The 57,312-nt window shown below is 63.2% G+C and carries 49 protein-coding genes and 1 tRNA gene (1 of these 50 only partly in view); 28 read left to right on the plus strand and 22 right to left on the minus strand.

Annotated features, from left to right (window positions below):
- The 6 genes from glgB to MAFF_RS30945 all read left to right on the plus strand — a co-directional run.
- On the plus strand, positions 1-1,378 hold the 3' portion of the coding sequence (gene glgB / locus MAFF_RS30920) for a 1,4-alpha-glucan branching protein GlgB (RefSeq protein ID WP_010914966.1). It extends 836 nt beyond the left edge of the window; only the last 1,378 of its 2,214 coding nucleotides appear in the window; its start codon lies beyond the left edge, outside the window; its stop codon occupies positions 1,376-1,378.
- Positions 1,379-1,431: 53 nt separating this feature from the next.
- Positions 1,432-2,697 carry a glucose-1-phosphate adenylyltransferase gene (gene glgC / locus MAFF_RS30925; RefSeq protein ID WP_010914967.1) on the plus strand — a complete coding sequence of 422 codons (1,266 nt, stop codon included), beginning with the start codon at positions 1,432-1,434 and terminating at the stop codon, positions 2,695-2,697.
- Positions 2,698-2,780: 83 nt separating this feature from the next.
- Positions 2,781-4,226 (plus strand): glycogen synthase GlgA, encoded by a 1,446-nt coding sequence (gene glgA / locus MAFF_RS30930; RefSeq protein ID WP_010914968.1) that lies wholly within the window; start codon positions 2,781-2,783, stop codon positions 4,224-4,226.
- Between the two features lie 3 nt (positions 4,227-4,229).
- Positions 4,230-5,858, plus strand: a complete 1,629-nt coding sequence (locus MAFF_RS30935) for an alpha-D-glucose phosphate-specific phosphoglucomutase (protein WP_010914969.1) — start codon at positions 4,230-4,232, stop codon at positions 5,856-5,858.
- 199 nt (positions 5,859-6,057) lie between these two features.
- The gene (gene glgX, locus MAFF_RS30940; protein ID WP_010914970.1) at positions 6,058-8,076 is read left to right on the plus strand and encodes a glycogen debranching protein GlgX; all 2,019 of its coding nucleotides are present in this window, start codon (positions 6,058-6,060) and stop codon (positions 8,074-8,076) included.
- 42 nt (positions 8,077-8,118) lie between these two features.
- A complete protein-coding gene (locus MAFF_RS30945) occupies positions 8,119-9,750 on the plus strand; it encodes an alpha-glucosidase family protein (RefSeq protein WP_044549781.1) in 1,632 nt (543 codons plus the stop codon).
- 50 nt (positions 9,751-9,800) lie between these two features.
- On the opposite strand, the gene MAFF_RS30950 is transcribed toward MAFF_RS30945, so the two are convergent.
- Together MAFF_RS30950 and MAFF_RS30955 are read right to left on the minus strand one after the other, a co-directional pair.
- Positions 9,801-11,570: a TadG family pilus assembly protein gene (locus MAFF_RS30950; RefSeq protein ID WP_010914972.1), complete on the minus strand. Its 1,770-nt coding sequence runs from the start codon at positions 11,568-11,570 to the stop codon at positions 9,801-9,803.
- Complete coding sequence (locus tag MAFF_RS30955; RefSeq protein ID WP_010914973.1) at positions 11,571-12,017, minus strand: TadE/TadG family type IV pilus assembly protein; 447 nt, start codon at positions 12,015-12,017, stop codon at positions 11,571-11,573. It lies immediately after the preceding gene.
- A 283-nt stretch (positions 12,018-12,300) separates the two neighbouring features.
- Here MAFF_RS30955 and MAFF_RS30960 point away from each other — a divergent pair, with 283 nt between their 5' ends.
- From MAFF_RS30960 to MAFF_RS30975, 4 genes are all read left to right on the plus strand, one after another.
- Positions 12,301-13,893 carry a peptide ABC transporter substrate-binding protein gene (locus tag MAFF_RS30960; protein ID WP_010914974.1) on the plus strand — a complete coding sequence of 531 codons (1,593 nt, stop codon included), beginning with the start codon at positions 12,301-12,303 and terminating at the stop codon, positions 13,891-13,893.
- Between the two features lie 162 nt (positions 13,894-14,055).
- Entirely contained in the window at positions 14,056-14,979 is a 924-nt protein-coding gene (locus MAFF_RS30965; protein ID WP_010914975.1) for an ABC transporter permease subunit, read from the plus strand.
- A complete protein-coding gene (locus MAFF_RS30970; RefSeq protein WP_010914976.1) occupies positions 14,972-16,093 on the plus strand; it encodes an ABC transporter permease in 1,122 nt (373 codons plus the stop codon). The genes MAFF_RS30965 and MAFF_RS30970 overlap by 8 nt, the downstream gene beginning before the upstream one ends.
- A gap of 16 nt (positions 16,094-16,109) precedes the next feature.
- Complete coding sequence (locus MAFF_RS30975) at positions 16,110-17,729, plus strand: ABC transporter ATP-binding protein (protein ID WP_010914977.1); 1,620 nt, start codon at positions 16,110-16,112, stop codon at positions 17,727-17,729.
- 46 nt (positions 17,730-17,775) lie between these two features.
- Here MAFF_RS30975 and MAFF_RS30980 read toward each other — a convergent pair whose 3' ends face one another.
- The 6 genes from MAFF_RS30980 to MAFF_RS31005 form a co-directional block, all read right to left on the minus strand.
- Positions 17,776-18,120, minus strand: a complete 345-nt coding sequence (locus tag MAFF_RS30980) for a hypothetical protein (RefSeq protein ID WP_032929417.1) — start codon at positions 18,118-18,120, stop codon at positions 17,776-17,778.
- Between the two features lie 324 nt (positions 18,121-18,444).
- Positions 18,445-18,813: a hypothetical protein gene (locus MAFF_RS39495; protein WP_244420657.1), complete on the minus strand. Its 369-nt coding sequence runs from the start codon at positions 18,811-18,813 to the stop codon at positions 18,445-18,447.
- Positions 18,814-18,880: 67 nt separating this feature from the next.
- A complete protein-coding gene (locus tag MAFF_RS30990) occupies positions 18,881-19,105 on the minus strand; it encodes a hypothetical protein (protein WP_420651620.1) in 225 nt (74 codons plus the stop codon).
- Between the two features lie 574 nt (positions 19,106-19,679).
- Entirely contained in the window at positions 19,680-19,961 is a 282-nt protein-coding gene (locus MAFF_RS41535) for a hypothetical protein (protein ID WP_010914980.1), read from the minus strand.
- A 460-nt stretch (positions 19,962-20,421) separates the two neighbouring features.
- A tRNA-Pro gene (locus tag MAFF_RS31000) sits at positions 20,422-20,498 on the minus strand.
- 75 nt (positions 20,499-20,573) lie between these two features.
- The gene (locus MAFF_RS31005) at positions 20,574-21,458 is read right to left on the minus strand and encodes an NmrA/HSCARG family protein (RefSeq protein ID WP_010914981.1); all 885 of its coding nucleotides are present in this window, start codon (positions 21,456-21,458) and stop codon (positions 20,574-20,576) included.
- Positions 21,459-21,559: 101 nt separating this feature from the next.
- On the opposite strand from MAFF_RS31005, the gene MAFF_RS31010 reads away from it, so the two are divergent.
- Together MAFF_RS31010 and MAFF_RS31015 are read left to right on the plus strand one after the other, a co-directional pair.
- Positions 21,560-22,459, plus strand: a complete 900-nt coding sequence (locus tag MAFF_RS31010) for a LysR family transcriptional regulator (RefSeq protein WP_010914982.1) — start codon at positions 21,560-21,562, stop codon at positions 22,457-22,459.
- 42 nt (positions 22,460-22,501) lie between these two features.
- Entirely contained in the window at positions 22,502-24,742 is a 2,241-nt protein-coding gene (locus MAFF_RS31015) for a mannose-1-phosphate guanylyltransferase/mannose-6-phosphate isomerase (RefSeq protein WP_010914983.1), read from the plus strand.
- Between the two features lie 7 nt (positions 24,743-24,749).
- On the opposite strand, the gene betB is transcribed toward MAFF_RS31015, so the two are convergent.
- The 5 genes from betB to betI all read right to left on the minus strand — a co-directional run bounded on the left by betB (position 24,750) and on the right by betI (position 31,055).
- Positions 24,750-26,213, minus strand: a complete 1,464-nt coding sequence (gene betB / locus MAFF_RS31020) for a betaine-aldehyde dehydrogenase (RefSeq protein ID WP_010914984.1) — start codon at positions 26,211-26,213, stop codon at positions 24,750-24,752.
- 79 nt (positions 26,214-26,292) lie between these two features.
- Entirely contained in the window at positions 26,293-27,945 is a 1,653-nt protein-coding gene (gene betA, locus MAFF_RS31025) for a choline dehydrogenase (protein ID WP_010914985.1), read from the minus strand.
- Positions 27,938-28,942 (minus strand): threonine/serine dehydratase, encoded by a 1,005-nt coding sequence (locus tag MAFF_RS31030; protein WP_010914986.1) that lies wholly within the window; start codon positions 28,940-28,942, stop codon positions 27,938-27,940. Before MAFF_RS31030 ends, betA begins: the two co-directional genes overlap by 8 nt.
- Complete coding sequence (gene betC / locus MAFF_RS31035; RefSeq protein ID WP_010914987.1) at positions 28,939-30,468, minus strand: choline-sulfatase; 1,530 nt, start codon at positions 30,466-30,468, stop codon at positions 28,939-28,941. The genes MAFF_RS31030 and betC overlap by 4 nt, the downstream gene beginning before the upstream one ends.
- The gene (betI, locus tag MAFF_RS31040; protein ID WP_010914988.1) at positions 30,465-31,055 is read right to left on the minus strand and encodes a choline-binding transcriptional repressor BetI; all 591 of its coding nucleotides are present in this window, start codon (positions 31,053-31,055) and stop codon (positions 30,465-30,467) included. Before betI ends, betC begins: the two co-directional genes overlap by 4 nt.
- A 200-nt stretch (positions 31,056-31,255) precedes the next feature.
- Here betI and MAFF_RS31045 point away from each other — a divergent pair, with 200 nt between their 5' ends.
- Both MAFF_RS31045 and MAFF_RS31050 read left to right on the plus strand, forming a co-directional pair.
- Positions 31,256-32,422: an acetyl-CoA acetyltransferase gene (locus MAFF_RS31045; RefSeq protein WP_044551555.1), complete on the plus strand. Its 1,167-nt coding sequence runs from the start codon at positions 31,256-31,258 to the stop codon at positions 32,420-32,422.
- A gap of 125 nt (positions 32,423-32,547) precedes the next feature.
- Positions 32,548-33,552 carry an asparaginase gene (locus tag MAFF_RS31050; protein WP_010914990.1) on the plus strand — a complete coding sequence of 335 codons (1,005 nt, stop codon included), beginning with the start codon at positions 32,548-32,550 and terminating at the stop codon, positions 33,550-33,552.
- Here MAFF_RS31050 and MAFF_RS31055 read toward each other — a convergent pair.
- Positions 33,545-34,921: a TIGR03808 family TAT-translocated repetitive protein gene (locus tag MAFF_RS31055; RefSeq protein WP_044549786.1), complete on the minus strand. Its 1,377-nt coding sequence runs from the start codon at positions 34,919-34,921 to the stop codon at positions 33,545-33,547. The genes MAFF_RS31050 and MAFF_RS31055 overlap by 8 nt on opposite strands.
- Before the next feature lie 109 nt (positions 34,922-35,030).
- On the opposite strand from MAFF_RS31055, the gene greA reads away from it, so the two are divergent.
- Positions 35,031-35,504 carry a transcription elongation factor GreA gene (greA, locus tag MAFF_RS31060; RefSeq protein WP_010914992.1) on the plus strand — a complete coding sequence of 158 codons (474 nt, stop codon included), beginning with the start codon at positions 35,031-35,033 and terminating at the stop codon, positions 35,502-35,504.
- A gap of 11 nt (positions 35,505-35,515) precedes the next feature.
- On the opposite strand, the gene scpA is transcribed toward greA, so the two are convergent.
- On the minus strand, positions 35,516-37,639 hold the full coding sequence (gene scpA / locus MAFF_RS31065) for a methylmalonyl-CoA mutase (protein WP_044549788.1): 2,124 nt from the start codon (positions 37,637-37,639) through the stop codon (positions 35,516-35,518).
- Positions 37,636-39,078, minus strand: coding sequence for a methylmalonyl-CoA mutase subunit beta (locus MAFF_RS31070; protein ID WP_044549790.1), 1,443 nt, complete (start codon positions 39,076-39,078; stop codon positions 37,636-37,638). The genes scpA and MAFF_RS31070 overlap by 4 nt, the downstream gene beginning before the upstream one ends.
- Positions 39,079-39,385: 307 nt before the next feature.
- Between MAFF_RS31070 and MAFF_RS31075 the strand changes: the two genes are divergently transcribed.
- Positions 39,386-40,933 (plus strand): helicase HerA-like C-terminal domain-containing protein, encoded by a 1,548-nt coding sequence (locus tag MAFF_RS31075; RefSeq protein WP_010914995.1) that lies wholly within the window; start codon positions 39,386-39,388, stop codon positions 40,931-40,933.
- A 38-nt stretch (positions 40,934-40,971) separates the two neighbouring features.
- On the opposite strand, the gene MAFF_RS31080 is transcribed toward MAFF_RS31075, so the two are convergent.
- Positions 40,972-42,009 carry a LacI family DNA-binding transcriptional regulator gene (locus MAFF_RS31080; RefSeq protein WP_010914996.1) on the minus strand — a complete coding sequence of 346 codons (1,038 nt, stop codon included), beginning with the start codon at positions 42,007-42,009 and terminating at the stop codon, positions 40,972-40,974.
- Positions 42,010-42,293: 284 nt separating this feature from the next.
- Between MAFF_RS31080 and MAFF_RS31085 the strand changes: the two genes are divergently transcribed.
- From MAFF_RS31085 to MAFF_RS31115, 7 genes are all read left to right on the plus strand, one after another.
- Positions 42,294-43,301 carry a sterol desaturase family protein gene (locus MAFF_RS31085; RefSeq protein ID WP_032929432.1) on the plus strand — a complete coding sequence of 336 codons (1,008 nt, stop codon included), beginning with the start codon at positions 42,294-42,296 and terminating at the stop codon, positions 43,299-43,301.
- 111 nt (positions 43,302-43,412) lie between these two features.
- Positions 43,413-44,393, plus strand: a complete 981-nt coding sequence (locus MAFF_RS31090; RefSeq protein WP_010914998.1) for a sugar ABC transporter substrate-binding protein — start codon at positions 43,413-43,415, stop codon at positions 44,391-44,393.
- Positions 44,394-44,547: 154 nt separating this feature from the next.
- Complete coding sequence (locus MAFF_RS31095) at positions 44,548-45,549, plus strand: ABC transporter permease (RefSeq protein WP_044549793.1); 1,002 nt, start codon at positions 44,548-44,550, stop codon at positions 45,547-45,549.
- The gene (locus MAFF_RS31100) at positions 45,549-46,373 is read left to right on the plus strand and encodes an ATP-binding cassette domain-containing protein (protein ID WP_010915000.1); all 825 of its coding nucleotides are present in this window, start codon (positions 45,549-45,551) and stop codon (positions 46,371-46,373) included. Before MAFF_RS31095 ends, MAFF_RS31100 begins: the two co-directional genes overlap by 1 nt.
- Before the next feature lie 112 nt (positions 46,374-46,485).
- Positions 46,486-46,797 (plus strand): MocE family 2Fe-2S type ferredoxin, encoded by a 312-nt coding sequence (locus MAFF_RS31105; RefSeq protein WP_010915001.1) that lies wholly within the window; start codon positions 46,486-46,488, stop codon positions 46,795-46,797.
- A gap of 1 nt (position 46,798) precedes the next feature.
- The gene (locus MAFF_RS31110; protein WP_010915002.1) at positions 46,799-47,581 is read left to right on the plus strand and encodes a hydroxypyruvate isomerase family protein; all 783 of its coding nucleotides are present in this window, start codon (positions 46,799-46,801) and stop codon (positions 47,579-47,581) included.
- A 9-nt stretch (positions 47,582-47,590) separates the two neighbouring features.
- On the plus strand, positions 47,591-48,403 hold the full coding sequence (locus tag MAFF_RS31115) for a 3-methyl-2-oxobutanoate hydroxymethyltransferase (protein WP_010915003.1): 813 nt from the start codon (positions 47,591-47,593) through the stop codon (positions 48,401-48,403).
- 85 nt (positions 48,404-48,488) lie between these two features.
- Here the strand turns inward: MAFF_RS31115 and MAFF_RS31120 are convergent, their stop codons facing one another.
- Both MAFF_RS31120 and MAFF_RS31125 read right to left on the minus strand, forming a co-directional pair.
- On the minus strand, positions 48,489-49,322 hold the full coding sequence (locus MAFF_RS31120) for a L,D-transpeptidase (RefSeq protein ID WP_010915004.1): 834 nt from the start codon (positions 49,320-49,322) through the stop codon (positions 48,489-48,491).
- Between the two features lie 175 nt (positions 49,323-49,497).
- Positions 49,498-50,157 (minus strand): haloacid dehalogenase type II, encoded by a 660-nt coding sequence (locus MAFF_RS31125; protein WP_010915005.1) that lies wholly within the window; start codon positions 50,155-50,157, stop codon positions 49,498-49,500.
- Positions 50,158-50,311: 154 nt separating this feature from the next.
- Here MAFF_RS31125 and MAFF_RS31130 point away from each other — a divergent pair, with 154 nt between their 5' ends.
- The 4 genes from MAFF_RS31130 to MAFF_RS31145 all read left to right on the plus strand — a co-directional run bounded on the left by MAFF_RS31130 (position 50,312) and on the right by MAFF_RS31145 (position 53,520).
- Complete coding sequence (locus MAFF_RS31130) at positions 50,312-51,190, plus strand: branched-chain amino acid aminotransferase (protein ID WP_010915006.1); 879 nt, start codon at positions 50,312-50,314, stop codon at positions 51,188-51,190.
- A gap of 176 nt (positions 51,191-51,366) precedes the next feature.
- Positions 51,367-51,966, plus strand: a complete 600-nt coding sequence (locus MAFF_RS31135; protein ID WP_010915007.1) for a superoxide dismutase — start codon at positions 51,367-51,369, stop codon at positions 51,964-51,966.
- A gap of 159 nt (positions 51,967-52,125) precedes the next feature.
- The gene (locus tag MAFF_RS31140; RefSeq protein WP_032929443.1) at positions 52,126-52,563 is read left to right on the plus strand and encodes a c-type cytochrome; all 438 of its coding nucleotides are present in this window, start codon (positions 52,126-52,128) and stop codon (positions 52,561-52,563) included.
- Between the two features lie 9 nt (positions 52,564-52,572).
- Entirely contained in the window at positions 52,573-53,520 is a 948-nt protein-coding gene (locus MAFF_RS31145; RefSeq protein WP_010915009.1) for a cytochrome c, read from the plus strand.
- A 7-nt stretch (positions 53,521-53,527) separates the two neighbouring features.
- Here MAFF_RS31145 and MAFF_RS31150 read toward each other — a convergent pair whose 3' ends face one another.
- From MAFF_RS31150 to MAFF_RS31160, 3 genes are all read right to left on the minus strand, one after another.
- A complete protein-coding gene (locus MAFF_RS31150; protein WP_032929445.1) occupies positions 53,528-53,917 on the minus strand; it encodes an SET domain-containing protein in 390 nt (129 codons plus the stop codon).
- A 150-nt stretch (positions 53,918-54,067) separates the two neighbouring features.
- Positions 54,068-54,694, minus strand: a complete 627-nt coding sequence (locus MAFF_RS31155; RefSeq protein ID WP_010915011.1) for a LysE family translocator — start codon at positions 54,692-54,694, stop codon at positions 54,068-54,070.
- Positions 54,691-56,814, minus strand: coding sequence for a S9 family peptidase (locus MAFF_RS31160; RefSeq protein ID WP_010915012.1), 2,124 nt, complete (start codon positions 56,812-56,814; stop codon positions 54,691-54,693). Before MAFF_RS31160 ends, MAFF_RS31155 begins: the two co-directional genes overlap by 4 nt.
- Positions 56,815-56,930: 116 nt before the next feature.
- Between MAFF_RS31160 and MAFF_RS31165 the strand changes: the two genes are divergently transcribed.
- Complete coding sequence (locus MAFF_RS31165; RefSeq protein ID WP_080512131.1) at positions 56,931-57,299, plus strand: hypothetical protein; 369 nt, start codon at positions 56,931-56,933, stop codon at positions 57,297-57,299.
- Positions 57,300-57,312 lie beyond the last annotated feature (13 nt).

Genomic DNA, 57,312 nt, shown 5'->3' on the forward strand with positions numbered 1-57,312 from the left:
GGACGAGCTGGCCGACCGGCTGATCCCCTATGTCGTCGAGACCGGCTTCACCCACATCGAGTTCATGCCGATCTCCGAGCATCCCTATGATCCGTCCTGGGGCTATCAGACCACCGGCCTCTATGCGCCGTCGGCCCGCTTCGGCGATCCTGACGGCTTTGCCCGTTTCGTTGATGGCGCGCACCGCGCCGGCGTCGGCGTCATCCTCGATTGGGTGCCGGCGCATTTCCCGGTCGATGCGCACGGCCTGGCCCATTTCGACGGCACCGCGCTCTACGAACATGCCGATCCGCGCAAGGGTTTTCACCCCGACTGGAACACCGCGATCTACAATTTCGGGCGCCGCGAGGTGGTCTCGTTCCTGGTCAACAATGCGCTGTTCTGGGCCGAAAAATATCATGTCGACGGTTTGCGCGTCGATGCGGTCGCCTCGATGCTCTACCTCGACTATTCGCGCAAGGCCGGCGAGTGGATCCCCAACGAGAAGGGCGGCCGCGAGAACCTCGAGGCGGTCTCTTTCCTGCAGAAGATGAACAAGGAGGTCTACGGCCACCATCCAGGCGTCATGACCATCGCCGAGGAATCGACCTCCTGGCCGAAGGTTTCGGCGCCGGTGCACGAAGGCGGGCTGGGCTTCGGCTTCAAGTGGAACATGGGCTTCATGCATGACACGCTGGAGTATTTCTCCAAGGAGCCGATTTTCCGCAAGCACCACCACAACGACCTGACCTTCGGCCTGACCTACGCCTTCTCGGAGAATTTCGTGCTGCCGCTCTCGCATGACGAGGTCGTGCACGGCAAAGGCACGCTGCTGAGCAAGATGGCCGGCGACGACTGGCAGAAATTCGCAACCTTGCGCGCCTATTACGGCTTCATGTGGGGCTATCCCGGCAAGAAGCTCTTGTTCATGGGACAGGAATTCGCGCAGCGCCGTGAATGGAGCGAGGCGCGTGCTCTTGACTGGAACCTGCTCGATTTCCGCCCGCATCGCGGCGTCTGGCAGACGGTGCGCGATCTCAACTATCTCTACCGCTCGCGCCCGGCGCTGCACGGCCGCGACTGCGAGCCGGAAGGATTTTCCTGGCTGATCGTCGATGACAGCCAGAATTCAGTTTTCGCCTGGGTGCGCAACGCGCCGGGCGGCAGCCCGGTGGCCGTTATCTCCAACTTCACGCCGGTGCCACGCGACAATTATCGCGTGCCGCTGCCGAAGGCTGGCAAGTGGCGCGAGATCATCAACACCGACGCATCCGAATATGGCGGCTCCGGCATGGGCAATGGCGGCATGGTCGAGGCAAGGGCGGAAGGCAAGAACATCTCTGCAACGATGCTTCTGCCGCCGCTGTCGACAATCATGCTCGAACTCGTTGCCGACTGAGCCCGTCAAGGCCGAACAGCAGGGCGAGACTTGAGTAACTTGGGAGGGTAGAAATGGCAGACTTGAAACGGACCCAGCCGCTGGCGCGCGATGCCATGGCCTATGTACTGGCCGGCGGCCGCGGCAGCCGCCTCAAGGAACTGACCGACCGTCGCGCCAAGCCGGCGGTCTATTTCGGCGGCAAGACGCGCATCATCGACTTCGCGCTCTCCAATGCGCTCAACTCCGGCATTCGCCGCCTCGGCGTCGCCACGCAGTACAAGGCGCATTCGCTGATCCGCCACCTGCAGCGCGGCTGGAACTTCCTGCGGCCCGAACGAAACGAAAGCTTCGACATCCTGCCGGCCAGCCAGCGCGTCTCTGAAACGCAATGGTATGAAGGCACTGCCGACGCCGTCTACCAGAACATCGACATCATCGAGGCCTACGGCCCCGAATACATGGTCATCCTCGCCGGCGACCACATCTACAAGATGGACTACGAGATGATGCTGCGTCAGCATGTCGACGCCAATGCCGACGTGACCGTCGGCTGCCTCGAAGTGCCGCGCATGGAAGCGACAGGCTTCGGCGTCATGCATGTCGATGCCAAGGACAACATCATCGCCTTCGTCGAAAAGCCCGCCGATCCGCCGGGCATTCCGGGCAATCCGGACTTCGCCCTGGCGTCGATGGGCATCTACGTCTTCAAGACCAAGTTCCTGATGGAGCAGTTGCGCCGCGACGCCGCCGAGCCGGGCTCAAGCCGCGATTTCGGCAAGGACATCATCCCCTACATCGTCCAGCACGGTAAGGCGATTGCGCACCGTTTCACCAAATCCTGCGTGCGCTCGACCGCCGAGAACGAAGCCTACTGGCGCGATGTCGGAACGGTCGACGCCTATTGGGAAGCCAATATCGACCTGACTGATATCACGCCCGAGCTCGACCTCTACGACCGCGACTGGCCGATCTGGACCTATGCCGAGTTGAAGCCGCCGGCAAAATTCGTCCATGACGAGGATGGCCGGCGCGGCTCGGCCGTTTCCTCGCTGGTCTCAGGGGATTGCATCGTCTCGGGCGCGACACTGAAGAAGAGCCTGATCTTCACTGGCGCGCGCATCAATTCCTATTCGACGCTGGAAGAGGTGGTCATGCTGCCCGACGTTCATGTCGGCCGGAACGCAAAGTTGAAGCGCGTCGTCATCGACCATGGTGTTAGGATACCGGAGGGGCTGGTGGTCGGCGAGGATCCCGCGCTCGACGCAAAGCGCTTCCGCGTTTCGGAGAAGGGCATCTGCCTGATCACACAGGACATGATCAACAAACTCGGGCTCTAGAGCAATTCCGGGAAAAGTGCGAAACGGTTTTCAGTCCGGGAATTGCCTGGAAACAAAGAACTGGACAGGATCGGGGTAGACGCATGCAGGTTCTGTCGGTCACGCCCGAGATCTTCCCGCTGATCAAGACCGGCGGGCTTGCCGACGTGACCGGTGCGCTGCCCGTCGCGCTGGCAGCCAAGGGCGTGACCATGCGCACGCTCATTCCAGGCTTTCCCGCGGTGATGGAAGGCTTCAAGAAAAGGAAGGCTGTTTACCAATACCCGCTGCTCCAGGGTGGCAAGGCTTCGATCCATGCTGTCCAGATCGCAGGGCTCGATCTTTTCGTGCTCGACGCGCCGCATCTCTTCGACCGTCCCGGCGGTCCCTACGGCAATGCTTCGGGCGCCGACTGGCCGGACAATTGGCGGCGTTTTGCGGCACTGAGCCAGGCCGGCGCCGATATCGCCGGCGGCGCCATCTCGGGCTACTTGCCCGAGATCGTCCATGCCCATGACTGGCAGTCGGCGATGACGCTGGCCTATATGCGCTACGGCAAGGCGGTCGGCACGCCGTCGATGATGACGGTCCACAATCTCGCCTTCCAGGGCCAGTTCGGCGCAGGCATCTTCGGCGAGCTCGGCCTGCCGGCGGTGGCGATGGCGCTTGACGGTGTCGAATATTATGGCGGAGTCGGCTTCCTCAAGGCCGGCCTGCAGGCCGCCTGGGCGATCACCACGGTCAGCCCGACCTATGCGCAGGAAATCCGCTCGCCGGAATTCGGCATGGGCCTCGACGGCCTGATCAACATGCGCTCCAGCGATCTCTACGGCATCGTCAACGGCATCGACACCGCCATCTGGGATCCGGAGACGGACAAGCATCTGGTATCGAACTATACGGCCACCACGCTCAAGGCGCGGGCGCCGAACAGGGCGGCCGTGGAGGAACGCTTCGGCCTCGACCGCGACGACAGCCCGATTGTCTGCGTCATCAGCCGGCTGACCTGGCAGAAGGGCATGGACATATTGGCGACGGTGATCGACGGCATCGTCGCGACCGGCGCGCGGCTGGCCATATTGGGCTCGGGCGACGCCGGCCTCGAAGGCGCGCTGCTTGCCGCAGCCGCACGCCACCGTGGCCGCATCGGCGTGGTCATCGGCTATGACGAAGGGTTGTCGCACACCATGCAGGGCGGCTGCGACGCCATCATCATCCCGTCGCGCTTCGAACCCTGCGGATTGACGCAGCTCTACGGCCTCCGCTACGGCTGCGTGCCGGTGGTCGCCCGGACCGGCGGCCTAGCCGACACCATCATCGACGCCAACGAAGCGGCGATGGCGGCCGGCGTGGCCACAGGGCTCCAGTTCGCTCCCAACAATGGCGGCGCGATGCTGCACGCCATCCGCCGCCTGGTCGATGCCTACGCCGACCCCGCGGCCTTCGAGACCATCCAGCGCCAGGGCATGAAGGCCGATGTGTCATGGGACAAGAGCGCGGAAAAATATCTTGAACTCTATCGCCTGCTGCTTTCGAAAAGGGTTGCCTGAAGCATGATACGAACCGTCCCCACCAAGCCCTATTCAGACCAGAAGCCCGGCACGTCGGGCCTGCGCAAGAAGGTGCCCGTGTTCCAGCAGGAGCACTATGCCGAGAACTTCATCCAGTCGATCTTCGATGCACTGGACGGTTTCCAGGGCAAGACGCTGGTGATCGGCGGCGACGGCCGCTTCTACAACCGCGAGGTCATCCAGAAGGCGATCGCCATGGCGGCCGCCAACGGCTTCGGCAAGGTGATGGTCGGGCAGGGCGGCATATTGTCGACGCCGGCCGCCTCGCATGTCATCCGCAAATACAAGACCTTCGGCGGCATCATCCTGTCGGCCAGCCACAATCCCGGCGGCCCGCATGAGGATTTCGGCATCAAGTACAATGCCGGCAATGGCGGCCCGGCCCCGGAAAAGCTGACCGACGCGATCTTCGCCAAGACCAAGGCGATATCGAGCTTCAAGACATCAGACATCGATACGATCGACATCGATACGATCGGCACCGTCAAGGCCGCCGGCATGACGGTCGAGATCATCGATCCGGTCGCCGATTATGCCGAGCTGATGGAAAGCCTGTTCGATTTCGACGCGCTGCGCAGACTGTTCAAATCGGGCTTCCGCATGCGCTTCGACGCCATGCATGCGGTGACCGGTCCCTATGCCAAGGAAATTCTCGAGAACCGGCTTGGCGCGCCCAGCGGCACCTGCCGCAACTTCAAGCCGCTGCCGGATTTCGGCGGCCATCATCCGGACCCGAACCTGGTGCACGCCAAGCATCTCTATGACGAGATGATGGGGCCGGACGCGCCGGATTTTGGTGCCGCCTCCGACGGTGACGGCGACCGCAATTTGATCATCGGCAAGGGCATTTTCGTCACCCCCTCGGATTCGGTGGCGATGCTTGCCGCCAATGCCCGCCTGGCGCCCGGCTACAAGGACGGGCTGAAGGGCATCGCCCGTTCGATGCCGACCAGTGGCGCCGCCGACCGCGTCGCCGAAAAGCTCGGCATCGGCATCTACGAGACGCCGACCGGCTGGAAGTTCTTCGGCAATCTGCTCGATGCCGGCATGGCGACGATCTGCGGCGAGGAGAGCGCCGGCACCGGCTCCAACCATGTGCGCGAAAAGGACGGCCTGTGGGCGGTGCTGTTGTGGCTCAACATCCTCGCCGCGCGCGGCGAGAGCTGCAAGCAGGTCGTCACCGAGCACTGGGCGGCCTACGGGCGCAACTACTATTCGCGCCACGACTATGAGGAGGTCGAGAGCGACCGCGCCAACGCGCTGGTCGACGAACTCAGGGCCAAGCTCGGTTCGCTGCCCGGCACCAGCGTGCGCGGCTTGAAGATCGCCAAGGCCGACGATTTCGCCTATCACGACCCGGTCGATGGCTCGACCAGCGAGCACCAGGGCATCAGGATCCTGTTCGAAGGCGGCTCGCGCGTCGTCTTCCGGCTTTCCGGAACCGGCACGTCCGGCGCGACGCTGCGCGTCTACATCGAGCGCTACGAGCCGGACAAGGCCAGGCACGATCTCGACACGCAGGCAGCCCTTGCCGACCTCATCGCTGCCGCTGACGACATCGCCGGGATCAAAAGCCACACCGGCCGCAACAAGCCGAGCGTGATTACTTGAGGGTGGTAGTGAGGGCTTTTCCTTCTCCCCTTGTGGGAGAAGGTGGCCGAGCGAAGCTCGGTCGGATGAGGGGTGCTCCAGCTTGGCGTAAACCAACGCCCAGACCACCGGCGCCTCATTCCTTCCAACACCCCTCATCCGTCTCGGCGCTACGCGCCGATCCACCTTCTCCCACAAGGGGAGAAGGGAAGGCGCTGACATGACCCCGCTCGGCGCAACCGTCACCCCCGAAGGCATCCGCTTTGCCGTGTGGTCCTCATCGGCCCGCCGCCTCTGGGTCTCGCTCTTCGATGGGCAGGGAAACCGCGAACTCGACCGGTTGGAGTTGCAGTCGGAAGGCGAGGGGATGCATGCGCTCTTCGTTCCCCGCCTTGCCGCGGGCACGCGGTATGGCTTTCGCGCCGATGGCGACTACGCGCCCGACCGCGGGTTGTGGTTCGACCCGGACAAGCTGCTCACCGATCCCTACGCCGTCGAAATCGACCGCCCGTATGCCTATCACTGGCGGCTCGCCGCGCGGCGCAATGAGGGGGCCGACACCGCGCCGCTGATGCCCAAGACGGTGGCGAAAACCTTGCCCAAAACGGTGCCTGCGCTGCCGCCGCTGTTTCGTCCGGGCGGCCTGATCTACGAGGTACCGGTGCGTGCCTTCACCAAGTTGCATCCCGACATTCCCGAAGCGCAGCGCGGTACGATCGCGGCGCTTGCTCATCCTGTCATCATCGAACATCTGCAAAGGCTCGGCGTGTCGGCCGTCGAACTGATGCCGGTGACGGCGTCGATCGACGAACGGCACCTGCCGCCGCTGGGCCTCAGCAACGCCTGGTGCTACAATCCCGTCACCTTCATGGCGCTCGACCCGCGTCTCGCGCCCGGCGGCCTCGAGGAATTGCGCGACACCGTGGCGGCGCTGCGCAAGGCCAGCATCGGCACCATCCTCGACCTCGTCTTCAACCACACGGGCGAAAGCGACCGGCTGGGGCCGACGCTGTCGCTGCGCGGGCTCGACAACCAGGCCTACTACCGGCACCAGCCTGATGGCAGGCTGGTCAATGACACCGGCACCGGCAACACAGTCGCCTGCGATCATCCGGTGGTGCGGGACATGGTGCTCGACACGCTCCGTCACTTCGTCCGCCATACCGGCGTCGATGGCTTCCGCTTCGATCTGGCGCCGGTTCTGGGCCGCGTCGATGGCGCATTCGATCCCACGGCGCCCTTGCTCGAGGCGATCACCGGCGATCCTGTGCTTGCCGATCGCGTGCTGATCGCGGAGCCGTGGGATATCGGCCCTGACGGCTATCAGCTCGGCAACTTCCCGCCGCGCTTCCTCGAATGGAACGATCGCTATCGCGACGATGCCAGGCGCTTCTGGCGCGGCGATGCCGGTGCGGTGGGAGCACTGGCGACGCGGCTTGCCGGTTCGTCCGATATTTTTGGCAAGGCCGGCCAGGCGGCCAGCCGCACGGTCAATTTCATCGCTGCCCATGACGGCATGACTTTGGCCGACATCGTCGCCTATGAGCGCAAGCACAACGAGGCCAATGGCGAGCAGAACCGCGACGGTCACAACGACAATCTGTCCTGGAACAATGGCGCCGAGGGCGAGACGGATAGCGCGGCGATCGCCAATGCGCGCTTCGACGACCAGTGCGCGCTGCTCGCCACGCTTTTTGCCTCGCGCGGCACCATCATGCTGACGGCGGGCGACGAGTTCGGCCGCTCCCAGAAGGGCAACAACAACGCCTATGCGCAGGACAATGCCATCACCTGGCTCGACTGGGCCGGCCGCGACCATGCGCTGGAGCGCTACGCATCGGTGCTCGGCATGCTGCGCCGTGCCGTCCCGGCCCTGTCGGCTACAGATTTCCTCACAGGACAATCGGCCGATGCGACAGGCACCCCCGACGTCGCCTGGTTGACCGAGACCGGCATGCCGCTTGCCGAGACGGACTGGAACGACCCCGCCCGGCACCGCCTCGTCATGCTGCTTGGCGATGCAGGCGGCGATCGCCTTGCCGTCATGATCAACGGCGATCGTCGCCAATGCGTCTTCACCTTGCCCGAACGGGAAGGCTTCCGATGGCAGCCGGCGATCGAGACGCAGGCGATTGAGCTTGCGCGGCCGCTGCCGGGCCGAAGCGTCCATTTCATGGCAGAGCATCGGACCGAAAAGTGGCAGTCGGTTTTCGGGCAATCCGATGCGAGCAAAAAATAGTTCGCGCCAGGCCGCAAAGGGCTGCGCCAGGAGGGGTTCGTGATGGCCGACGACAATGCGGGGCAGGGGGCCGACTGGTGGCGCGGCTGCGTCATCTACCAAGTCTATCCGCGTTCCTTCCAGGACACGACCGGCGACGGCAGCGGCGATCTTAGGGGTATCACCACGCGGCTTGGCCACATCGCTTCGCTCGGCGTCGATGCCGTCTGGCTGTCGCCCTTCTTCAAGTCGCCAATGGCCGACATGGGCTATGACGTTTCGGATTATCGCGACGTCGATCCGATGTTCGGTTCACTTGAGGATTTCGACGCTCTGGTCACCGAGGCGCACCGGTTGGGCCTGAAGGTCGTCATCGACCAGGTCTTGTCGCACTCATCCGACAAGCACGAATGGTTCGTCCAAAGCCGCGCCAGCCGCGACAATCCCAAGGCTGACTGGTACGTCTGGGCCGATACGAAACCCGACGGCAACGCGCCCAACAACTGGCTGTCCGTCTTCGGCGGCCCGGCCTGGGAGTGGGATTCGACCCGCCGGCAATATTACATGCACAATTTCCTCGCCTCGCAGCCCGATCTGAATTTCCACAATCCAGAGGTCCAGGATGCGCTGCTGGACACGGTGCGCTTCTGGCTGGAGCGTGGCGTCGACGGTTTTCGGCTCGATACGGTCAACTACTATGTCCACGACCGCTGGCTGCGCAGCAATCCGCCGCTGGCGTCGAGCGTCGCCGGCACCAATGGCGAGACCAACACCTACCTCTACCAGGAGCATCTGTTCGACAAGACGCAGCCGGAAAACCTGGCTTTCCTCAGGCGTTTCCGGGGGTTGCTAGACGAATATCCCGACCGCGCCGCCGTCGGCGAAATCGGCGATGAGGGCCGCTCGCTGCAGACGCTGGCTGCCTACACCTCCGGCGGCGACAAGCTGCAGATGTGCTACACCTTCGACCTGCTCGGCCCGCAGTTTTCGGCGGCGCATGTGCGCGGCTGCGTCGAGGCCTTCGAACAAGCGGTTACCGACGGCTGGGTCTGCTGGGCGTTTTCCAACCATGACGTGGTGCGCCATGTCAGCCGCTGGACTGGGCCGGACGGCGATGCCGATGCGGTAGCCAGATTCTCGATCATGCTGCTCGCCTGCCTGCGCGGCTCGATATGCCTCTATCAGGGCGAGGAGCTCGGCCTGGAGGAGGCGGAGCTTGCCTATGAGGATCTGCGCGATCCCGTCGGCATCCGCTTCTGGCCCGGCATGAAGGGCAGGGATGGCTGCCGCACGCCGATGGTCTGGGAAGCCGGCGCCGACAATGCGGGTTTCTCGACGGCCAGGCCCTGGCTGCCGGTCCCGGCCAGCCATCGCGCCCGCGCCACCGACGTGCAGAACGGCAGCGAGCAATCGGTGCTGTCCGCCTACCGCTCGACGCTTGCCTTGCGCAGGCGGCATCCGGCGCTGGTCAGCGGCTCGATCCGCTTTCTCGACGCCGAAGGCGATGTGCTGGCCTTCATCCGCGAAGGCGACGGGCAGAGGCTGCTCTGCGTCTTCAATTTCGCCGGGGAGCCGGGGAATTGGCCCTTGCCACCGGATATTGGCGTCGCTGCTGTCCTGGCTGGCGCCGCTGTTGTCGAGGAAGAAGCGCTCTCGCTGCCGGCTCTCGGTTGCTTCCTTGGCCGGCTCGACTGACTGGCGGCTCGACCGCGCCTTGGCCGGGCGATCCGCTTGGCCACCAAGCCTTACTGAACGAGCACCGCCCGTCCGCAGGTCGCTCCGGTGACGCGCACATCGGCCTGGCCGACGCCGACACCCAGGGCGGACAGCACATTGTAGAGCAAGTCGTCTACGGGCGCCGTTACGGTGTTGAGCAGGGTCACCACTGCCGGTTTGACCGTTCCGAGCAGGGAGCTTAGGTCGATACCGAGACCAAGCACGTTGGCCGAAAGCGAAAGGTTGTTGACCAGCGACGTGGTGAGCGACTGCGAGATGTTGCGCGTCGATACGGTTTTCACCGTCTTGTTGGCGATGTCGGTCGCGTTGAAGGTCAGGGTCTGCGGGCTGTTGTTGGTGATCGCGGTCGCGGCCGACCCCATCACCTGGATCAGCGGGATGTTGATCAGCAACAGATGAAGGCTCACATCCGCGATGTCGGCATCGGTGAAGGTCTGCGGCTGGCTGAAATCGGCGAAGCCGGAGGGATTGTTGCTGTTAGCCAGGTTCAGCTGGGCAACACCCGGATGTGCGGCGATGGAAACGCTGATGCTGGAAGGCCCTGTCGGACAGGAGATGTCGGTCAGCTTGGCTTCGGCATAGGCGACTTCGACATTGAGCGGCAGGTTGACGGCAAGCAGGCTGATGCCGCCGCCGAGGCCCGGCGTGCCGACACCGACGGAGGCCGTCAGCTTGATGCGCGTCTGGGCGGTCCGCACGACACTGCCGATGCCATCGACCGCCAGCCAGGGCGAGGATTGCGGCGGCTGCCCGATGGCGATGTTGAGCTTGGTCGAGAGCAGTCCCGGGATGGTGGCGCCGAGATCGACCGCGGCCTGGTTGGTGCCGTTGGCGAGCACGGCGGCGGCGGTCAGCATTCCCATGGCGCTTGCGTCGACGCCGAGGCCGGAAGGCTGTTGCCCGAGCCCCAGGCTGCCGACAGAGCCGAGATCGACAAGGCTGCTGAGCGGGATCTTGACTGTGCTGGTCGATTTGGAGGCGATGGTCTGCAGGGCGACCTTGGCCGTGTTGCCGAGGCCAGGGACGTTGGCCATAGCGGTGGCGATCTGGCCGACGGTCGCTTTCGATGCCAGCACATCCGAATAGGTGCCGGCCGTGATGTTCAACTGTGTGGCGAGGGCGCTGATGAAGGACAACACGCTGACATCGGCCGAGATCAGCCCGTTATAGTCCATGACACTGAGCGAGATGTTGCCGCCGAGAAGCCCACTCAGCAAAGCATTGAGGATGCCGCCATTGACGCTGAGCAGTCTCGACCCCACCGAGAATGTCGCCTGCGGCGTCATGCTGGCCGTGGCTTGGGTGCCGATGACCGGAGTGGGGATGAGCGAGCTCGCGAAATAGCGGGCGGGGACTTTCGCCAGCGTGACACGCACCGCATTGTAGGGTGTCACGCCCGCCTGGAAGCGCTGGGTGACATTGGTGGTCGTCGAGGCATATCGGCCTTGCGTGACCGTCACCACCGTCTTGCCGACGGCCGGAGGAATGGTCTGGCCCGAGGCTTGAACGACGACACCCGGCATGCCGTTGTCGGTGAGCGTGGTGACGACCGCCGTGTTGACATTGTTGATGTTCGAGGCTGCGGTGATCGCCGCCAGATCGACCATCGCCTGGGCTTCCCGACGCTCGGAGTAGATGGAAGCTTCATCGATGGCCACCGCGGCAAGTGCCAGCGCGACCGGCGCGCTCAGCGCGGTCATGACGGCAAAGTTCGCCTTTCTGTCGCCCGCCATCGACCGTGCAAGCCGGCTGATGCCCTTGCCCGCCCGCTGCAGCATTCAGATGCCCCCAACCCTGATCGTTGACTGACGCTTGATGGTGGTCCCCGGCATGGCTATGCCCGGGAAGAGATTCCAGATCGGCAGGTTGCGCGCATCGTAGGAGATCGACACCACGAACTGGCTGCCGTCAGCCACGCTGTCATTGGCCTGGTAGGTAAGCTTACTGGCGTCCACGAAGGGGTAGCCACCGGCATTGTTGGTGAGGAAGGCGGCCACGAGCGTCTGCCGCTCGGTTTGATTCAACCCGGCTATCGCCGTCCGGGCGGCGTCCGCCGCGATCTGCTGGATCGAGTTGGCTGCACCAAAATAGATACCGTACGCAACCATTCCGAGTAGAAGGAGGATAAAAATCGGCGATAGCAGGGCGAATTCGACCGCTGAGGTTCCCGAATTGTCTGTTCGGAACGCGTGCCTTCGGAGCCTGGAAATGAGGTTCTGAACCATGATACCAGCATGCCAAAGTTCGCATGCAGAAAGCGAAAACTCTGGGTGCAACCGGAGGATGCGTGCGATTGAAAACGCCGTTCTAATTTAGCTGTTGCTTCTTCGATTCTAAGGATTGACTTAGGGTCAATCAGTACTCGGTTGAAAAGAGCTTACCTCCTGTCTAGTCTCCTGCCACCAGCTGCCGGGGGGAACCGGCGGCGCGCTCAAAGGAACCAGGCATCGGTTCCGGGGCGTCAACACTTAGAGGCGCGCCGACTGCTGCGCCGACAGGGAGAACTTCATGCTGAAAAACATGCTGAAGGCGACGGTATTCGCCACCACCATGGCGGTAGCCGCCGGCGCATTCTACTCGCCGGCGTTCGCCGAGAGCGTCTACAACAGGGGCACCGCCGCTGAATCGGAATCGGTCGACCCGCACAAGACCTCGACGGTCTATGAAGCCAATGTGCTGCGCGACCTGTTCCAGGGACTGGTCATGCAGGACCAGAAGGCAAACCTCATTCCTGGCGCCGCCGAAAGCTGGACGGTGTCGGATGACGGCACCGTCTACACCTTCAAGCTGCGCAAGGACGGCACGTGGTCTGACGGCAGCCCGGTGACGGCGGACGACTTCGTCTACGCCTTCCATCGGCTGGAGGACCCTGCGACCGGGGCCGAATACGCCTCGATGCTGTACCCGGTGAAGGGTGCGGAGGATTTCAACACCAAGAAGGGCAAGCCTGAGGACATGGGCGTCAAGGCGATCGACGCCACCACCCTGGAAGTGACGCTCAAAGCGCCGACGCCTTACTTCCTGGAGATGCTGACCCACCAGGCGACCTATCCGGTCAGCAAGGCCTCGATTGAAAAGCTCGGCGCCGACTGGATCAAGCCCGGCAAGCTCGTCTCGAACGGCGCCTATACGCTGGCCGAATGGGTTCCCAACGACCACATGAAGCTGGTCAAGAATCCGAAATTCTGGGATGCGGCGACCGTCAAGTTCGACGTGGTCAACTACATCCCGACCGAAGACCGCTCATCGGCGATGAAGCGCTTCGAGGCAGGCGAACTCGACAGCTATGACGATCTGCCGACCGAACAGCTCGCCGACCTCAAGACCAAGTTCGGCGACCAGATCCATGTCGGCCCGTATCTCGGCACCTACTACTATGCGATCAAGACCGACAAGGCGCCGTGGAACAATCCTGAACTGCGTACCGCCATCTCGATGGCGATCGACCGCGACTTCATCGCCGAAAAAGTCTGGCAAAACTCCATGCTGCCCGGCTATTCGATGGTGCCTCCCGGCATCGAGGGCTACACGCCGGCAATGGCCAAATACGCCGAAATGCCGCAGATCGACCGCGAGGACGCGGCCAAGAAAATCCTCGAGAAACTCGGCTACACGCCCGAACATCCGCTGAAGATGGAAATCCGCTACAACACCTCGGAGAACCACAAGAACACCGCTGTGGCCATCCAGGAGCAGCTGAAGCCGCTTGGCGTCGACGTCACGCTGCTCAACACCGACACCAAGACGCACTACTCCTTCCTCGAGCAGAAGGGCGACTATGACGTGGCGCGTGCCGCCTGGATCGCCGACTACAAGGATCCGGAAACCTTCCTCGGCATCTCGCGCAAGGCGAGCGGCAACAACTACTCGAACTACAACAGCCCGGCCTATGAAGCGGCCATGGACAAGGCAGCCGCCGCCGGCGGCAAGCCCGAGGAGCGCATGAAGGAGCTCTCCGAGGCCGAGCGCATTCTCGTCGACGACGTCGGCCAGATCCCACTGCTTTACTACAGCTACCACGACATCGTGTCCTCGAAGCTGCATGGCTTCGTCGACAATGTGATGGATGTCCATCCGTCGCGTTTCGTCAGCAAGGATTGATCCCTGGCCAAGCCGCCGCGCACTTCGTGCGCGGCGGTGCTGGTTTGCCATCGCATCGGCCGGGAAACGCAATCGATTTTCGGAAAATCCGGTGCGAAGATTTGAAGGCTGGAGCACAATGGTCCAATCGGACAGGCGTGTTCCGGATCAAGTGGGGCACCGATGCTGCGATACGTATTCCGGCGGCTTTTGACCGCCATACCGACGCTGTTCGTCATCGTGACGATGGCGTTCTTCCTGATGCGCGTCGCGCCAGGCGGGCCATTCAACCAGGAGCGGGGGCTGAGCCCTGAGATCAGGGCCAACCTTGAAGCCCAGTTCGGCCTCAACGATCCGCTCTGGCTGCAATATGTCCACTATCTCGGCAATCTCTTGCGCGGGAATTTCGGCCCAAGCTACAACATGCCGGATTTCACCGTCACCGAACTGTTCGCCAAGGGCCTGCCCATTTCGGTGCAGCTCGGCGCTTCGGCGCTGATCCTGGCGCTGCTGCTCGGTTCCGTGCTCGGCACCATTGCCGCGCTCAACCAGAACAAGCTTGGCGACTATACGGTGATTGCGCTGGCGACGGCCGGCAGCACTATCCCGACCTTCGTCATTGCGCCGGTGATCCAGCTTCTCTTCGGGCTGACCTGGAAGCTCCTGCCGATCGGCGGCTGGGGCGATGGCGCCTTCATCAACAAAGTCGGCCCGGTGCTGACGCTTGCCTTGCCGCAGATCGCCATCGTCGCCCGCCTCATGCGCGGCTCGATGATCGAATCGCTGCGCTCCCACCACATCCGCACCGCCCGCGCGCTCGGCCTTTCCGACTGGTCGGTGGTGGTCAAGCACGCCTTGCGCGGCGCCATCCTGCCGATCGTTTCGTTCACCGGCCCGGCGGCGGCGGCCCTATTGACCGGCTCCGTCATCGTCGAGACGATCTTCTCCATTCCCGGCGTCGGCCGCTACTTCGTCGATGCGGCGCTCAACCGCGACTACACGCTGGTGATGGGAACGGTGGTGGTGATCGCCATCTTCACCATCGTGTTCAATCTGATCGTCGACGTCATGTACGCAGTCGTCGACCCGAGGGTGCGCTATGACTGACATCGCAGCCACTGCTCCCGCTATCGTCGGCCGCTCGCTATGGGGCGATGCCTGGGCGCGCCTCAAGGCCAACCGCGCCGCCATGTTCAGCCTCTACTACCTCGCCCTGATCGGGCTCGTCAGCGTGTTTGGCCCCTGGTTCGTGCCGCATCAGTACACGACCATCTATGCCGACTATGTGCGCATGCCGCCAAGCCTGTCAGCCTATCCGAAGCCCGACATGATCGAGTCCGCGCTCAATGATGCGATCAAGCGCATGCGGGTCGATATCAAGGAATGGCACCAGGAGGGCGATCACGTCTTCGTCACGGTCAAGTCGACCAAGCCGATCGATGACCGCAACATCCGCTACCTCGACCGCTCCGACGCCTTTGACGACACCAAGATCGAGAGCAAGTCGCCCGACGGTCTCGAAGTGACGATGAGCGCGTCGGTCAAGCAGCAATATTTCCTGTTCGGCACCGACAACACAGGCCGCGATCTGCTCTCGCGCACGCTGATGGCCGGGCGCATCTCGCTGGCCATCGGCCTGCTCGCCGGCGTCGTGGCGGTGGTGATCGGGGTGATCTACGGCGCCGCCGCCGGTTTCTCCGGCGGCAAGATCGACGAGGTGATGATGCGCATCGTCGATGTGCTCTACTCCTTGCCGTTCATCTTCTTCGTCATCATGCTGGTGGTGTTCTTCGGCCGCAACTTCGTGCTGATGTTCCTGGCCGTGGGGGCAGTGCTGTGGCTCGACATGGCGCGCATCGTGCGCGGCCAGGCGCTGTCGATCCGCCGCCAGGAATATGTCCAGGCGGCGGAGGCCATGGGCGTCGGCCAGCGCGGCATCCTGTTGCGCCATGTCATCCCCAATTTGCTGGGTCCGGTGGTGATCTACATGACCTTGCTGGTGCCGCAGGTCATCATCCTGGAGAGTTTCCTGTCGTTCCTCGGTCTTGGCGTGCAGGAGCCGATGACCAGTTGGGGCGTGCTGATCTCGGTCGGCGCCAAGAATATCGGTACCGCCAACTGGCTGCTCCTGTTCCCCGCCTTCTTCCTCGTCTCGACGCTGTTTGCGCTGAATTTCGTCGGCGACGGCCTGCGCGACGCGCTTGACCCAAGGGATCGATAAGATGGGGACCGCTGACATGGCCACTCCCGAAACGATCCTCAGCGTCAAGGACCTGCGCGTCCGCTTCCGCACGCTAGACGGCGCGGTCGAAGCGGTGAAGGGCATCAACATCCACGTCAATGCGGGCGAAACCGTCGCCGTGGTTGGTGAGTCCGGCTCCGGCAAGAGCCAGACCATGATGGCGGCGATGAGCCTGCTCGCCTCGAATGGTGAGGCCACGGGCAGCGTCGACTATCGCGGCCGCAACCTGCTGACGCTGAGCAAATCCGACCTGAACAAGGTGCGCGGCGCCAAGATCAGCATGATCTTCCAGGAGCCGATGACCTCGCTCGATCCGCTCTATTCGATCGGCAATCAGCTGATCGAACCGATCCGCCGGCATCGCGGCCTGAATGCCGCCGAAGCACGCGAAGAGGCGCTCAAGCTCTTGCGGCTGGTGCACATTCCCGATCCGGAGCGGCGGATGAAGTCCTACCCGCACGAAATGTCCGGCGGCCAGCGCCAGCGGGTGATGATCGCCATGGCGCTGGCCAACGATCCCGACATCCTGATCGCCGACGAGCCGACCACGGCGCTCGACGTGACCATCCAGGCGCAGATCCTGATGCTGCTGGCCGAATTGCAGCGCAAGCTCGGCATGGCCATCGTCTTCATCACCCACGATCTAGGCATCGTCCGGCGCTTCGCCGACCGGGTCTATGTCATGCGCCAGGGCGAGGTGGTCGAGGAAGGCGAGGCGGGAGCGATCTTCGCCAACCCGCAGCACGCCTATACGAAGATGCTGCTTGCGGCCGAGCCGACGGGAAGCAAGGCGGCGCCGCCCGCCAATGCACCCGTGGTGCTCGAAGGCAGGCATGTCGAAGTCACATTCAAGATCGGCGGCGGGTTTCTGGCCGGCGAGCCGCTGATGCTGCGCGCCGTCGACGACATTTCGATCCGGCTGCAGCGCAACCAGACCATCGGCATTGTCGGCGAATCCGGCTCGGGCAAATCGACGCTCGGCCGCGCTCTGCTGCGGCTGCTGCCGAGCGATGGTTTGATTCGTTTCGGCGATCGCGACATTTCCACAGCCGACCGCCAGGCGATGCGGCCGCTGCGGCGCCAGATGCAACTCGTCTTCCAGGATCCGTTCGGCTCGCTGTCGCCGCGCATGACCGTCGGTCAGGTCATCACCGAAGGGCTGCTGGTGCATGAGCCAAATCTTTCGGGAAAGCAGCGCGATCAGCGCGCGGTCGAGGCTTTGCGGGAAGTCGGCCTCGATCCCAACGCCCGCAACCGCTACCCGCACGAATTCTCCGGCGGCCAGCGGCAGCGCATCGCCATTGCCCGCGCCATGATCCTGAAGCCAAAGATGGTCGTGCTGGACGAGCCGACCTCGGCGCTCGATCGCTCGGTGCAGAAACAGATCGTCGAACTCTTGCGCAAGCTGCAGGCGGACCATGAACTGTCCTACCTCTTCATCAGCCATGATCTTTCGGTTGTGCGCGCCATGGCCGATTACATCATCGTCATGAAACAGGGCAAGATCGTCGAGGAGGGGCCGACCGAAGCGATCTTCAGCAACCCCCAGCACGTCTACACGCAGACGCTGATGGCTGCGGCGATCGATGTGACGCGGTTCCGACTGAGCGCCTGAGACGTCGTTTCAGGTGAGGGCAATCATCATGGCGGCGTCCGTTCGCTCATCCCGGTGACCTCGAGCATTTGCGCGCCCGCGCGGCGGCAATGGCATCCTGCTGCTGTTTCAGCCGGTCGATCCGGGCAGTCTCACGGTTGGCGACGGCGGTCTTCACGCGCGAGCCGCCAAGCAGCCAGCGCGGAACACTGGTGTTGGCGACCCTGCCGCGGGTGATGGCGGTTTGTGAGATTTCGCGGGCGTTTTCGCCCAGCGCGCTGTTGAGCTCGCTACAGCTCATGCTCTCGTACTTCGCCGGATCGGCGGTCCTGCCGATCGACGCGCAACCGGTAACGAGAAGCACCGCAATCACAAGAACCGGTGTCGAGGTTGTCGTCGCGATCGAATTCATGTCCACACCCCGCTCACCGTTTCACTGGCTTCATCATATCCACCGAACTATCTGAAACCGACGATTATTTCGTCAAAGATTGGGCTCTCGAAAGAGCCCTACGGGCATGGACCTCGGAGGCCGGCCGATGTGGGAACGTTCTCGGCCACTCGAAGTTGGTGTCCGTCGAGTGTCTAGATTCAATCACTGGAAACGAAGAGGGCCGCCCCTGCTGACGCCGGGGCGGCCTTTCGTCGATCCTTGGCTGACGGTGCGGCCTCAGCGGCTCGCGCTGGCGTGGCGCCCGGCCTTCGTGCGCCGCCGTTCGTTCAGTCAGCCTGAAATTCAGGCTGCTTCGGCGATGAATGCAGTGGGAGCGCAACCGCCGAGGACTGCCTGGGCGATGCCGGTTCCATTTTCATCGACATGCGCCGTCACCAGGACGATGCCCTCGGCAACGCTCCGCTCATCCGACTTTGCCGCTGTGGTCATGAAGGCACCGAGCAGCCCGCCGCCGCCGCAGACCGCGCAAACCAGTGCCGTTGCCGGCAGTCCGGCCGGAAGAGAACTGACGCCGTAGACAGCCATGGCGCTCAGGCAAGCCAATGCCGCACCGACTGTACCAAGGATGACACTTGGAGACCTTAGAACTGCAAGTTCGTCCTGGTAGGGCCCGATAATGGCAATCTGAACGCGGGGAATACCGACCGCCATCAGCTCTCCGGCAACCCGGGAGGCTTCCGCACGGGAATCAAAAAGCTTGCTGATTGTCCGCATGGTCTCAGAGCGTTTTCTCGTCAAGCAACCTGCCGGCAACGAAGGACGCGATTAAGTCGTCACCATCAATGCTGCCTCGTCCGTCGACCATCACGGCCGCGACCTTTTGGAAGGTCTTCATTTTGCTCATGGTAATCCGGGCCTGCCGCATTCTGGCTTTGAGGTCAGCTACGCGCGCCCCCAGGACATCGGATTGTGTGGTCTCACTGTTAGACATAGTGACGTTCATTCAGTTTCGCTTCCTCGTTTGATTGTCCTCGCGCCCAACCACCCGAAACAAGTCCGCAGCGCAAACGTTCCCTGGCTGGGCTTCGGTCCGGCGGAACATCGGACCTTGGTCTGGCCGCAAAATGCAATGGTCCTGCCTATGTTGCAGCTCGGAACGCCCACCGTTCGGAGCCGTTATTCGCGACACGTTCGGGAGGAAGCTGATGGACAAGAGTGTCGGCCAAGCGCGCTGGTTGCTCGCAGTGATCTTCGCCATGCCCATCACCTTCATGGCGATTGGAATGGTCTTCGGCTGACCATCCGGGAGTATTGGCAGATCGGCGCAGCTACGTCCCTTCCTGCGCTGATAGGGTTCGCCCGCCACGTCCGCGTGGCAGGCGAACCCTTGCAGGCGCCGTAGCCGGCATTCCAGCCTACGTGGCGAGATTCCGCGACCTTTTTTCGGAGAGGCTGAATGGCATCGTCATCACACGACTGTCCGTTGTTGATGCCTTCTGTCGGCACGCCAGATCGCCAGTGACATCTCAGATTTCTTCCAGAAGGCCCGGCTGCAAAGAGCCGGGCCTTTTGGTCGATCAATAACCGTTGTTTTCGATCACCACGGGGCGGCGGTGATGGTGCTTGGAGACCGAACTCGTAACAACGACGGCATCGGGGCGATGGTGCCGGCGGCCGTGATCGTAGAAAGCCACCGTGCCATGGTGGCGATGATGCAAGCGCTGGCCGTCCTCGTTGATGATCCTGACGTTGCTGTGGTGGCGATGGTGAGTCCTGATGATTACGTCGGCTTCGGCCGCCGAAGCGACAGCCGGCAATCCGATGGAAAGCGCCAAAGCGCATATGATCATTGATTTCATTGCAATTTCTCCAATGCCTTGATTAGCCCTTCGTTGGATTAACTGCCACTGGACCCTTTGGTTCCGGTCTTTCCAGGGCGGTTGGGACGCGCCGGGATGTTTGTCGATATTTTCAAGTGGTGGAACATTAGTTATATCTAATGGTTATCTCTCGCAGCCGAGACCAAAGCTTTATGTCTGCTGAAGATCAGTCGGCAAAGGCCGGTCAGCCCGCGTTCTTCGCCGGAGGCGCGGGGCCCTCAAGGGCTAAAGGAGAGACATTATGAACAATATCATTTGGCTCGTTGGAGCGGTGGTCATCGTACTAGTGATATTGAGCTTTTTCGGCCTTCGATAGGCGCGGCTGAGTCATGCCCGCAAAGGAAAAGGCCGCACCGAGGAAGGCGGGTCATCTCGCCGTATTTTCAAGTGAGATATCAGTTCGAGCGCCAAGTCGGGATGCGCTAACACATTGTTTTTCTGGTCGGAGTGGCAGGATTTGAACCTGCGACCCCCTCGTCCCGAACGAGGTGCGCTACCAGACTGCGCTACACTCCGTGACCAGACGGCGGGCTTATAGCCGCCACACTTCATTCCTGCAAGCGGCAATGGCAGCGCTTCTGTCGCATTTCGTCAGCTTTCGCCGCGCAGGCCGCTGGCGCTCCAGTCGAACGCGCGCGCCCAGTGGGCAAAACCGTGCCACCGCACCTCGGGAAATTGCCTGTGCAAGGCAGCGATATCGACGTCGTAACCGACACGGTCGAACCACTCGAACATCAGTGCCGCGTCCTCGCTCTGCTGGCGGGCAGCAGCGATCGGGATCTCCTGATACCGGATCGGACGGCCGATGGCCTCGGTTAGGATTTTCGCCTGCTCCTCGCCGGACAATTCGTCCCCGGCGAAATCATAGCGCTTGCCGAATACCTCATCCCGCCGCTCCGCGAGCGCGGCGACGAAGGCGCCGATATCCGCCAGCGCAACCAGTTGGAGGACACGCTTCGGCGGCATGGCGAAGGCAAGAGTGCCTTGGCTGAGCGCGCCGGTTGACCACGGCGCGATGGCGTTCTCCATGAAGGCGACCGGCGCGCTGATCGTATGGGGAATGCCAAGCTGCCTGACATGCTGTTCGACCAGATACTTGCTTTCGAAATGCGGAATTCCGGTCTGCTTGTCGGCGTCGGCCACGGATGAATAGATCAGGTGTCCGATGCCGGCGGCCTTCGCTGCATCGGCGGCAAGGATCCCCTGACGGGTCTCCTCCTCAAGTCCGGCCTCGTAGCTGTTACCCATCAGGAACATGGTGTCGACGTCTTTCGCGGCCTGCACGATGGAGGCTGCGTCGGCAAGATCGCCGGCCACGACCTCGGCGCCCGCCGCGGCCAGTTGCCGTGCGGCATCGCTGTCCGGCTTGCGCGTCAAAGCCTTGACGCGATGGCCCCTGGACAGCAGGGCACGCGCAACGGCGCCGCCTTGCTGGCCTGTGGCGCCGGTCACAAGAATGCTTCGTTTGCTGGTCATCTCATTTGCTCCTTGTCGGTTTGTCTGGAGCAAAATTAGGCTCTATCTCATTGATGCATAATTGCCTATAATTGGAAAAACCTGTCCCATTAATGAATACAATGGTCGATCTCAACGATGTCGTCGTGTTTGCCCGCGTCGTCGAAGCCGGTAGCTTCACCGCTGCCGCGCGCCTGCTGGCCATGCCCAAGACGACCGTCAGCCGCCGTGTCGCCGCGCTTGAGCGCGAGGTCGGAGTGCGGCTGCTGCAGCGCACCACACGCAGCCTCAACCTGACGGATGCCGGGCGTCTCTACTATGAGCAAAGCAGCCAGGGGCTGCGGACGATCGAGGAGGCGAACCTTCGTCTTGCGGAGGCAAGGGCGGAGCCTTCGGGCACGATCCGCATTTCGGCCCCGGTTGGTTTTGGCGGTCACTTCCTCATCCGCGCCGTGGTCGACTTTCTGGCTCTGTACCCGAAGACCAATGTCGAGTTGCGCCTCACCGACGACAAGCTCAACCTGATCGAGGACGGCATCGACCTTGCCTTCCGCACCGGAAGGCTTGAGGATTCGACGCTCATCGCCCGCAAGCTGGGTTCCACGCACAGGCTGCTCTGCGCCAGCCATGACTATCTCGCACGCTACGGGATTCCGGAAGGCCCGGCCGATCTTGCCCGCCATCGATGCGTCATCGCGGGTCCGTCGGCCTCAGGCGCTCATTGGGTGCTGGATGGACCACAAGGCCAGGAAACTGTCGTGGTCGCCGGGCGCTTCGCCGCCAATGAGATGCAGGCGGTGGCGGCGGCCGCGCTCGCCGGTTTCGGCATCGCCCAATTGCCGCAGCCGATGGCCGACGGGCTGATCAACGAGGGGCGGTTGCGGCGCGTTCTCGACGGCTACACGACGCCGGCCGGCGGCCTGCACGTTCTCTTTCCCAGCAGCCGGCACCTTTCACCCCTGGTTAAGGCCTTCATCGACCTGGCGGTCGAGCGGATTTCCAATCGGGCAAACACGGCTTAAGGCATGTCTGCTACCTCCGACCAACTTCTCAGCGAGACCACAATGAGTCAGCGCATCGTCAGTTTTGTCATGAGCGGCGGCGTCGGCTCGCGGCTCTGGCCGCTGTCGCGCGAGGACAATCCGAAGCAGTTTCACGATTTTTCGGGTGATGGCTCCATGCTGGCCAAGACCTTGCGCCGCCTGGCGGCAAGGCCCGACGGTCAAACTCCGATCTTCCTGATCGCTTCGGAACGCCATGCCGACCGCGTCCGTGCCGATCTCGCCGGCCTCGATCTTGCCGGCGGCGGTCCGCTGTTCGAGCCCACAGGGCGCAACACCGCCGCGGCGGTGGCCCTTGCAACGCTGCGCACTTTGTCCGAATTCGGCGACAGCCTGGTGCTGGTGGTGCCGTCGGACCACGAAATATCGACGGCAGGGCAATTCTGGCAGAGCGTTGAGGCGGGCACTGAGGCGGCACGCGCCGGCCGGCTCGTTGTGTTCGGCATCAAGCCGACGCAGCCCGAAACCGGCTATGGCTATATCGAGGTCTCCGCCGAGAAGGGCGGGGTATCAGACGTTTCGCGCTTCGTCGAAAAGCCGGACCTGGCGACCGCGCAAGGCTACCTCGAAGCCGGAAACTTTTATTGGAACACCGGCATTTTCCTGTTTCGCGCCGCTGCCATGCGCGACGCTTTCGCCGTGTTCCAGCCGGACATCTGGCGGGCGACCGAAGCCGCTTACAAGGCGGCGACATCGGATCTGTCAGGCCTCTACATGCCGCTCGACCTCTACGCGGCCATCCCGTCCAATTCGATCGACTATGCCATCATGGAGCGGGCGAGGGACATCGCGATGGTGCCGGCCGGCTTTCGCTGGAACGATCTCGGTTCCTGGCAGTCGTTGCTCGATGTCGGCCCTGCCGATGACCAGGGCAATGTCATTGTCGGCGACGTCGTCGCCATCGATTGCGAGAACTCCTACATCCGCAGCGAAGGGCGCCTCTTGTCGGCGATCGGCATGAAGGACGTCGCCATCGTTTCGACCGCCGATGCCACGTTCGTGGCTCCGGTCAGCCACAGCCAGCATGTCAAGAAGGTGGTCGAGCAACTGGAGAAGTCGGGCCGGCTGGAAACCAGGTTCACCCCGGCGCATGACCGCGTCATCGAAAGCGGCGCCTGGCGGCGGCGCGTGCACCACTGGCTGTTCCAGGAAACCTTGCCGCTGTGGTCGACATCGGGCGTCGACGAGCGCCACGGCGGCTTCCACGAAGCGCTCGGCTTCGACGGCGCCCCGCTGATGAAGCCGAAGCGCATGCGCACGCAGGCCCGCCAGGTCTATGCCTTTGCGGTTGCCAAGGAGCACGGCTGGACTGGGCCGGCCGAGCGGCTGATCGCGCATGGCATCGACTTCATGGCTGGGAAGGGCCGCACCGAACGCGGCGGTTGGGTGCGCACGCTGAATGTCGACGGCGCTGTCGCCGACGCCACGGAAGACGCCTACGATCATTCCTGCGTACTGCTGGCGCTGGCGCATGCGCATATGTCGGGCAATACGGATGCTCTTCGGCTCGGTGAAGAGACTTTCGCCTTTCTCGACGCACATCTCGAGGACAGCCGCATGACCGGCTTTCTCGAGACGTCGGATGGGGAGGGCGAGCGGCGCTCAAACCCGCACATGCATTTGCTGGAGGCCTTTCTCGCCTGGTATCAGGCGACCGGCGAGCGTGCCCATCTGCGCCGCGCGGCTCGCATCATCGACCTCTTCCGCAGCCATTTCTTCGACGCCGAGAGCTGGACGCTCGGCGAATATTTCGATGCCGAATGGAAACCGTCGACTGGCGAGAAAGGGTCCTGGACCGAGCCTGGCCATCATTTTGAATGGGCTTCGCTCCTGGTCGATTTCGCCGAGCGCAGCGGCCAGGCCGAACTGAGCGGCTTCGCGAGGAAACTTTACGCTTCGGCCATCGCCAACGGCCTCAACCGGGCCACCGGTCTTGCCTATGGCGCCGTCTCCAGGCAGGGCCTGCCGCTCGACCTGATCTCGCGCAGCTGGCCGCAGGCCGAAGCCATCAAGGCGGCGATCGCGTTGGACGGCTCGGGCGGTCCCGACCTGAAGCCCGAGATCGAGGCCCGTGTCGGCCGGCTTTTCCGCTGGCACATCGACCCGGCGCCGCTCGGCCTGTGGATCGATCGCATAGACGAACGCGGCCGCTCGCTGGCGTCGGATGTTCCGGCCAGCATCTTCTATCATCTGGTCTGCGCGCTGACGCAGTATCTGGATAGGACGGCAAAGAAGGCGGTCTAGGCTCGGCTCAATACGGGCTCGCCACGTCCCCAGTCTCGACATAGATCGACTTCAGCTGCGAATAGAGCGCCAATGCCGCCAGCGAATTCTCGCGGCCGATGCCGGACTGCTTGAAGCCGCCGAAGGGGATTTCCACCGGCGTCAGATTGTAGGCGTTGATCCAGCAGGTGCCGGCCTGCAATTCGGCGATCACGCGGTGGGCGCGCGGCAGGTCGCGGGTGAAGACGCCCGCGGCGAGGCCGAATTCGGTGTCGTTGGCGCGGTCGATCACCTCGTCCTCGCCGTCGAATTTCAGCACGCTCATGACAGGTCCGAAAATCTCCTCGCGGGCGATGCGCATCGTGTCGGTGACCCCGGTGAACACCGTCGGCTCGACGAAGAAGCCGCCGTCAAAACCCTGCAGCGACGGCACATTGCCACCGCAGGCGAGAACAGCGCCGTCCTGCTTGCCAATCCCAATATAGCCGACGACCTTCTCGTGCTGTGCCTTGGAGACCAGTGGTCCCATCTGCGTCTCGGGATCAAGCGGATTGCCGATGCGGATTTTCTTCGTCCGCTCGACCAGCCGCTCGACGAAGCGGTCGTGGATGCCGCTTTGCACGAAGACACGCGTGCCGTTGGAGCAGATCTGGCCTGTGGAGTAAAAATTGCCGAGCATGGCGCCGCCAATGGCGTTTTCGATGTCGGCATCGTCGAAGACGATCAGCGGCGACTTGCCGCCGAGCTCCATCGTCGCGTGCTTCATCTTCGAACCCGCAAGCGACAGAACCTTGCGCCCGGTCGGCACCGAACCGGTCACCGAAACTTTTGCCACGACATCGTGGCCGACGAGGCCCGCGCCAACATCGCCATAGCCCTGCACGACATTGAACAGCCCGTCGGGCAGGCCGGCCTCGCTGTAGATTTCGGCCAGCGCCAGCGCTGACAACGGCGTGTTTTCCGACGGCTTGAATACCATGGCGTTGCCCATGGCCAGCGCAGGGGCGGATTTCCAGCCGGCGATCTGGATCGGGTAGTTCCAGGCGCCGATGCCGACACAGACGCCGAGCGCCTCGCGCCGTGTGTAGGCGAAGGGACCGCCGAGATCGACGGCCTCGCCATTATAGGCGGCGACCGCGCCCCCGAAGTATTCCAGGCAGTCCGCGGCCGACGGTGCGTCCGCCACCAGCGTTTCCTGGATGGCCTTGCCGGTGTCGAGCGTCTCGATGCGGGCGAGGTCGGCGTTGCGGGCGCGCAGAATGTCGGCTGCGCGGCGCAGGATGCGGCCGCGCTCGACCGGCTTCAGCCGCGCCCATGCCGGTTGCGCGGCGCGTGCGGCCTCGATGGCGAGCTCCAGCACATTCGGCGTCGCCGAGCGCAGCATGGCGATGGTCTCGCCGGTTGCCGGATAGATGACCGGCAATGGCGCCCCTTGCTCGTCGTCGATGTAGCGTCCGTTGACATAGTGCGATGCCGTGGGCTGGGCGCGCATGGGTAGTCTCCGAATGTCTGCGCCCCCAAAAGGGACGGCTCAATCTAGGGACGGCTCAATCTGACAGGTGGATCATGCTCTATCTGTCCGACACCTGCCAGCGCGGATTGATCCATGGCTCCTGGTTGGACGGCGCCAGCGGCGTGCGGCCAAGAATATGGTCGGACGCCTTCTCGCCGGTCATGATCGATGGCGCATTGAGATTGCCGTTGGTGACACGCGGGAAAATCGAGGAATCGGCGACCCGCAGCCCGTCGACGCCGATGACCCGGCATTCCGGATCGACAACGCTCGTCACATCGTCGGCGCGGCCCATCTTGCAGGTGCCGCAGGGGTGGTAGGCGCTCTCGGCATGGTCGCGGATGAAGACGTCGAGATCATCGTCCGACTGCACATGGCTGCCCGGCGAGATTTCCTGGCCGCGAAAAGCGTCGAAGGCCGACTGGCCGAAGATTTCGCGGGTCAGCCGGATGCAGTGGCGGAACTCGGTCCAGTCGTCCGGATGCGACATGTAGTTGAAGCGGATCACCGGCTTCGCTTTCGGATCGGGCGAACGCAGCGTCACCGAGCCGCGCGACTTTGACCGCATCGGCCCGACATGCGCCTGGAAGCCGTGCGACTTCGCCGCCGCCTTGCCGTCATAGCGCACCGCCGCCGGGATGAAGTGGTACTGAATGTCTGGATAATCGACGCCGGCGCGCGAGCGCACGAAGGCGGCGGCCTCGAAATGGTTGGTGGCGCCGAGGCCGGACTTGAAGAACAGCCACTGTGCTCCGATCAACGCTTTCGAGAACGGGTTGAGCACCGAATTCAGCGTGATCGGCTTGGTGGATTCCTGCTGGATATAAAGCTCCATGTGATCCTGCAGATTGCGGCCGACGCCGGGCCGGTCGGCCACCACGGCGATACCGTTTTCGCGCAAATGCTCGGCCGGGCCGATGCCGGACAGCATCAGGATCTTGGGCGAATTGATCGACGACGCGGCGACGATCACCTCACGTCGCGCCTTAACAACTTGAATCTGTTTGTGAGCTTCGATCTCGACGCCGATAGCGCGTTGATTCTCGATGATCACCCGACGGGCAAAGCCCTTGACCAGACTCACGTTTTTCCGCTTGAGCGCCGGCTTCAGATAGGCTGATGCCGCCGACCAGCGGCGGCCGCCGCTTATGGTCTGTTCCATCGGCCCAAAACCTTCCTGCTTGGAGCCGTTGTAGTCGTCGGTCAGTTCGAACCCAGCCTGGCGGCCCGCTTCGACGAAGGCGCCGTAGAGTGGATTTTTACGCGAGCCACGCTGCACATGCAGCGGCCCGCCATGGCCGCGCCAGCCGTCCTCGCCGCCGTCATTGTCCTCCATGCGCTTGAAGTAGGGGAGTACGTCGGCGAAGCCCCAACCCGTTGCACCTTCTTCGGCCCAATGGTCAAAGTCGCGGGCATGGCCGCGCACATAGACCATGCCGTTGATCGAGGACGAACCGCCGATCACCTTGCCGCGCGGCGTCGCCAGCACGCGGCCGCCGAGATGCGGCTCCGGTTCGCTGGCAAAGCCCCAGTCGTAAAGGCTCATATTGAGCGGGATCGACAGCGCCGACGGCATCTGGATCAGCGGCCCGATATCGCTGCCGCCGAATTCGATGACAATGACCGAATGCTTGCCGTCTTCCGACAGGCGATAGGCCATGGCCGAGCCGGCGGAGCCGGAGCCGATGATAACGAAATCCGCTTCAAGCATGGTTCATATGCGCCATAAAATCGGCGAGCGAGACATTGCCGCCGGTAGCCACAACAAGGACGGTTTTATCAGTCACATCCACCTTGCCACCGAGCAATGCTGCCAGCGACGCAGCCCCGGACGGCTCCAGCACCAGCTTCATCCGCTCGAAGGCGATCCGCATGGCACGCCGCACCGATTGATCATCGACGGTGATTCCGCGAACGCCAGCGGTCTTGACCGCCGCGAACGGCGCATCGCCCGGCCGCCGCGACATCAGCCCGTCGCAAATCGATTTCGGCCCGATCGGCATGGTCTCGATGCTGCCATGCGCCAGCGACGAGCCCATGCCATTGAAGCCTTCCGGCTCGACGCCGATGATCTCCGTCGCCGGCGACAGATAGTGGAAGGCGAGCGAAACGCCGCCGATCAGCCCGCCGCCGCCGACCGAGCAGAACAACAGGTCGGCGCTGGCGTCCTTGGCCTCAAGCTGGTCGAGCGCTTCGAGCCCGGCGCCAGCCTGGCCGGCGACGATCTCCGGATCGTCGAAGGGATGCAGCAGGGCCAGCCCTTCCGTCTCGGCGATCTCGCGCGCCTTGGCAGCGGCAACCTCTTCTCGCGCGCGCTCGCCATGGTCGGTCAACACGACACGCGCGCCATAGCCCGCCGTCGCGTCACGCTTGGCGGCGGGTGCGTCGATCGGCATGACGATGGTGACGGGAATGCCGAGCGCTTGGCCGGCTGCCGCCAGGCCTTGCGCGAAATTGCCGGAGGAGTAGGCGACGACTCCTTTCCTCGCTTCGTCGGCCGACAGCCGCTTCAACCGCCAATAGGCGCCGCGGATCTTGAACGATCCGGCCCATTGCAGCGATTCCGGCTTGATGAAGACACGGGCAGCACCGGTCTCCCTGGCGAGTGCGGTCGATTCCAGCAGCGGCGTGATCTGCGTCGCCCTGGAGGTGACGGCATAGGCCTGTTTGAGATGGGCCAGCGAGGGGACGAGAAGGTCTGCCATCATTCGCCTCGCGGAAAGCGTTTTTGCTCTTCGAGCACGTTGAGATCCATGTGGTTGCGCATGTAGCGTTCCGAGGCCTTCTGCAGCGGCTGGAACTCCCAGGGGTAATGCGTGCCGTTGCGCAGCGCCGGGTAGACCACCCAGCGCCGCGCCTGGTTGGCGCGCACGGCGGTATCGAAGGCCGCCATGTCCCAGCGTGCGCGCACCTTTTCCAGGAAAGCCGCCACCAGATCGGCATGCGCCGGATCGGTGGCAAGATTGCTCAGCTCATGCGGGTCGGCTTCGATATCATAGAGTTGCGGCGGATCGATCTCGCAATGGACGAATTTGTAGCGGCCGTCGCGGATCGCCACCAACGGCGCGTTGGAGCCTTCGGCCGCATACTCCATCAATACGGGCGCGTAGCGCTGCTTGCCCTCCAGCAGCGGCAGCAGCGACTGGCCGTCGGTCCATGGCGCGATCGCGCTCATGTCGATGCCGGCGAGGTCGCACAGCGTCGGCGTCACGTCGAGATTAGAGACCGGCGCCTTGATCAGGCCAGCGGGAATGTCCTTGCCGGCGATCATCAGCGGCACCCGTGCCGAGCCCTCGAAGAAGCACATCTTGAACCACAGGCCGCGCTCGCCGAGCATGTCGCCATGGTCCGAGCAGAACAGGATGATCGTGTCGTCGAGCATGCGCGTGCGCTCAAGCACCGACAGCAACTCGCCGACCTTGTCGTCGAGATAGGAGATGTTGGCGAAATAGCCGCGCCGCGAGCGGCGGATTTGCTCTGCCGTGATGTCGAAACTGTTGTAGTCGGAAGCCTTGTAGAGCCGCTGCGAATGCGGGTCCTGGCTGTCGCAGGGGATGAAGCCCACTTCGGGTTCTAGCGCTGGGCAATCCTCATAAAGATCCCAGTACTGCCGCCGCGCCACATAGGGGTCGTGCGGATGGGTGAAGGAAACCGTCAGGCACCAGGGCCGGTGCGCCGCATCGTCGGAGACGCGGGCGAAGTCGTAGAGTTTTTGCACCGCGTGGAAGGCGACCTCGTCGTCATACTCCATCTGGTTTGAGATCTCGGCGACGCCGGCGCCGCTTACCGAGCCCAGATTGTGATACCACCAGTCGATGCGCTCGCCGGGCTTGCGGTAGTCCGGTGTCCAGCCGAAATCGGCGGGATAGATGTCCGTGGTCAGCCGCTCCTCGAAGCCGTGCAACTGGTCCGGCCCGACGAAATGCATCTTGCCCGACAGTACGGTGTGATAGCCGTCGGCGCGCAGATGATGGGCAAAGGTCGGGATCGACGAGGCGAATTCGGCGGCGTTGTCATAGACCTCGGTGCGCGACGGCAACTGGCCGCTCATGAACGAGGCGCGGCCCGGCGCGCAGAGCGGCGAGGCGGTGTAGTTGTTCCTGAATCGGGCCGAACGCGCCGCGAGTGCCTTCAGATGCGGCGCGTGCAGAAACGCGGCAGGCCCATCGGGAAAAAAAGTCCCGTTGAGCTGATCGACCATGACGATCAGGAAATTGGGTCGCTTCGCTGTCACTGCTTTTGCCGCTCGCCGAGTTTGGTTTCGAGATAGTCCTCGACCAGCGCGATCGCGGTCGCGGCGTTGGGCACGCCGTCCTTCAGCGCCCGCCTGATGTAGAGTCCGTCGATCATCGCCGCTGTGGCTTCGGCGGCGCTGTCGGCCTCGGCCCTGGGCAGGATGCCGGTCAGCCCGCTCATCAGGTTCGAATGCAGCCGCCGCGCATAGATCTTGAGCAATCGGCGCAACGCCGATGATTTCTGCGCCTCGACATAGAAGGCAAGCCAGGCTGCAATGGTTTGGGCCTGGAACTGGATGTCGGAGAAGTTGACGGCGACCACGGCGGAGACGCGTTCGCGCGGGGACTTGGCGGATTGCAGGGCGCGGCGCATGTCGATGGTCAGTTCGGCGAGAATGTGCCGCATCGTCGCGAACAGCAATTCGTCCTTGGCGCCGAAATAATGGTGGGCAAGGGCCGAGGACACGCCGGCGCGGCCAGCGATCTCGGACATGGTCACGTCGAGCGAGCCGCGTTCGCCGATCGCCGAGATCGTCGCGTCGATAAGCGCCTTGCGGCGCAGTGGCTCCATTCCGACTTTTGGCATGCTGCTCCCGATTTTTGCGCGGAGATTATTTTTTATTGACGGGTCAATCAACAAAAAATCGACGTGGGCGCGAGCTGTACCAAGCGATTGTCCTGTTCCGGCCCTTCACGGTCCGGGCGAGAATGTTTATCTTTGAACAATAAAGGCGAAGTGCGCCATGAGCCCAGTATGCTAGGCTGGCGCCAAGGATGGAGACCGCCATGACCGCATGCATCGTTGGCTGGGCGCATTCGCGCTTCGGCAAGCTCGAGGGCGAGACGCTCGAAAACCTCATCGTCAAGGTCGCGACGGATGCGCTCGACCATGCCGGCATCGGTCCGGACGAGGTCGACGAGATCGTGCTTGGCCATTTCAACGCCGGCTTCTCGGCGCAGGATTTCACCGCGAGCCTGGTGCTGCAGGCCGACGACCGGCTGCGCTTCAAGCCGGCAACGCGCGTCGAGAACGCCTGCGCGACGGGATCGGCGGCGGTCCGGCAAGGCATCCGCGCCATCGACGCCAACGCGGCCCGCATCGTGCTGGTGGTTGGCGCCGAACAGATGACGACGACGCCGGGACCCGAGATCGGCAAGAACCTTCTGAAAGCGTCCTATCTGCCGGAGGACGGCGAGACACCCGCGGGCTTCGCCGGCGTCTTCGGCAAGATCGCGCAGGCCTATTTCCAGCGTTATGGCGACCAGTCCGATGCGCTCGCCATGATCGCCGCCAAGAACCACAAGAACGGCGTCGACAATCCCTATGCGCAGATGCGCAAGGATTTCGGCTATGATTTCTGCCGGCAGGAGAGCGAGAAGAACCCCTTCGTCGCCGGTCCTCTCAAGCGCACCGACTGCTCGCTGGTCTCCGACGGCGCCGCCGCTCTTATCCTCGCCGATACGGCCACTGCGCTGAAGATGCGCCGCGCAGTTGCCTTCAGGGCCAATGAACATGTGCAGGATTTCCTGCCGATGTCGAAGCGCGATATTCTGGCCTTCGAAGGCTGCGAGCAGGCTTGGACCCGCGCGCTGAAGAATGCCGGCGTGACGCTCGACGATCTGTCCTTTGTCGAGACGCATGACTGCTTCACCATTGCCGAACTGATCGAATATGAGGCCATGGGCCTGGCCAGGCCCGGCGAGGGCGCGAAGCTGGCGCTGGATGGCACGACGGCCAAGGACGGCCGCCTTCCGGTCAACCCCTCCGGCGGGCTCAAGGCCAAGGGCCACCCGATCGGCGCCACCGGTGTCTCCATGCATGTCCTGACCGCCATGCAGCTTGTCGGCGAAGCCGGCGGCATTCAGGTGCCGGGCGCGAAGCTTGGCGGCATCTTCAACATGGGTGGCGCGGCGGTCGCCAACTACGTTTCCATTCTCGACCGGATCAGGTAAACCGCCCCGACATTACAGCGCCGCGCGCCTTTTGGGGTGCGCAAAGGACGCTGTAACACTTTGATTTTGCGCATGACCTCGAGGATCGATTTCGATTTTCGAGGTCATGCGCTGCGGGAGGTGGCATGGCAAATCCGGTTCTGATCGAGGTTCTGCGCGGCGCGATCGTCGAGAGCGCGCATCGCGGCGCCGTCGCGGTCTTCGATGCCGACGGCAAACCGGTCCTGGAGATTGGCGACACCTCGAAGCCGGTGTTCCCGCGTTCGGCGGTCAAGGCAATCCAGGCCTTGCCGCTGGTGGAAACCGGTGCTGCCGACGTCTATGGCTTCGGCAACCGTGAGCTGGCCCTGGCCTGCGCGTCGCATTCGGGCGAACCGGCGCATGTCGAACTGGCGCGGTCCATGCTGGCCAGGGCCGGGCTCGATGGGTCAGCGCTCGAATGCGGCGCGCATTGGCCTTCAAACCATGCTGCCGAGATTGCACTCGCCCGCACCGGCGATTTGCCCAATGCGCTGCACAACAACTGTTCAGGAAAACATTCCGGCTTCCTCTGCACCTGCGTGCATTCCGGCATTGCGCACCGTGGCTACGTCAAGGCGGGGCACGCACTGCAGGAGATGGTGCGCGACGCGATGCAGTCGGTCACAGGTGCCGTCCATGGCGCTGATGAGCGGGCGACCGACGGCTGCTCGATCCCGACCTATGCGGTGCCGCTTAGGAGCTTCGCGCTCGGCTTTGCCCGCATGGCCACGACAAATGGTTTCGGCCCCGAGCGGGCCAAGGCGGCAAAGCGGCTGCTGGCCGCCTGCATGGCGGAGCCCTTCTATGTCGCCGGCACCGGCCGCGAAGACGTCGCGCTGATGGAAGCAGCACCTGGGCGGATCTTTGCGAAAGGCGGCGCCGAAGGCGTCCACTGTGCCGCAATTCCGGAACTTGGCCTCGGTATCGCGCTCAAATGCGATGATGGCGCCGGCCGCGCCAGTGAAGCCATGGTTGCCGCCGTCCTCGCCAAGCTGCTGCGTGCGGACGAGGCCCTGACGGCGAAGCTCATCGAACTGGCAAACGCGCCGATCAAAAGCCGGATCGGAGCCAAGGTGGGGGCGCTGAGGCCGACTGCCGCCCTCAACTGACGCGGTTGCGCTCAACGGTCAAATGCGCAAAGCCGCTGTTGCTTAACTGGGTAAGGTCGGCTGTCACAGGCTCGGCCCAACGCTGGCCGATGACCGCGCCGTTCAACGCGCCGTCGATGACGTTGTCGGAGATGACGGCCGTGCCGGCACCCTCGACCACACTGACGACGATGCCTGTCCCAGCCTTGCGGATGATGTTTCCCGTCGCCACCACATTGCGCAGGTAAGGCCCCCAGCCGATCGACATGCCGTAGAGCGGCGCGTTCTCGATGACGTTGTTGGAAGCGATGGTGTCGGCCTCGACGCCGATGCCGACGCCGAAGCCGGGCGGATCGGCGGTGTAGGGGCCGCTGGTCGACAGATTGCGCACGATGTTGCCGGAGCAGACACCCATGCGGCCGCCTTCGTTGAAGTTGACGATCGAGATGCCGTTGGCCGCGCCATCGACGATGTTGTTGCTGATGACAGCGCCCTCGAACGAGAATTCGGAATAGACCGCGGTCTCGCCCGAGCGCGAGCAGGTATTGCCGGAAATCTGCAGATTGCTGGAACTGTTGGCGCGGATTGCCGAGAAAGCGCAATCCGACACGACATTGCCCGAAATAATGACGTTTCCGGCACGGAAGGCGTTGATGCCATTGCCGTTCTGGCCGGTTCCACCGCTGCGCGCGCCGATGCGTTCGACCCGGTTGCCCGTGACCATCGTGCCGTCTTCGGCCGCCTGCCAGCGATGCACGAGGATGCCGCCATTAGCACAGTCGGAGACCGTGTTGCCTGATATTGCCAGTCCAGCCGCCTCGACCGAATAGATGCCGGCGTCCGCCGCGCCCGATATGTCGGAGCGTTCGATGCGGCCTGTCGCATGTTCCAGCGCCAGCCCGTTCTTGCCGCTGCCGGTTATCTGGCAATTGTCGACAACGAGATGGCCGACCCGTCGAAGATCGAGCAGCCCTTGCGCATAGTCGCCCATCGAGCGGTTCGAACCATCGAAAACCAGCCCGCTCAATTCAATATGGTCGGCCTGTTCGGCCATGAAAAGGTGGCCGTCGCCGCCATAGACGATCCGCGTGGCGCCCGGTACGCCGGAAAGACGCACGCGGCTGGGCAGTGAGAGATTGGATACCACATAGGTGCCAGCCGGCAGGAACACCGGCACGTCCCGGCTGTTCGCGTCGCGCAGCAGCTTGGCGAAGGCCTTGCTCTGGTCGTCGAATGTGCCGGGCTGGACGCCGAGTTCGGTGGCATTGATGGAACCGCGCATCGAGGCTTTTTCAATGCCGGTCAGGCCAGCGGCCGCCGCCTTGCCAAGCGCGAGGCCCACAACGGCAAAGCCGGCGGTTCCTGTCAGCAGCGTTCGTCTGTTCAACATCGGCACAGAATCTCAGCGTTCAAGCCTGATGTCGCAGGAATCGTGCCAAACGTACCGTTCCTTTTCACAATGACTTGTCGAGCTGTCGCTCGAGGCTTAGGTTCAGGCAATGAGCAGAGCTTTTACCCGCGAAGAAGACAGCGAGAATGCCATTGCCGGTGTCGGCGAGCGGCCGATCAGCCCGCACCGCAACCTCGTGACGGAGCGCGGCCTGGCGCAGATCGAGGACAATCTGGCCGAACTGCGTGACATTCTGGCGAAAGCCGAGAGGAAGGCAGACCGCGAGCGTATCGCGGTGGTGTCACGCGATTTGCGCTACTGGACGGCCCGACGCGAAAACGCCGAACTGTCCGTACCGGAACCCGGCAGCGACGTCGTCCGCTTCGGCATGGGCGTCACGCTGGAAGCCGATGACGGCAAGAAGGTGCATTGGAAAATCGTCGGCGAGGACGAGGCCGATCCCACCAAGGGAAGCATTTCGCATGTTTCGCCGATGGCCGTCGCCCTGTTCGGCAAGAAGGTCGGCGACGTGGCCGCGGTCAACGGCAAGGAATGGGAAATCGTCAAGCTCTCGGATAGTTAGAGCGGCATAGCCTAGTTGGCTGCCAGCAGTCGATCCATTAGCCGATCCGCCGCTTCCGGAATAACCGTGCCCGGCGGGAAGATTTCCGCCGCGCCGGCTTGCAGCACCGCCTCGTAGTCCTGCGGCGGGATGACGCCGCCGGCCACGATCAGCATATCACCGCGGCCGAGCTTTTTCAGCGCGTCGCGCAATTCGGGGATCAGCGTCAGGTGTCCCGCCGCCAGTGATGAGGCGCCGATGATATGGACGTCATGCTGGACCGCCAGTTTCGCGATCTCTTCCGGTGTCTGGAACATCGCGCCGACAGTAACGTCGAAGCCGAGATCGGCGAAAGCGGTGGCGATCACCTTCTGCCCACGGTCGTGGCCATCCTGTCCCATCTTGGCAACGAGGATGCGCGGCTTGCCGCCGTTTTTCCTCTCGAAAGCTGCGAGCTTGTCCTGCAGCCCGTCGACCACGGGACTGTCGCCAAGCGCCTTGCGGTAGACGCCGGAAATGGTCTGCACCGTAGCGACGTGGCGGCCAAAGGCCCGCTCCAGCGCAAACGAGATCTCGCCGACTGTCGCATTGGCGCGCGCGGCGCGGACGGCGAACTCCAAAAGGTTCTCATTGCCCTGCGCGGCGCGGGTAAGCGCATCGAGCGCGCTTTCGACGGCAGCGACATCGCGCGTGCCCTTCAGCCGTTGCAGCTTGGACAATTGCCGGGCCCTGACCTCGGCATTGTCGATCTTCAGCACGTCGACCTCGATGTCGTTCTCGGGGCGATGCGCGTTGACGCCGACCAGCATCTGCTCGCCGGAATCGATGCGCGCCTGCGTGCGCGCCGCCGCTTCCTCGATGCGCAGCTTCGGAATGCCTTGTTCGGTCGCGGCGGCCATGCCACCGAGAGCCTCGACCTCCTCGATGTGGGCGAGCGCGCGCGCGGCGAGATCATGGGTCAGCCGTTCGAGATAGGCCGAGCCACCCCACGGGTCGATGATGCGCGTGGTGCCGGATTCCTTCTGCAGGATGAGCTGTGTGTTGCGGGCGATGCGCGCCGAATGGTCGGTCGGCAGCGCCATCGCCTCGTCGAAGGAATTGGTATGCAGCGACTGGGTATGCCCTTGGGTCGCGGCCATCGCCTCGATCATGGTGCGGATAATGTTGTTGTACGGGTCCTGCGCCGTCAGCGACCAGCCGGACGTCTGGCAATGGGTGCGCAGCGACAGCGAACGTTCGTCCTTGGGCGCAAAATTCTTCTTCATCAGCGTCGCCCACAGCAGGCGCGCGGCCCTGAGCTTGGCCACTTCCATGAAGAAGTTCATGCCGATCGCCCAAAAGAAGGACAGGCGTGGCGCGAAGCGGTCGATGTCGAGGCCCGCCGCAACGCCGGCGCGGGCATATTCGATGCCGTCGGCGATCGTATAGGCGAGTTCCAGGTCGGCCGTCGCACCGGCTTCCTGCATGTGGTAGCCGGAGATCGATATCGAATTGAACTTCGGCATGTTCTTCGACGTATAGGAGAAGATGTCCGACACGATCCGCATCGAGGGTTTTGGCGGGTAGATGTAGGTGTTGCGGACCATGAACTCCTTCAGAATGTCGTTCTGAATGGTTCCGGCCAGATCCTTCTGCGCGACGCCCTGCTCTTCCGCTGCGACGATGTAGAGCGCCATGATCGGCAGCACCGCCCCGTTCATCGTCATCGACACCGTCATGTCGCCGAGCGGAATGCCGTCGAACAATTGCCGCATGTCGAGGATGGAATCGATGGCGACGCCCGCCATGCCGACATCGCCGGCAACACGTGGGTGGTCGCTGTCATAGCCACGATGCGTGGCGAGATCGAAGGCGACCGACAGGCCTTTCTGGCCGGCGGCAAGATTGCGCCGGTAAAAGGCGTTGGATTCTTCGGCCGTGGAGAAGCCGGCATATTGCCGGATCGTCCAGGGCTGCTGGACATACATGGTCGGGTAGGGGCCGCGCACGAAGGGCGGCAGGCCCGGATAGGTGTCGAGATGCGGCAGGCCCTTGAGGTCGCCCTGATTGTACAGATGCTTGACGATAAGCCCTTCCGGCGTCACCCGCTGGCCCTTGACCTCGACCGGCGCGCGGCGCGGCGGCGCCCAGCCGACCTGACTGAAATCCGGGATCAAGAGGCAGCCTCGATCGATTGGTCGATGCGGGCCGGGAACAGCGCTTCACACAGGACGACGCCTTCGGTGAAGGCAGGCCGCTGCTCCGCATCCAGCGTCTCGACCGGGCTTTCGCCCTTCTGAGGATAGAGTGTGGTGCCGATGATGGCCCGTTCCCCGGCCTTGAAGGCGGCGTCGCGCCGGGCGGATGCCGCGCGAACGCGGTGTTGGATGTGTCCGTCCCGAAGGCTGGACAGCACACCGCCTTCGGCCTCGATCGCCTGCAGCTCCCCCCAGGCGGCTTCGCAAAGGTCCGCCGTCAGTGCTTCAACCGCGCCGGAGCCATAGGCGGGATCGGCGACATGATCGACGTGGCTTTCATTGGCCATGATCAGCTGGGCGTTGCGCGCGACGCGGCGGGCAAACGGCGCCGGCAGGCCGTGCGCGATCGTGTGCGGCAGGATGGAGATCGAATCGGCTCCCCCCGCCGCCGCGGCGAAGCAACTGATCGTCGTGCGCAGGATGTTGGTTTCGGGGTCCAGCGCCGTCATCATGCGGAATGACGTTTCGGCATGGATGTTGGCCGTGGAGTTGGGGATCGAGCAGGCCTCCTGCACGCGTGCCCACAGACTGCGCAAGGCCCGTACCTTGGCCATGGAGAGGAACTGGTCCTGGTCGACGCTGAGCGCAAAGCCGATATGGGGTGCGGCATAGACGAGCGGCTGCCGCGCCTTCTCGAACATTCTCAGATACGAGACCGCCGACGCCAGCATGATGCCGAGTTCCTGCGCTTCCGTGGCGCCGGCATTGTGGAAGACGCGACCGTCCGCCTCCAGAAGCACGCCCGGAACGCCCATCGAGAAGAAATGCGCCAGCGACTGGGGCATCGATTCCTGCAGCGCCTCGATCGACATGCGCAGCCGGCCGGTGCCGGCGAGGATCGCCGCCGGATCGATGCCGAAGGACAGGTTGAGTTTTGCCGGATCGGAGCGACGCTTGCTCAGGAACGCCACCAGCCAGTCGGCCATGGGGCGGCTCCACGGGTGGGTGTCGATGCGGATCTGGATCCGGTTGAGAGGCACGCCCTCCAGCACCGTTTCCAGCGCCTGTGCGGTTCTCGGCAGACCGTAGCCGAATGCGTTCGGCGCGCCTTCGAAGACGAGCGACAGTCCCGTCGCGCCCTGCGCGATATCGTCCAGGACCTGGGCCTTGGCGCGATCGATATTGGGGTCGTCGACGCGCTGGCTGACGATCCAGGGCGATCGGGGATTCGCGCGCACAAGTGGTTCGGCCCCGCTCACTCGGTCATAGAGTGGCTCGATGCGGATGGCGTCGTCGGTGTGCGAAACCAGCTTTTCCTCGAAGGATGCACCAGCCAGTGCCTTTTCCGCCAGGGCCAGCCATCGCTGGCGCTCGGCGCCAACTGGTTCGACATGCTTGGTCAAGGCTCCGGCGCCCATCCATCTTCCTCGTTCATATGGCCGCACCAGCCGGGCGGTTCAGTCTACGGTTCCCGGTCGGTTATCGCAATGCGCATCCCGGGCCTGAATTCGATCCACCGGATATAGGGCGGCTTGCATGGACGAACCATGAACGATTGCCAAACACCAGCAAAATCCGCAAGTTCCAAAATCCGATTTCGACGATAGGCCTGATTGGGACGATTGGCCCGGCTCCGGACAATTGGCATTGTCGCTGTGCGACAGCCTCACTATACCTTCGGGCAAAGGCTGGCTTTTGATACATCAGTTTGCGGAGACCCCACATATGGCTGACGATACCAGTATTTTCATCGGCGCCAGCCGCAAGCCCGACGACAGCTATCAGCGCCCGGAGCAGTTGCTGCTGCAATATGGGAATCGCCATGGCCTGGTGACCGGTGCCACCGGCACCGGCAAGACCGTCACCTTGCAGATCCTGGCCGAAGGGTTTTCGAATGCCGGCGTGCCGGTGTTCTGCGCCGATATCAAGGGCGACCTGTCCGGCATCGCGATGATGGGCACGGCGCAGGATTTCCTGGTCAAGCGGGCCGCGCAGGTCAAGCTCGACCCCTACGACTTCCAGGAATTCCCCGTCATCTTCTGGGATCTGTTCGGCGAGCAGGGCCACCCCATCCGCGCGACCATTTCGGAAATGGGACCACTTCTCCTGTCGCGGCTGATGAACCTGACCGACGCGCAGGAGGGCATCATGAACATTGCCTTCCGCATTGCCGATGAAGAGGGTCTGCTGCTTCTCGATCTCAAGGACCTGCAGGCGCTGCTTGCCAACATCGCCGAGCGCGCCGAAGAGATCAGCGCTCGCTACGGCAATGTCACCAAGCCATCGGTGGGTGCCATCCAGCGCACGCTGCTGGTGCTGGAGCAACAGGGCGCGGCCAACTTCTTCGGCGAGCCGGCTCTGCGCATCTCCGACATCATGCGCACCACGCGTGACGGTCGGGGCGCCGTCAGCGTGCTGGCCGCCGACAAGCTGATGATGAATCCGCGCCTCTACGCGACCTTCCTGCTTTGGCTGATGTCGGAGCTGTTCGAGGAACTGCCCGAAGTCGGCGATCCCGACCAGCCGAAACTGGTGTTCTTCTTCGACGAGGCGCATCTGCTGTTTGACGAGGCGCCGAAAGTGCTGATCGACCGCGTCGAGCAGGTGGTCCGCCTGATCCGCTCGAAAGGCGTCGGCGTCTATTTCGTCACGCAGAACCCCCTGGATATCCCCGAAAAGGTGCTGGCCCAGCTCGGCAATCGCGTCCAGCACGCGCTGCGCGCCTATACGCCGCGTGAGCAGCAGGCAGTCAGGACGGCAGCGGAAACGTTCCGCCCCAATCCCGATTTCGACTGCGCCACCACCATCACCCAACTCGCCACTGGCGAAGCGCTCGTCTCGACCTTGGAGGCCAAGGGCGTGCCGTCCATGGTGCAGCGCACGCTGATTCGCCCGCCATCCTCGCGGCTCGGACCCATAACTCCGGCCGAGCGGCAAAAGCTGATCGTGGAAAGCCCGGTCACCGGCCAGTATGACCAGGTCATCGACCGCGAATCGGCCTTCGAGATGTTGCAGAAAAAGGCCAGGGACGCGCAGGACGCTGAAGCGCAGGCCCAGCAGGCAGGTACAGGCGGCTCGCGCTGGACCATACCGGGCTTCGGCAACGACGATCCCGCGCCGCAGTCCGGTGGCCGCCGGGCGCCAGCGCCGCGCCCCTCCAATCGCCAGACTGTGGCCGAGGCCGCGATCAAGTCCGTGGTGCGCTCGGTCGGCTCGTCGGTCGGACGCGCCATTGTGCGCGGGATCCTGGGGAGCCTGTCGCGCGGGCGCTGAGCCTCGTCAGGGCCGGTAACGAGTCGGGCGCAACCTTGCTAGATGTTTTCGCGGGTGTAGATCTCGAAGGGCAGGATGTTTGTGAAATTCCCGCCTTCGTTCGGCGTTGAGACAGCGCGGATCATGCCGGCCAAGGTCTCTTGCGCAATGCGGGCGAGGGGGTGCGAGATGATGAAGGTCAGCGTGCCGTCGAGCAACGCCGGTCGGGTCGACTCCATCAGTTCATAGCCGACAACAACGAGGCTTCCGGCTCTGCCGGTGGAGCGTAGGGCCGCAATAGTGCCGGTGATGCCGCCGCCGGCGACATAAAGCCCAGACAGGTCCGGATTTTCGTTCAGCAGCTTTTCGGTCATCTCCTGCGCAATGGCGCTGGATTCGAAAGTCAGCAGCGGCTCGAGCAGCGTGAAGCCAGGGGCGTGCTCACGAAAATAGGAGCGAAAGCCACTCTCGTTCATCTCCTGGCACCGATAGCGGTGGTTGCCGACAAGGATGCCGAGCTTGCCGGGCGCGCGGCAGACATGCTCGAACACCCAGGCCGCGGTGCGCCCGACTTTCCAATTGTCCAATCCGATGTAGCGCACATGCCCGGTCGCCGAAATCTGCGAGATCAGCGCAAAGACCGGCACGTTGCGGGCATGCAATGTGTCCACCGCCTGGGTGACGAGGGGATGAACCGCTGCGACGACGCCAACGGCGTCGCATTCGGCGCCGAGCGCCAGCATCCGCGATGCGACGTTCTGCGGTGACAAGTCGTCGAGAAACTCGATGCGCAGCTCTATCTCGCAGTCGGGCAGGGTCGGCGCCACCGCGCGCAGCGCCTCGGCGATGTTGCGGTAGAACGCGCGGCCCGGCTGGTGCAGCAGGAAGCCAAAGCGGTAGTGGGGCCGGGCGGCCGCTATGCGGCTGCGTAGCGCGCCCATGCCGTAGAAGCCGATCTGCTCCGCCGCCAGCTTGACGCGCTCGCGCGTGCCCTGGCGGACGGCGCCAGCGCCGCTCAGCACCCGGTTGACGGTGGCCACCGAAACATTCGCCTCGGCGGCCACATCCCGGATCGTCGGCCGCTTGTTCTGATCCATTTCGTCTCATCCGCCTGTAGCAATTGATACGAAAATATCATTTGTCGTGCCAGATTGATATGAATGACACAATCCAATTGGAACAAACATTCTATTCTTGATTCATTTTGGATCAAGATGTTTATCTCGTCAAAAGCAAGCAAGGCGGACGCACCGCCAGCCCAGGGATAGCAGCAGCACAGCGCGGGACAGGTTTTCGCCCACCGCTCTCAGGCGGTGTGAGGCAGCGCGCGCGTGCGGCACATCCCAAGGCGTTGGTGCGGCATTGCGGGTGGAGGAATTGCATGGACGATCTCAAATATGGCGTGCGCGACAAGCGCGGCGACTGGAAGCCGAACGGACGCATCGAGGGGGCACCGCTATGGAACTGGCCGCCCAGGCTGCCGAAGATCCTGGCGTGGCTACCAGGCTATATCTGGCCGTGGAATGCCTTCCACATGGCCACGGCGCTGATCTACTGGTTCTATATCGTCCCCGGCGTCGAGACGATGAAGACCATCGGCTGGGGCTGGGCGCTGTGGCTCTACGCCGTCAATGCGGCGGCGATCCTCGTTTTCTACGGCATCTTCGAGCTGCGCTACTACATCAGGCGCGCCCAGGCGACACGCTTCAAGTACAACCATAAATTCCCAGCCGATGCGCCCTCCGACGTCTTCTGGTTCCAGAGCCAGAACCTCGACAATTTCCTGCGCTCGTTCTTCATCACGATTCCGCTATGGACCGTGGTCGAAGTCATCTTTCTGTGGTGCTTTGCCAATGGCTACGTGCCGTGGGTAGGCTGGCAGGATCATCCGGTCTACCTCGCCGCACTGGTGCTGATCGCGCCGGCCATCCACGAGGTGCATTTCTTCTTCATTCACCGGCTGATCCACTGGGGACCGCTCTATCGCTGGATCCATTCGGTCCACCACAATTCGATCAACCCGTCGCCCTGGTCGTCGCTGTCGATGCATCCGGTGGAAGGGTTCCTCTACCACGCGGTCGCCTTCTGGCACCTCGTCATCCCGTCCAATCCGATCGTTGCGCTGTTCCAGCTGCATGTTGCCGGCTTCGGCGCCGTCAATGGCCATCTCGGCTTCGACAAGCTGGAAGTGACCGAGGACACGGCCGTCAACAGCCATGCCTACACGCATTACCTGCACCACAAATATTTCGAGGTGAACTATGGCGGCGACGGGCTGATCCCGCTCGATAAGTGGTTCGGCACCTGGCACGACGGCACCCGAGAAGGCGAAGCCATGATGGACGCCCGCTTCCAGAAAAAGAAAAAACGCATGAACGCCAGGGCGTGAGCAACGCCGAGGCGAAGCATTCGTGACGCGCAATCGGGAGAGAGGCGCGCATGGAGCGACGAAGCAGCTGTTTTTCTAACCCGTCTGACGACGGCAACCGGGAGGAATGAAATGAAAACGATCACGAAACTGCTGACGGCGATCATGCTTGCGGGCGTGGCGGCGACATCGGCTACGTCGGCAATGGCTGACGGAGCGAAGATCTTCGTCATCGGCGGCAAGGCGGACGACCCGTTCTGGTCGAAGGTCAAGAAGGGCGCCGACGATGCCGGCAAGGTCGCCGGACTGACCGGCGGCTCGGTGACCTGGCTCGGCCCGCAGAACTACGACAATCTCGGCCCGGACGCGGCCAAGCTGATTCGCACCGCGCTCAGCCAGAAGCCGAGCGCCATTGTCGGCCCCGACTGGGTACCGGAGGCCATGGACGACGCCTTCAAGGAGGTCGTTGCCGCCGGAGTGCCGCTCATCATCTACAATTCCGGTGGCATGGACGCGGCCAAGCGGCTCGGCGCCATGAACTACGTCGGCAACGAAGAATACGCCGCAGGTCTCGGCGGCGGCACCTACTACGGCAGCCATGGTTCCAAGAACGTGCTGTGCGTCAATACCTTGCCGGGTGCCACCAACACCGAAGACCGCTGCAAGGGCATTGCCGACGCCATTGCCAAGAGCGGTGGCAAATCGACCCAATTGCCGCTGCCCTCATCCAGCTTCGGCAACCCGACCGCGGTCGCCGAGGCGATCAAGGCGGCCGTGCTGAAGGACAACACCATCGACGGCGTCATCACCATCAGTGCCGGCGATGCCAACAGCGCCGCCAACGCCATCAGCCAGGCCAATGCCGGCGACAAGGTCAAGCTCGCTTCCTTCGACATGGATGAGACCGGCCTGCAGCGCATCAAGGCCGGCACACAAATGTTCGCGGTCGACCAGCAGCCCTATCTGCAGGGCTATCTCGCGGTCTCGCTGCTGAACGGCTTCGTCAATTATGGGCTCGACCTGCCGACCAAGCCGGTGCTGACCGGACCGGGGATCGTCGACGCTGCCAATGTCGACGCGACAATGGCCGGCGCCGCAGCCGGCGCTCGCTAGCTTGCGCAGATTGGTGTCCGGCTCATCCGAGGGCCGGCATCATCTGCCCCGCGCCAGGCTCTCCATTGTTCAAGCCAGGGACATTTCGATGACATCCCAAGCCCACCACCAACCCGCGATGGCAGCCACTGCGCCACCCTCTCAGCACTCTTCGATGCCCTCGATCGGCAGTCTCGTGCGCCGGCCCGAGGTCGGTTCGCTGATCGGCATGGTCGCCGTTCTGGTCTTCTTCTCGATCTTCGGCGGCGCCAATTTCATGTCGGCCGGCGGGGCCGCGAGCTGGCTGAACGTCGCCTCGGAACTCGGCATCATCGCGCTTCCCATCGGGTTGCTGATGATCGCCGGGCATCTCGATCTCTCCGTCGGCTCGATGGTCCCCGCCAGTTCGATGACCATTGCCATCCTGTCGGGGCACTATGGCCTGCCGATCATCGTCGGAATCCTCGCCGCGCTCGGCCTTGGGCTCGCCGTCGGCTTCGTCAACGGCGTGCTGGTGATTCGCACCAAGGTGCCGTCCTTCGTCGTCACCTTGGCCACGCTGTTCGCGTTGGCCGGCCTGACACTCGGCCTCTCGGTCATCCTGTCCGGCAGCACCAGCGTCGCGCTGAAGAGCGGGCCGACCGCCAAGCTCCTGTTCGGCGACTATCTCGGCGGCAAGTTCGAGGTGACGCTGTTCTGGTGGATCGCCGCCATCCTGATCGTCGGCTTCATCCTGAATTTCTCGCGTTTCGGCAACTGGATCCTGGCCATGGGCGGTGACGCCGTCAGCGCTCGCAATGCCGGCATACCGACAGACCGGGTGACCATAGCGCTGTTCATGAGCAGCGGCCTGTGCGCCTCGTTCGTCGGCATGTCGCAGGCCATCCTATACAACAGCGCCCAGGTGGCCGCCGGGCAGTCCTTCATCTTCAATTCGATCATCGCGGTGGTCATCGGCGGCGTGCTGCTCACCGGCGGCTACGGTTCGGTGGTCGGCATCGTGCTCGGCACCCTGACCTTCGCCATCGTCAACCAGGGCATTTTCTACACCGGCTTCGACGCCAACTGGGCGAGCCTGATCATCGGTGTCCTGCTGCTGGCGGCCGTGCTGATGAACAACACTTTCCGCACCATGGCACTGACCTACGCGCCGCGCACCAAACCGAGGGCACGCTGATGACCACGCCCCTGCTCAGGCTGACTGGAATCAACAAGTCGTTCGGCCCGATCGACGTGCTCCACGACATCTCGCTCGAGGTCAACAGAGGCGAGGTGCTTTGCCTGCTCGGCGACAACGGCGCCGGCAAGTCGACGCTGATCAAAATTCTCTCCGGCGTCCACCGGCCGACATCGGGCACGATGGAAATGGACGGCAGATCGGTCGCCTTCGACAGCCCCCGCGACGCCAGCGACCATGGCATCGCCACCGTCCACCAGTTCGGCGGCACATTCCCGCTGATGAGCATCGGCCGCTCCTTCTTCGTCGGCGCCGAGCCGACGCGGCGCTGGGGGCCGCTCACCATCTACGACCGCAAGCGGGCCAACGAGATCGCCGTCACCGAGATGCGCCAGCTCGGCATCACCCGCATCGACGACGGCGATCGCCTGGTCGGCGGATTGTCCGGAGGTGAGCGACAGGCGCTGGCCATCGCGCGAGCTGTCCACTTCGGCGCCAGCGTGCTGATCCTCGATGAGCCGACCGCGGCCCTTGGCGTCAAGGAGGCGGCGCATGTCCTACGCATCGTCCTGCAGGCGCGCCGCAAGGGCATCGCGGTGATCTTCATCACCCACAATGTCGTCCATGCGCTCACCGTCGGCGACCACTTCGCCGTGCTCATCAGAGGCGCCAAGGCCGCCGACTTCCGCAAGGGCGAGAAAAGCCGCGAGGCGATCACCGACCTGATGGCGGGCGGCGAGCAGATGGCCGAACTCGAAGCCGAGATCGAGAGCTTCTCGGCGGCTGACAACGGGCATGCGCCGCAGGGCGCGAGCCATGCGTGACCAGTGAAGACGCCCATCTCTTCCTCCCGGGCATCTTCCTGTACGGCCGGCGGAATGCGTGGTCCGCCGGCCGCCTTTTTCAACCAACCAGAGAACAGACGGCGGAGTGGCAATGGCAAAGTGGATTGATGCGTGCGCGACCGATGACATTGACGAAGAAGACGTCATCCGCTTCGATCACGAGGGCCGGACATTCGCCATCTACCGCAGTCCCGACGATGCCTTCTTCTGCAGCGACGGGTTGTGCACGCATGAGAAGGTGCATCTGAGCGACGGGCTGGTTATGGAACACAGGATCGAATGCCCGAAGCACGGCGGCGTGTTCGATTACCGCACCGGCGAAGCACTACGCGCACCGGTCTGCGTGAACCTGAAAACCTACGCCACGAAGGTCGAGGACGGCCGCGTGTACATCGAGGTCTGACATGTCCGATACCTTTACGCTTGCGGCTTGCGCCGAGATGCTGTGGCGCGACAAGCCGATGGAATGGCGCGTCAAGCGCCTCACCGAGTTGGGCTTCCAGGTCGGCCTCTGGAACTGGCCGGACCATGACCTTGCGATGCTGGAAAGATCCGGCGCGACCTTCTCGATCATGAACGGCTATCTCAGCGGCAGGCTTTCTGATGACGAGGGCGCTGCCGAACTGTTGAAGACGGCGAAGGAGACGGTGGCGGTAGGCAAGCGTCTCGGCGTCGCGCGGCTCAATCTGCACGGCACGGGGCTCGGCGAAGGCGGCCTGCCGGTCACTCCTTGCGAGACCGTCACCGGCGCTATGTGGCTCAAGGCCCGCGACACGCTGAACCGCATCGCCGACCTCGCCGAGGCGGAAGGCGTGACCTTCACGCTGGAGAATTTGAACCTGCCGGTCGACCATCCCGGCGTGCCGTTTGGGCGCGCGGAAGACACGCTAGCGCTAGTGTCTGATGTCAACCGGCCTGGTCTGCGTCTCAACCTCGACCTCTACCATGCGCAGATTGGCGAAGGGAATTTGATCGAACTGTGCCGCACCTGCTTGCCCTGGATCGGCGAGGTCCAGGTGGCCGACGTGCCCGGACGCATGGAGCCCGGCAGCGGCGAGATCAATTACCGGGGTATCGCCCATGCGCTGAAGGACATGGGCTACCGCGGGCCGGTGGGCATGGAGGCGTTCGCCTCCGGCGATCCTGAGGCCGCCCTGCAAGCCTTCCGCGAAGCTTTCACCATCTGAGGGAACAAAATGGTCAGCAAAAATACCCGGCCCACCGTCGCCGACATCCGCGCCATGAAGGGCCGCGGACAGAAGTTCTCCATGCTCTACGTCACTTCGCTCGAAGAGGCGGCGGCTGCGGACGCGGCCGGCGTCGACATGCTTTCGATCGAGGGCCGCTTCTTCTCGCCCGAGATGCGCGAGGCTGCCGGCCGCTGCTTCGTACAGGTCGGGCTTCCCTACGGCCCCGCCGGCAATCTGGTTACGGCGGAGGACTATCTGAAGACCGCCTACCACTTCATGCGCATCGGCGGCGACTGCTTCTACTGCGCCGCCTCGCTCGATATCCAGAAGACGCTGTGCGACAACGCCGTGCCGGTCGTCGCCCATGTCGGCCTGATCCCTTCGCAATGCACCTGGACCGGCGGTTTCAAGGCCGTCGGCAGGACGGCCGAGAGCGCGCGTGCGGTGTGGGACCACGTCAAGCGCCTTGAAACCATCGGCTGCTTCGGCGCCGAGCTGGAAGTGGTGCCGGACCGGATCGCCGAACTGATCACCAGAAGCACGCCGATGATCATGCTTGGCATGGGCGCCGGACCGCATGCCGATGCGCAGTATTTATTCAGCGAGGACGTACTCGGCCACACCTCAGGCCACAAGCCACGCCACGCCAAGACCTACCGCAACTTCGCCGCCGAGCTTGAGCGACTGCAGCGCGAGCGCATCGCCGCCTATCGCGAGTTCATCTCCGACGTGAAGACCGGCACCTATCCCGAGCCGCAGCACGTCGTCTCGATCGCCGACGAAGAGCTCGCGGCCTTCAGGGCCCCGCTTGGCCTCTGACGGATCCCGCCCCCGAAATCGTTCTAGGCTGCGGGCACCGACAGGCGTGGCAGGAGCGACGGCTGTCCGCCGCTCTTCGACAAACTCAGAAGATCGCGTTCGTCACCGCCTTGACCGGGCCGAGCAGCACCGATCCGTCCGGCACGCCGGCGTCGATCGGGATGGCCTTGTGGTTCGCCGTCGCTGCCGCCGCCATCGGCTGGCTGGCGTCGCTGGTCACGATGACGGGGGTTTTCGAGGGCACGCGGTCGTAGAGGTCGATGATGTCCTGGTTCATCAGGCGCACGCAGCCCGACGACACCGATTTGCCGATCGACTTCCATTCCGGCGAGCCGTGCAGGCGATAGAGCGTGTCCACATTGCCCTGGAAGAGATAGAGCGCGCGGGCGCCGAGCGGGTTCTTCAGCCCGCCGGGCATGCCGCCATTGTCGGCGCTATATGGCTTCAATTCCGGCTGCCTGGCGATCATTTCATCCGGCGGCGTCCATTTCGGCCATTTCTGCTTCCACTGCACGACGGCATCGCCCGACCATTCGAAGCCGGCCCGGCCGAGACCGACGCCGTAGCGGATGGCCTGGCCGCCCGGACGAACCAGATAGAGGAAATGGCCCGTCGTATCGACGATGATCGTTCCCGGCTTCTGCCCGGTCGGGTCGGGAACGATCTGGCGCAGGAACTGTGGATCGATCCTGTCGAAGGGGATGGCCGGCAGGTCGAAGCCGCCATCGCTGACGGCCGCGTACATCGACGCATAGTCGGCGAGCGGCGGCTCGACATAGGTTGGCGGCGGCGGCGGCTCGACAGGGCCCGGTCCAGTGGTGGCGCATGCGGAAACCGCGATCGATGCGGCGCCCAATGCTGCGGCATTGAGGAAGCCGCGACGGCTCAGGCGATAGGATTCGATTTCGGTTATGGACATGACTGCCTTCTTTAAGACTCAAGTCGCAACAAAGCGTCAATATGCCGACGACCGTTGCAGGTGCCTGACAACACCTGGGGCGATAGGCGGTTCCGATTCTGGCCCGAACGTGGACAAACAAAGGCGAAGCTGTGACTGCGCCGCCACTGTGGCGCCAGGGCCACAGCTCGACAGCTCAGGCGGTGACCAGCGATTCGAGGGTCGGCAGGATCAGGGCTGGCGGAAAGTCCCGGTACTCCTCGGGCTGGTTGGAACGGTTGATCCACACCGTGCGGAAGCCGAATTTGGTGGCGCCGGCAATGTCCCAGCGATTGGAGGACTGGAAGGACACCGCGCCGGGATAGAGGCGCCAGCCAGTGGCCACCATGTCGTAGACCGCCGGATCGGTCTTGAAGCGCCGCACCGTATCGACCGAGTAGATGTCGTCCAGAACCTGGTCGAGCGCGGCGGATTTGACCGCCGCTTCCAGCATTTCGGGCGAGCCGTTGGAGAGGAGCGCCAGCCTGGCTCCAGAGGCCTTGAGCGCCTTCAGCACGGCCGGTACCTCCGGGTAGCAGTCCAACCGCCAGTAGGCTTCCAGCAGTTTTGTCCTGAGGCCGGGATCGGCGGAGGGGACCTTGCGCAAGGCGAAGTCGAGCGCCTGTTCGGTCAGCTGCCAGAAATCGGCATAGGAGCCCATCAGCGAGCGCACCCAGGAATATTCGAGCTGCTTGGCGCGCCAGATTTCGGACAGCAACTGGCCGTCAGGTCCGATCCGGTCGGCATGCCGGCGCACGGCGGCATGCACGTCGAACAGCGTGCCGTAGGCATCGAAAACATAGGCAGCGTATTGCATGGCGACAGTTTTGAGGCGAGGCGGGGCAAGGTGCAAGCCTTGATTGCATCGCGCCGCCGCTGGCCTCAACAAAACTGCCCCATGCCCGTTGACGGCAACGGCCAAAGCATCATCCAATGTCGTCACACAAGATTGATCGGAACGGGACAACGCGATGACACTGGCGGCAGCGGCGCAATCCGCGACTTGGACTTTCGTCGATGGCGACTGGTACGAAGGCAATGTCGCCATTCTGGGTCCGCGCAGCCATGCCATGTGGCTCGGTACCAGCGTGTTCGACGGGGCGCGCTGGTTCGAGGGCGTGGCGCCCGACCTCGACCTGCATGCCAGGCGTGTGAACGCCTCGGCGATCGCGCTCGGCCTCAAGCCGAACATGTCTCCCGAACAGATCGTCGGGCTGACCTGGGACGGATTGAAGAAATTTGACGGCAAGACGGCGGTCTATATCAGGCCGATGTACTGGGCCGAGCATGGTGGCTACATGGGCGTGCCCGCCGATCCCGCTTCGACCCGTTTTTGCCTTTGCCTCTATGAATCGCCGATGATCTCGCCGACCGGGTTTTCGGTGACGATGTCGCCGTTCCGGCGCCCGACGATCGAGACCATGCCGACCAACGCCAAGGCTGGGTGCCTCTATCCCAACAATGGCCGCGCCATCCTCGAAGCCAAGATGCGCGGCTTCGACAATGCTTTGGTTTTGGACATGCTGGGTAATGTCGCCGAGACCGGAAGCTCCAACATCTTCCTGGTCAAGGATGGCCACGTGCTGACCCCGGCGCCGAACGGCACCTTCCTGTCCGGGATCACACGCTCGCGCACGATGACGTTGCTGGGCGAGTACGGATTCAAGACGACGGAAAAGACGCTGTCGGTGCGCGATTTCCTCGAAGCGGACGAAATATTCTCGACCGGCAACCATTCCAAGGTGGTGCCGATCACCCGCATCGAGGATCGCAATCTGCAACCCGGCCCGGTGGCCAAAAAGGCGCGCGAGCTTTATTGGGATTGGGCGCATTCGGCGTCGGCCGGCTGACGCGCCGGTCCGGCCTTTTTGTCGCTGCGCGCTTCGCCGCAGGAAAACCGTGTGACAGTTTTCCGGAACCCGCCTAGAAAGGGGACCGGCGCTTCATTCCGGAGTTGTTCCAGCTCAATCCAGTCCTATCTTAATCCGGTATCCGCACCGGATTTTTCCACGAGGGAGTACTACCCATGGCTTTTGAATTGCCCGCTCTGCCCTACGACTATGAGGCCTTGCAGCCTTACATGTCGAAAGAGACGCTGGAATATCACCACGACAAGCATCACAAGGCCTATGTCGACAATGGCAACAAGCTGGCTGCCGAGGCCGGAATGGGTGATCTGTCGGTCGAAGAGGTGGTCAAGCAGTCGTTCGGCAAGAATGCCGGTCTCTTCAACAATGCCGCGCAGCACTACAATCACATCCATTTCTGGAAGTGGATGAAGAAGGGCGGCGGCGGCAACAAGCTGCCGGCCGCGCTGCAGAAGGCTTTCGACAGCGATCTGGGCGGCTACGACAAGTTCAAGGCTGATTTTGTCGCCGCCGGCACGACGCAGTTCGGTTCGGGCTGGGCCTGGGTGTCCGTCAAGGACGGCAAGCTGGCGATCTCGAAGACCCCGAACGGCGAAAATCCGCTCGTTCATGGCGCCTCACCGATCCTCGGCGTCGACGTCTGGGAACACTCCTATTACATCGACTACCGCAACGCCCGCCCGAAATATCTCGAGGCCTTCGTCGACAGCCTGATCAACTGGGATCATGTGCTGGAGCTCTACGAAAAGGCAAAGTGATCGACAATCAGAAAGGCCCCGGCAATCCGGGGCCTTTCTTTTTCCGTATCGATCAGTGGCTGCGAAGGCCCGGAAAAAACCATCCGAGCAGAGGGAATATTCCGTCGGCCGCGTCCGTTAACGTCGTGTCCCAAATACCTTCATCACGGAGCCAAATGAATGAGAAAGCTTGTCATCGCCATCTCAATGCTCGCCTTCGCCGGTTCGGCGGCCTTTGCCGATCCGATCCTCGACCGGCAGGCTCTGATGAAGGAACGCGGAAAGATCGTCGGCGGGTTGGCGAAGGTCGCCAAGGGCGAGGATCCCTTTGATGCCGCGGCCGTGCTGACACAACTCCAGGCGTTGCAGGCGAATGCCGAGAAGCTCGACGTCGATGCGTTGTTCCCTGCCGGCAGCGATGCCGGCGACACCACGGCGGGGCCGAAGATCTGGGAAGACATGGCCGGCTTCAAGGCTACCGAGGACAAATATCTCGCCGACGTCAAGGCCGCCACCGCTGCTGCTCCCGGCGACGTTGATGCCCTGAAGGGGCAGATCAACACCCTCGGCGGCGATTGCGGCACCTGTCACCAGACCTACAGGGTGAAAAAAGGCTGATAGCCGGCGATGCCCTGGCTAAAAAAACTCGTCGGCGCCGTCGTCGTCCTGGGCGGTGTCGGCGCGGTCGCCGGCTGGGTCCTGTCGGCACCGGCCAAGCTGGACGCGACGGCCCTGGCGCAACTCGGGCCGGGCGACGCGACTAAGGGCAAGCGCATTTTCTATGCCGGCGGCTGCACCTCCTGCCACGCGAAGCCGGGTTCGCAGGGCGATGCGCGGCTTCAACTGGTCGGTGGTCTCCAGCTCAAGACGCCGTTCGGCACCTTTGTTCCGCCCAACATTTCGCAAGACCCTAAAGATGGCATCGGTGCGTGGTCGGTCGAGGATCTTGCCAACGCCATGCTCAAGGGCGTTTCGCCGTCCGGCGAGCATTTCTACCCGGCCTTTCCCTATGCGTCCTATGCCCGCATGAAGCCTTCGGACATTGCCGACCTCTATGCCTTCCTGAAGACGCTGCCCGCCGTCGCCGGCAAGGCGCCGGACAATTCGCTCGGTTTCCCCTTCAACATCCGTCGCGGCATCGGCCTGTGGAAACGGCTTTATCTCAGCGACCAGCCTGTTGTTGCGCTGGCCGATGGCGAGCCTGAGCCGGTCATGGCCGGCCGCTATCTGGTCGAAGGGCCCGGCCATTGCGGTGAATGCCACAGCCCGCGCGACTTCGCAGGCGGCACCAAGAAAAGCGAGTGGCTGGCAGGTGCCGTGGCCGCCGAGGGCAGTGGAATTGTGCCGAACATCACATCGGGCAAGGGCGGCCTCGCCAACTGGTCGGAAGCCGACATAGCCAACTATCTCGAAACCGGCTTCACGCCCAATTTCGATTCCGTCGGGGGCGCGATGGTCGACGTGCAGCGCAACATGGCCGCGCTGACACCGGAGGATCGGGCCTCGATCGCCGCCTATCTCAAGGCGGTACCGCCGCATCCCAACGGTTATCCGGCGCGTAAGCCGGCGAGCTGATTGTCGACTAGAGGTGCCGGTCGCCGAGGAAATCGAAGCCTGCCTCGAAGAAATGATTGTAGTTGCAGGTCAGTTCCTCGCCGGGCGCGATGTCGCGCAAGGCATAGGTTTCCTCTGGCGACGAGACATCGCAATTCGGCTCGTCGTCATGGTTCATGTAGCGGGCGTCGTCGGCTTCGAAGACGATGTAGGCCGGATCGCGCCGGTCCGGGTAGGAATAGCGGTCGAGATAGTTCTTCACCGGCCCGCTCTCGCCCTCATAGGTCTCGACGTCGATGATCCGGTCGAAGCGGGGGTCGAGCTTCCAGATCAGCGTGCCCATGGGGATGTGGTGCTTGGCAAAGACGCCAATGCCCTGGATCGGCGATTTGTCGAGATAGACGTCGACGAGCAGCATAATGGACCCTTGTGCGCGTGCGGGCTTCATCGCCCGGGAAAGTCGTGCAGGGGTAACGCGCGACCATCGCAATTGCGAGGGGAAATAAGCAATGCGGAATTCAAAAAGTCATGATCGCTGAACCCAAAAGTGAACGTGCTGTCCGGAGCCTCAGCGTTGCTGCAAGGCCAGGCGCACGCCCAAGGCACAGTAGATGCCGCCGACAACCTTGCCCTGCCATTTCAGCACGGTCGGATTTCGGCGCAGGAAAGAGCCGAGGCGACCGGCGCTCACGGCAAAGACGACCGTGCTGAAAAGGCCGAGCACGACGAAGACAATTCCCAGCACGGCCAATTGAAGCATCACCGTTCCGTTTTCGGGCCGTACGAACTGAGGCAGGAATGCTAGGAAAAACAGTGCGGTCTTGGGGTTGAGCACTTCGGTCAGGACGGCCTGCCGAAACGCCTTGCCGGCGGAGATCGCAAGCGCGCCGGCAGAGGGATCGGCCGGCGTTTTCTCGATGATGGCGCGAATGCCGAGGTAAACGAGGTAGGCCGCACCGATATATTTTACGATGCTGAACAGCGTCGCCGAGGTGGCGATGATCGCCGAGATGCCGAGTATCGCCATGACAGTGTGAAAAATGTCGCCGGCCGCGATCCCGGCGCCGGTCGCGATCCCGACCTTCGTTCCCGAACTCGTTGCCCGAGCGATCGTCAGCAGCGTGGCCGGACCTGGAATAAAGACAAAGCCGAGCACGACGGCGGTATAGGCGATCGATGTCGACAAATCGATCATCGGAGGGTCTCCTCGATAAGCTGCGCCTTGCCTGTAACCTTCAGCGCGAAGGAATAGGTATAGGCGATCTCCTCCAGCCTTGAAAACCGGCCGGAGGCCCCGGCATGACCGGAATCCATGTTGATCTTGAACAGCACCGGATTGTCGCCGCTCTTGCGGTCGCGCAGCCGCGCCACCCATTTGGCCGGTTCCCAATAGGTGACGCGCGGATCGGTGAGGCCGGCGAGCGCCAGGATCGGCGGATAGTCGAGGGCCGCGACATTGTCGTAAGGCGAGTAGGCGGCGATGGTGCGGTAGTCATCGGCGGACGCGATCGGATTGCCCCATTCCGGCCATTCCGGCGGCGTCAGCGGCAAGGTCGCGTCGAGCATGGTGGTGAGCACGTCGACGAAGGGAACCTCGGCGACGATGCCGCCAAAACAGTCGGGCGCCATGTTGGCGATGGCGCCCATCAGCATGCCGCCGGCCGAGCCGCCTTGCGCGACTATGCGGTCATGCGCGCTATAGCGCTCGGCAACGAGATGGCGCGCACAGGCGATGAAATCCGTAAACGTGTTCATCTTGTGCGCCCGCTTGCCGTCATCGTACCAGCCATAGCCCTTGTCCTTGCCGCCGCGGACATGGGCGATGGCGTAGACGAAGCCGCGGTCGACCAGAGACAGGCAGTTGGTGTTGAAGGCCGCCGGCACTGTGATGCCGTAGGAGCCGTAGCCGTAGAGCAGGCAAGGGGCTGATCCGTCGAGCGGCGTGTCTCGATGGTGCAGAAGCGAGATCGGCACCAGCTCGCCATCGGCGGCCGGCGCCATCAGCCGCCTGGTGACATAATGGTCCGCATCGTGGCCGGATGGCACCTCCTGGGTCTTGAGCAGCGCACGTTCGCGGGTGCGCATATTGTAGTCGAACACCTGCGCCGGCGTCGTCATCGACGAATAGGAAAAGCGCATGATCTCGGTGTCGTATTCATAGGAACCAGACAGGCCGAGCGAGAAAGCCTCCTCATCGAGAGACAGGAGATGCTCTTCGCCAGTGATACGGTCGCGCACGACGATGCGCGGCAGGCCCTCCTTGCGCTCGAGCCGGACCATATGGTCCTTGAAGCCGATCACCGACAGGATCAGCCGGCCCGGCTCGTGCGGTACCAGCTCCCGCCAGTTGGCGCGGACCGGATCGCTTGCCGGCGCCGTCATGATCTTGAAGTCCTTGGCGCCGTCCGCATTGGTCAGGATGAAGAAGACGTCGCCGCCTTCCTCCAGCTCATACTGAAGGCCGGTCTCGCGCGCCGAAACAACCTTGGGTTCGGCAAACGGATCGCTGGCGCTCAACAGGCGATATTCCGAAGTCTCGTGATCGTTGATGCCGATCATGATCCATTGGTTGTCGCGGGTGCCGTCGACATTCATGAAGAAGCCGGGATCGGTTTCCTCATAGATCAGGCGGTCGGTTCCAGGGTCTTGTCCAAGCGCGTGGAACAGCACCTTGGACGGGCGGTGGTTGGGATCGAGGCGGGTGTAGAAGAAACCGTCATTGCCTGCGTCCCAAACGCCCGACCCGCCTGTCGCGGGAATCTGGTCCGCCAGTTCCTTGCCATCGGCAAGGTCGCGCACGCGCAACGTGTAGAACTCGGAACCCTTGTCGTCGAATGCCCACAACAGCTTGCGGTGATCGGCCGAATGGTCGACACCGCCGAGCCGGAAATAGGCCTTGCCTTCCGCCTCGAGGTCGCCGTCGAGCAGGATCTGCTCGGTTCCGCCCTCGCGCGGCAAGCGGAAATAGCGCGGCTGCTCGCCGCCAAGCTTGAAGGAAGACCCATAGGCATAGGGCCCGTCCTTCATCGGAACGGAAGAATCGTCTTCCTTGATGCGGCCCTTCATCTCCTTGAAAAGCTGCTTCCGCAGGTCTGAAGTATCGGCCATCAGCTTCGACTGGTAGGCATTCTCGGCTTCGAGTTCGGCGCGGATCCCTGCATCGAGCAGGGAGGGGTCCCGAAACATCTCTTGCCAGTTGTCGGCCCGCAGCCAGGCATATTCGTCGGTTCGCGTGATGCCGTGATGCGTCTCGTAAACCGGCCGCTTCTGCGGTGTCGGCGGGCTGACGATCGGAAATCGGGAAGTCTTGGTCATTGCGTCTCGCTTGGGAACTATCTTGAAGGATGAATGAACACGCCGATCAGGGTGGGTTCAAGGACCGTAACCTAGGGGTGGTGTCGGCTCCATGAGGTGGGCCGGGGGGAAAGATGATGACTATTCGATCTCGGCTCGCTGCGACGTTCGCCGTTGCTTCGCTGACTCTGGTCTTTGCCGGCCAGTCTCATGCGGCCGTATTCGCGGCTTGGCAAGTGGCCAATGTGCCGTTCGGTGACACGCTCAACGTGCGCCAATATCCGTCCGGCACCTCCCAGAAGCAGGCTGCATACCCCAACGGGACCGTCCTTCAGATGACAGGACGATGCACCGGCGGCGTAAACCTGCTCGACATCACTAATAAGCCGGCATGGAAGCAACAGCAGACGGTTCGCTATCGCTGGTGCGAAGTCTCGCACGACCCGGCCAAGAACGGCGCTTTCATCACCAACTGCGCCTATGGCAAGTACATCACCCCGTATTGATCGACGGTCGTCG

The organism is Mesorhizobium japonicum MAFF 303099 (genome assembly GCF_000009625.1).
GTDB classification, from domain to species: domain Bacteria; phylum Pseudomonadota; class Alphaproteobacteria; order Rhizobiales; family Rhizobiaceae; genus Mesorhizobium; species Mesorhizobium japonicum.

Excerpts from the sequence above, each read along its gene's own strand:
- glgC (WP_010914967.1), top strand. The coding sequence starts at position 1,432 with ATGGCAGACTTGAAACGGACCCAGCCGCTGGCGCGCGATGCCATGGCC.
- glgA (WP_010914968.1), top strand. The coding sequence starts at position 2,781 with ATGCAGGTTCTGTCGGTCACGCCCGAGATCTTCCCGCTGATCAAGACC.
- MAFF_RS30935 (WP_010914969.1), top strand. The coding sequence starts at position 4,230 with ATGATACGAACCGTCCCCACCAAGCCCTATTCAGACCAGAAGCCCGGC.
- glgX (WP_010914970.1), top strand. The coding sequence starts at position 6,058 with ATGACCCCGCTCGGCGCAACCGTCACCCCCGAAGGCATCCGCTTTGCC.
- MAFF_RS30945 (WP_044549781.1), top strand. The coding sequence starts at position 8,119 with ATGGCCGACGACAATGCGGGGCAGGGGGCCGACTGGTGGCGCGGCTGC.
- MAFF_RS30950 (WP_010914972.1), bottom strand. The coding sequence starts at position 11,570 with ATGCTGCAGCGGGCGGGCAAGGGCATCAGCCGGCTTGCACGGTCGATG.
- MAFF_RS30955 (WP_010914973.1), bottom strand. The coding sequence starts at position 12,017 with ATGGTTCAGAACCTCATTTCCAGGCTCCGAAGGCACGCGTTCCGAACA.
- MAFF_RS30960 (WP_010914974.1), top strand. The coding sequence starts at position 12,301 with ATGCTGAAAAACATGCTGAAGGCGACGGTATTCGCCACCACCATGGCG.
- MAFF_RS30965 (WP_010914975.1), top strand. The coding sequence starts at position 14,056 with ATGCTGCGATACGTATTCCGGCGGCTTTTGACCGCCATACCGACGCTG.
- MAFF_RS30970 (WP_010914976.1), top strand. The coding sequence starts at position 14,972 with ATGACTGACATCGCAGCCACTGCTCCCGCTATCGTCGGCCGCTCGCTA.
- MAFF_RS30975 (WP_010914977.1), top strand. The coding sequence starts at position 16,110 with ATGGCCACTCCCGAAACGATCCTCAGCGTCAAGGACCTGCGCGTCCGC.
- MAFF_RS30980 (WP_032929417.1), bottom strand. The coding sequence starts at position 18,120 with ATGAATTCGATCGCGACGACAACCTCGACACCGGTTCTTGTGATTGCG.
- MAFF_RS39495 (WP_244420657.1), bottom strand. The coding sequence starts at position 18,813 with ATGGCGGTCGGTATTCCCCGCGTTCAGATTGCCATTATCGGGCCCTAC.
- MAFF_RS30990 (WP_420651620.1), bottom strand. The coding sequence starts at position 19,105 with ATGAACGTCACTATGTCTAACAGTGAGACCACACAATCCGATGTCCTG.
- MAFF_RS41535 (WP_010914980.1), bottom strand. The coding sequence starts at position 19,961 with ATGAAATCAATGATCATATGCGCTTTGGCGCTTTCCATCGGATTGCCG.
- MAFF_RS31005 (WP_010914981.1), bottom strand. The coding sequence starts at position 21,458 with ATGACCAGCAAACGAAGCATTCTTGTGACCGGCGCCACAGGCCAGCAA.
- MAFF_RS31010 (WP_010914982.1), top strand. The coding sequence starts at position 21,560 with ATGGTCGATCTCAACGATGTCGTCGTGTTTGCCCGCGTCGTCGAAGCC.
- MAFF_RS31015 (WP_010914983.1), top strand. The coding sequence starts at position 22,502 with ATGAGTCAGCGCATCGTCAGTTTTGTCATGAGCGGCGGCGTCGGCTCG.
- betB (WP_010914984.1), bottom strand. The coding sequence starts at position 26,213 with ATGCGCGCCCAGCCCACGGCATCGCACTATGTCAACGGACGCTACATC.
- betA (WP_010914985.1), bottom strand. The coding sequence starts at position 27,945 with ATGCTTGAAGCGGATTTCGTTATCATCGGCTCCGGCTCCGCCGGCTCG.
- MAFF_RS31030 (WP_010914986.1), bottom strand. The coding sequence starts at position 28,942 with ATGATGGCAGACCTTCTCGTCCCCTCGCTGGCCCATCTCAAACAGGCC.
- betI (WP_010914988.1), bottom strand. The coding sequence starts at position 31,055 with ATGCCAAAAGTCGGAATGGAGCCACTGCGCCGCAAGGCGCTTATCGAC.
- MAFF_RS31045 (WP_044551555.1), top strand. The coding sequence starts at position 31,256 with ATGACCGCATGCATCGTTGGCTGGGCGCATTCGCGCTTCGGCAAGCTC.
- MAFF_RS31050 (WP_010914990.1), top strand. The coding sequence starts at position 32,548 with ATGGCAAATCCGGTTCTGATCGAGGTTCTGCGCGGCGCGATCGTCGAG.
- MAFF_RS31055 (WP_044549786.1), bottom strand. The coding sequence starts at position 34,921 with ATGTTGAACAGACGAACGCTGCTGACAGGAACCGCCGGCTTTGCCGTT.
- greA (WP_010914992.1), top strand. The coding sequence starts at position 35,031 with ATGAGCAGAGCTTTTACCCGCGAAGAAGACAGCGAGAATGCCATTGCC.
- MAFF_RS31070 (WP_044549790.1), bottom strand. The coding sequence starts at position 39,078 with ATGGGCGCCGGAGCCTTGACCAAGCATGTCGAACCAGTTGGCGCCGAG.
- MAFF_RS31075 (WP_010914995.1), top strand. The coding sequence starts at position 39,386 with ATGGCTGACGATACCAGTATTTTCATCGGCGCCAGCCGCAAGCCCGAC.
- MAFF_RS31080 (WP_010914996.1), bottom strand. The coding sequence starts at position 42,009 with ATGGATCAGAACAAGCGGCCGACGATCCGGGATGTGGCCGCCGAGGCG.
- MAFF_RS31085 (WP_032929432.1), top strand. The coding sequence starts at position 42,294 with ATGGACGATCTCAAATATGGCGTGCGCGACAAGCGCGGCGACTGGAAG.
- MAFF_RS31090 (WP_010914998.1), top strand. The coding sequence starts at position 43,413 with ATGAAAACGATCACGAAACTGCTGACGGCGATCATGCTTGCGGGCGTG.
- MAFF_RS31095 (WP_044549793.1), top strand. The coding sequence starts at position 44,548 with ATGCCCTCGATCGGCAGTCTCGTGCGCCGGCCCGAGGTCGGTTCGCTG.
- MAFF_RS31100 (WP_010915000.1), top strand. The coding sequence starts at position 45,549 with ATGACCACGCCCCTGCTCAGGCTGACTGGAATCAACAAGTCGTTCGGC.
- MAFF_RS31105 (WP_010915001.1), top strand. The coding sequence starts at position 46,486 with ATGGCAAAGTGGATTGATGCGTGCGCGACCGATGACATTGACGAAGAA.
- MAFF_RS31110 (WP_010915002.1), top strand. The coding sequence starts at position 46,799 with ATGTCCGATACCTTTACGCTTGCGGCTTGCGCCGAGATGCTGTGGCGC.
- MAFF_RS31115 (WP_010915003.1), top strand. The coding sequence starts at position 47,591 with ATGGTCAGCAAAAATACCCGGCCCACCGTCGCCGACATCCGCGCCATG.
- MAFF_RS31120 (WP_010915004.1), bottom strand. The coding sequence starts at position 49,322 with ATGTCCATAACCGAAATCGAATCCTATCGCCTGAGCCGTCGCGGCTTC.
- MAFF_RS31125 (WP_010915005.1), bottom strand. The coding sequence starts at position 50,157 with ATGCAATACGCTGCCTATGTTTTCGATGCCTACGGCACGCTGTTCGAC.
- MAFF_RS31130 (WP_010915006.1), top strand. The coding sequence starts at position 50,312 with ATGACACTGGCGGCAGCGGCGCAATCCGCGACTTGGACTTTCGTCGAT.
- MAFF_RS31135 (WP_010915007.1), top strand. The coding sequence starts at position 51,367 with ATGGCTTTTGAATTGCCCGCTCTGCCCTACGACTATGAGGCCTTGCAG.
- MAFF_RS31140 (WP_032929443.1), top strand. The coding sequence starts at position 52,126 with ATGAGAAAGCTTGTCATCGCCATCTCAATGCTCGCCTTCGCCGGTTCG.
- MAFF_RS31145 (WP_010915009.1), top strand. The coding sequence starts at position 52,573 with ATGCCCTGGCTAAAAAAACTCGTCGGCGCCGTCGTCGTCCTGGGCGGT.
- MAFF_RS31150 (WP_032929445.1), bottom strand. The coding sequence starts at position 53,917 with ATGCTGCTCGTCGACGTCTATCTCGACAAATCGCCGATCCAGGGCATT.
- MAFF_RS31155 (WP_010915011.1), bottom strand. The coding sequence starts at position 54,694 with ATGATCGATTTGTCGACATCGATCGCCTATACCGCCGTCGTGCTCGGC.
- MAFF_RS31160 (WP_010915012.1), bottom strand. The coding sequence starts at position 56,814 with ATGACCAAGACTTCCCGATTTCCGATCGTCAGCCCGCCGACACCGCAG.
- MAFF_RS31165 (WP_080512131.1), top strand. The coding sequence starts at position 56,931 with ATGACTATTCGATCTCGGCTCGCTGCGACGTTCGCCGTTGCTTCGCTG.